Annotated in this window: 48 protein-coding genes and 1 tRNA gene; 13 read left to right on the forward strand and 36 right to left on the reverse strand. The window is 69.7% G+C overall.

All coding sequences use genetic code 11. The features are described 5' to 3' along the window. A partial coding sequence (locus EYW49_RS18740) for an ATP-binding protein (protein ID WP_165498331.1) occupies window positions 1-175 on the forward strand: 175 nt, incomplete at its 5' end. A 65-nt stretch (window positions 176-240) separates the two neighbouring features. On the opposite strand, the gene EYW49_RS18745 is transcribed toward EYW49_RS18740, so the two are convergent. The 4 genes from EYW49_RS18745 to EYW49_RS18760 all read right to left on the reverse strand — a co-directional run bounded on the left by EYW49_RS18745 (window position 241) and on the right by EYW49_RS18760 (window position 4,551). Continuing rightward, window positions 241-639, reverse strand: a complete 399-nt coding sequence (locus EYW49_RS18745) for a VOC family protein (RefSeq protein WP_131311162.1) — start codon at window positions 637-639, stop codon at window positions 241-243. Between the two features lie 467 nt (window positions 640-1,106). Further along, entirely contained in the window at window positions 1,107-3,533 is a 2,427-nt protein-coding gene (clpA, locus tag EYW49_RS18750; protein WP_131311163.1) for an ATP-dependent Clp protease ATP-binding subunit ClpA, read from the reverse strand. Window positions 3,534-3,543: 10 nt separating this feature from the next. Next, complete coding sequence (gene clpS, locus EYW49_RS18755; RefSeq protein ID WP_131311164.1) at window positions 3,544-3,873, reverse strand: ATP-dependent Clp protease adapter ClpS; 330 nt, start codon at window positions 3,871-3,873, stop codon at window positions 3,544-3,546. A gap of 348 nt (window positions 3,874-4,221) precedes the next feature. Next, entirely contained in the window at window positions 4,222-4,551 is a 330-nt protein-coding gene (locus tag EYW49_RS18760) for a phasin family protein (protein WP_131311165.1), read from the reverse strand. Window positions 4,552-5,015: 464 nt separating this feature from the next. Between EYW49_RS18760 and EYW49_RS18765 the strand changes: the two genes are divergently transcribed. Beyond that, entirely contained in the window at window positions 5,016-6,794 is a 1,779-nt protein-coding gene (locus EYW49_RS18765; RefSeq protein WP_131311166.1) for a D-alanyl-D-alanine carboxypeptidase family protein, read from the forward strand. Here EYW49_RS18765 and EYW49_RS18770 read toward each other — a convergent pair. Further along, on the reverse strand, window positions 6,788-7,552 hold the full coding sequence (locus EYW49_RS18770) for a J domain-containing protein (protein WP_131311167.1): 765 nt from the start codon (window positions 7,550-7,552) through the stop codon (window positions 6,788-6,790). The genes EYW49_RS18765 and EYW49_RS18770 overlap by 7 nt on opposite strands. Before the next feature lie 37 nt (window positions 7,553-7,589). Continuing rightward, window positions 7,590-8,330, reverse strand: coding sequence for a VWA domain-containing protein (locus EYW49_RS18775; protein ID WP_131311168.1), 741 nt, complete (start codon window positions 8,328-8,330; stop codon window positions 7,590-7,592). A 210-nt stretch (window positions 8,331-8,540) separates the two neighbouring features. On the opposite strand from EYW49_RS18775, the gene panC reads away from it, so the two are divergent. Further along, window positions 8,541-9,434: a pantoate--beta-alanine ligase gene (panC, locus tag EYW49_RS18780; protein WP_131311169.1), complete on the forward strand. Its 894-nt coding sequence runs from the start codon at window positions 8,541-8,543 to the stop codon at window positions 9,432-9,434. Window positions 9,435-9,452: 18 nt separating this feature from the next. After that, a complete protein-coding gene (locus EYW49_RS18785; RefSeq protein ID WP_131311170.1) occupies window positions 9,453-9,725 on the forward strand; it encodes a 4a-hydroxytetrahydrobiopterin dehydratase in 273 nt (90 codons plus the stop codon). Between the two features lie 28 nt (window positions 9,726-9,753). Here the strand turns inward: EYW49_RS18785 and EYW49_RS18790 are convergent, their stop codons facing one another. From EYW49_RS18790 to EYW49_RS18800, 3 genes are all read right to left on the reverse strand, one after another. Further along, the gene (locus EYW49_RS18790) at window positions 9,754-10,053 is read right to left on the reverse strand and encodes a hypothetical protein (RefSeq protein WP_131311171.1); all 300 of its coding nucleotides are present in this window, start codon (window positions 10,051-10,053) and stop codon (window positions 9,754-9,756) included. 102 nt (window positions 10,054-10,155) lie between these two features. Beyond that, window positions 10,156-10,587: a DUF1489 family protein gene (locus EYW49_RS18795; protein WP_131311172.1), complete on the reverse strand. Its 432-nt coding sequence runs from the start codon at window positions 10,585-10,587 to the stop codon at window positions 10,156-10,158. 113 nt (window positions 10,588-10,700) lie between these two features. Then, complete coding sequence (locus tag EYW49_RS18800) at window positions 10,701-11,360, reverse strand: glutathione S-transferase family protein (protein WP_131311173.1); 660 nt, start codon at window positions 11,358-11,360, stop codon at window positions 10,701-10,703. A gap of 409 nt (window positions 11,361-11,769) precedes the next feature. Here EYW49_RS18800 and EYW49_RS18805 point away from each other — a divergent pair, with 409 nt between their 5' ends. Then, entirely contained in the window at window positions 11,770-12,483 is a 714-nt protein-coding gene (locus EYW49_RS18805) for a DUF599 domain-containing protein (RefSeq protein ID WP_131311174.1), read from the forward strand. A 71-nt stretch (window positions 12,484-12,554) separates the two neighbouring features. Here EYW49_RS18805 and EYW49_RS18810 read toward each other — a convergent pair whose 3' ends face one another. The 4 genes from EYW49_RS18810 to mgtE all read right to left on the reverse strand — a co-directional run bounded on the left by EYW49_RS18810 (window position 12,555) and on the right by mgtE (window position 15,953). Next, a complete protein-coding gene (locus tag EYW49_RS18810; protein WP_131311175.1) occupies window positions 12,555-13,178 on the reverse strand; it encodes an ATP-dependent Clp protease proteolytic subunit in 624 nt (207 codons plus the stop codon). A gap of 239 nt (window positions 13,179-13,417) precedes the next feature. Continuing rightward, the gene (locus tag EYW49_RS18815) at window positions 13,418-13,942 is read right to left on the reverse strand and encodes a hypothetical protein (protein ID WP_131311176.1); all 525 of its coding nucleotides are present in this window, start codon (window positions 13,940-13,942) and stop codon (window positions 13,418-13,420) included. 49 nt (window positions 13,943-13,991) lie between these two features. Beyond that, window positions 13,992-14,342: a hypothetical protein gene (locus EYW49_RS18820; protein ID WP_131311177.1), complete on the reverse strand. Its 351-nt coding sequence runs from the start codon at window positions 14,340-14,342 to the stop codon at window positions 13,992-13,994. Between the two features lie 120 nt (window positions 14,343-14,462). Then, window positions 14,463-15,953 carry a magnesium transporter gene (gene mgtE, locus EYW49_RS18825; RefSeq protein WP_131311178.1) on the reverse strand — a complete coding sequence of 497 codons (1,491 nt, stop codon included), beginning with the start codon at window positions 15,951-15,953 and terminating at the stop codon, window positions 14,463-14,465. A 377-nt stretch (window positions 15,954-16,330) separates the two neighbouring features. Between mgtE and EYW49_RS18830 the strand changes: the two genes are divergently transcribed. Together EYW49_RS18830 and EYW49_RS18835 are read left to right on the forward strand one after the other, a co-directional pair. After that, window positions 16,331-17,938, forward strand: coding sequence for a polysaccharide deacetylase family protein (locus EYW49_RS18830; RefSeq protein ID WP_165498332.1), 1,608 nt, complete (start codon window positions 16,331-16,333; stop codon window positions 17,936-17,938). Continuing rightward, window positions 17,935-18,735: a polysaccharide deacetylase family protein gene (locus tag EYW49_RS18835; protein ID WP_131311180.1), complete on the forward strand. Its 801-nt coding sequence runs from the start codon at window positions 17,935-17,937 to the stop codon at window positions 18,733-18,735. The genes EYW49_RS18830 and EYW49_RS18835 overlap by 4 nt, the downstream gene beginning before the upstream one ends. Before the next feature lie 78 nt (window positions 18,736-18,813). Here EYW49_RS18835 and EYW49_RS18840 read toward each other — a convergent pair. Both EYW49_RS18840 and EYW49_RS18845 read right to left on the reverse strand, forming a co-directional pair. Then, a tRNA-Leu gene (locus EYW49_RS18840) sits at window positions 18,814-18,898 on the reverse strand. A 115-nt stretch (window positions 18,899-19,013) separates the two neighbouring features. Then, on the reverse strand, window positions 19,014-19,280 hold the full coding sequence (locus tag EYW49_RS18845; RefSeq protein ID WP_131311181.1) for a FliM/FliN family flagellar motor switch protein: 267 nt from the start codon (window positions 19,278-19,280) through the stop codon (window positions 19,014-19,016). Between the two features lie 73 nt (window positions 19,281-19,353). Here EYW49_RS18845 and lipB point away from each other — a divergent pair, with 73 nt between their 5' ends. After that, a complete protein-coding gene (gene lipB / locus EYW49_RS18850; protein ID WP_131311182.1) occupies window positions 19,354-20,136 on the forward strand; it encodes a lipoyl(octanoyl) transferase LipB in 783 nt (260 codons plus the stop codon). Window positions 20,137-20,146: 10 nt separating this feature from the next. Here lipB and EYW49_RS18855 read toward each other — a convergent pair whose 3' ends face one another. The 13 genes from EYW49_RS18855 to crcB form a co-directional block, all read right to left on the reverse strand. Then, the gene (locus tag EYW49_RS18855; protein WP_407695489.1) at window positions 20,147-20,422 is read right to left on the reverse strand and encodes an acylphosphatase; all 276 of its coding nucleotides are present in this window, start codon (window positions 20,420-20,422) and stop codon (window positions 20,147-20,149) included. A gap of 130 nt (window positions 20,423-20,552) precedes the next feature. Then, window positions 20,553-21,245 carry an HAD hydrolase-like protein gene (locus EYW49_RS18860; RefSeq protein ID WP_131311183.1) on the reverse strand — a complete coding sequence of 231 codons (693 nt, stop codon included), beginning with the start codon at window positions 21,243-21,245 and terminating at the stop codon, window positions 20,553-20,555. Then, the gene (locus tag EYW49_RS18865; RefSeq protein WP_131311184.1) at window positions 21,242-23,257 is read right to left on the reverse strand and encodes an acetyl-CoA carboxylase biotin carboxylase subunit; all 2,016 of its coding nucleotides are present in this window, start codon (window positions 23,255-23,257) and stop codon (window positions 21,242-21,244) included. Before EYW49_RS18865 ends, EYW49_RS18860 begins: the two co-directional genes overlap by 4 nt. Before the next feature lie 85 nt (window positions 23,258-23,342). Then, complete coding sequence (locus EYW49_RS18870) at window positions 23,343-24,875, reverse strand: acyl-CoA carboxylase subunit beta (protein WP_131311185.1); 1,533 nt, start codon at window positions 24,873-24,875, stop codon at window positions 23,343-23,345. A 159-nt stretch (window positions 24,876-25,034) separates the two neighbouring features. Then, entirely contained in the window at window positions 25,035-25,820 is a 786-nt protein-coding gene (locus EYW49_RS18875) for an ATP12 family chaperone protein (RefSeq protein ID WP_131311186.1), read from the reverse strand. A gap of 30 nt (window positions 25,821-25,850) precedes the next feature. After that, the gene (locus EYW49_RS18880; protein ID WP_228259680.1) at window positions 25,851-26,528 is read right to left on the reverse strand and encodes an HAD-IA family hydrolase; all 678 of its coding nucleotides are present in this window, start codon (window positions 26,526-26,528) and stop codon (window positions 25,851-25,853) included. Window positions 26,529-26,619: 91 nt separating this feature from the next. Next, window positions 26,620-27,423 (reverse strand): phosphate ABC transporter ATP-binding protein PstB, encoded by an 804-nt coding sequence (gene pstB, locus EYW49_RS18885; protein WP_206365507.1) that lies wholly within the window; start codon window positions 27,421-27,423, stop codon window positions 26,620-26,622. A gap of 24 nt (window positions 27,424-27,447) precedes the next feature. After that, on the reverse strand, window positions 27,448-28,287 hold the full coding sequence (gene pstA, locus EYW49_RS18890; RefSeq protein WP_131311188.1) for a phosphate ABC transporter permease PstA: 840 nt from the start codon (window positions 28,285-28,287) through the stop codon (window positions 27,448-27,450). Window positions 28,288-28,297: 10 nt separating this feature from the next. Further along, window positions 28,298-29,290, reverse strand: a complete 993-nt coding sequence (gene pstC / locus EYW49_RS18895; protein WP_165498333.1) for a phosphate ABC transporter permease subunit PstC — start codon at window positions 29,288-29,290, stop codon at window positions 28,298-28,300. A gap of 103 nt (window positions 29,291-29,393) precedes the next feature. Next, window positions 29,394-30,452 carry a phosphate ABC transporter substrate-binding protein PstS gene (pstS, locus tag EYW49_RS18900; protein WP_131311189.1) on the reverse strand — a complete coding sequence of 353 codons (1,059 nt, stop codon included), beginning with the start codon at window positions 30,450-30,452 and terminating at the stop codon, window positions 29,394-29,396. A 130-nt stretch (window positions 30,453-30,582) separates the two neighbouring features. Continuing rightward, window positions 30,583-31,521, reverse strand: coding sequence for an RluA family pseudouridine synthase (locus tag EYW49_RS18905; protein WP_131311190.1), 939 nt, complete (start codon window positions 31,519-31,521; stop codon window positions 30,583-30,585). Window positions 31,522-31,538: 17 nt separating this feature from the next. Further along, window positions 31,539-32,546 (reverse strand): RluA family pseudouridine synthase, encoded by a 1,008-nt coding sequence (locus EYW49_RS18910; RefSeq protein ID WP_131311191.1) that lies wholly within the window; start codon window positions 32,544-32,546, stop codon window positions 31,539-31,541. 171 nt (window positions 32,547-32,717) lie between these two features. After that, window positions 32,718-33,131, reverse strand: a complete 414-nt coding sequence (gene crcB / locus EYW49_RS18915) for a fluoride efflux transporter CrcB (protein ID WP_131311192.1) — start codon at window positions 33,129-33,131, stop codon at window positions 32,718-32,720. 723 nt (window positions 33,132-33,854) lie between these two features. Between crcB and EYW49_RS18920 the strand changes: the two genes are divergently transcribed. The 4 genes from EYW49_RS18920 to EYW49_RS18935 are packed head-to-tail and all read left to right on the forward strand — an operon-like array spanning window position 33,855 to window position 36,227. Then, the gene (locus EYW49_RS18920) at window positions 33,855-34,484 is read left to right on the forward strand and encodes an energy-coupling factor ABC transporter ATP-binding protein (protein WP_228259681.1); all 630 of its coding nucleotides are present in this window, start codon (window positions 33,855-33,857) and stop codon (window positions 34,482-34,484) included. After that, window positions 34,481-35,164: an energy-coupling factor transporter transmembrane component T family protein gene (locus EYW49_RS18925; RefSeq protein ID WP_131311194.1), complete on the forward strand. Its 684-nt coding sequence runs from the start codon at window positions 34,481-34,483 to the stop codon at window positions 35,162-35,164. The genes EYW49_RS18920 and EYW49_RS18925 overlap by 4 nt, the downstream gene beginning before the upstream one ends. Continuing rightward, window positions 35,151-35,780, forward strand: a complete 630-nt coding sequence (locus EYW49_RS18930) for a biotin transporter BioY (protein ID WP_131311195.1) — start codon at window positions 35,151-35,153, stop codon at window positions 35,778-35,780. The genes EYW49_RS18925 and EYW49_RS18930 overlap by 14 nt, the downstream gene beginning before the upstream one ends. A gap of 24 nt (window positions 35,781-35,804) precedes the next feature. Next, a complete protein-coding gene (locus tag EYW49_RS18935; RefSeq protein WP_131311196.1) occupies window positions 35,805-36,227 on the forward strand; it encodes a GFA family protein in 423 nt (140 codons plus the stop codon). A gap of 25 nt (window positions 36,228-36,252) precedes the next feature. On the opposite strand, the gene EYW49_RS18940 is transcribed toward EYW49_RS18935, so the two are convergent. The 6 genes from EYW49_RS18940 to EYW49_RS18965 form a co-directional block, all read right to left on the reverse strand. After that, on the reverse strand, window positions 36,253-37,563 hold the full coding sequence (locus EYW49_RS18940) for a replication-associated recombination protein A (RefSeq protein WP_131311197.1): 1,311 nt from the start codon (window positions 37,561-37,563) through the stop codon (window positions 36,253-36,255). Between the two features lie 459 nt (window positions 37,564-38,022). Then, window positions 38,023-39,255, reverse strand: coding sequence for a CaiB/BaiF CoA transferase family protein (locus EYW49_RS18945; RefSeq protein ID WP_131311198.1), 1,233 nt, complete (start codon window positions 39,253-39,255; stop codon window positions 38,023-38,025). A gap of 13 nt (window positions 39,256-39,268) precedes the next feature. Further along, a complete protein-coding gene (locus tag EYW49_RS18950; protein WP_131311199.1) occupies window positions 39,269-40,480 on the reverse strand; it encodes an acyl-CoA dehydrogenase in 1,212 nt (403 codons plus the stop codon). Window positions 40,481-40,534: 54 nt separating this feature from the next. Further along, window positions 40,535-42,079, reverse strand: coding sequence for an L-piperidine-6-carboxylate dehydrogenase (gene amaB / locus EYW49_RS18955; protein ID WP_131311200.1), 1,545 nt, complete (start codon window positions 42,077-42,079; stop codon window positions 40,535-40,537). A 462-nt stretch (window positions 42,080-42,541) separates the two neighbouring features. Next, on the reverse strand, window positions 42,542-43,936 hold the full coding sequence (locus EYW49_RS18960) for a DegQ family serine endoprotease (protein ID WP_131311201.1): 1,395 nt from the start codon (window positions 43,934-43,936) through the stop codon (window positions 42,542-42,544). A 210-nt stretch (window positions 43,937-44,146) separates the two neighbouring features. Continuing rightward, window positions 44,147-44,899, reverse strand: a complete 753-nt coding sequence (locus EYW49_RS18965; RefSeq protein WP_131311202.1) for an SDR family oxidoreductase — start codon at window positions 44,897-44,899, stop codon at window positions 44,147-44,149. Window positions 44,900-45,001: 102 nt separating this feature from the next. Between EYW49_RS18965 and EYW49_RS18970 the strand changes: the two genes are divergently transcribed. Further along, on the forward strand, window positions 45,002-45,460 hold the full coding sequence (locus tag EYW49_RS18970; RefSeq protein WP_131311203.1) for a winged helix-turn-helix transcriptional regulator: 459 nt from the start codon (window positions 45,002-45,004) through the stop codon (window positions 45,458-45,460). A 106-nt stretch (window positions 45,461-45,566) separates the two neighbouring features. Here EYW49_RS18970 and EYW49_RS18975 read toward each other — a convergent pair whose 3' ends face one another. Together EYW49_RS18975 and EYW49_RS18980 are read right to left on the reverse strand one after the other, a co-directional pair. After that, window positions 45,567-45,965, reverse strand: coding sequence for a hypothetical protein (locus EYW49_RS18975; RefSeq protein ID WP_131311204.1), 399 nt, complete (start codon window positions 45,963-45,965; stop codon window positions 45,567-45,569). Window positions 45,966-46,131: 166 nt separating this feature from the next. Beyond that, window positions 46,132-46,272 (reverse strand): ATP-binding protein (locus EYW49_RS18980; protein ID WP_228259569.1); only part of this gene is annotated, 141 nt, incomplete at its 5' end.

Below are 46,272 nucleotides of genomic sequence, written 5' to 3' on the forward strand. Positions count from 1 at the left end.
CAGTGAATGGGCGACCGTCTTCGGCGATGCCAAGATGACGACCGCGTTGCTCGACCGGCTCACCCACCACTGCCACATCCTGGAGACAGGGAACGACAGCTTCCGCTTCAAGAACAGTTCGGCGAAAACGGCCAAACCAACCAGGGAGAAGACGAGGAACTTGACCGCCAACTGACCAACCGACCATCATCAAGGCGGGTCAGTTCTCAGTGGAAAGCCTGGGTCAGTTCTCCGCGGAAATCAACAGTCGGCGATGTCGGGGATGTGGCACACCGCTTCGACGTTGTGGCCGTCGGGATCGAGCACGAAGGCGGCCCAATAGTTGGGATGATAGTGGACGCGCAGGCCGGGGGCGCCGTTGTCGGTGCCGCCGGCGACCAGCGCCGCGGCATGGAAGGCATCGACCACGGCGCGGCTCGGCGCGGCGAAGGCGACGTGCAGGCGGCCGCCCAGCGCCCCGCCCGACGACAGCCAGAAGTCCGGTTTGGCGCCGGCGCCGAGGCCGACGTGGCCGGCGCCGCCGGTCTCTTCGGGCGACACTTCCATCACCACGGAATAGCCGAGCGGCTCGAGGGCGGCCTCGTAGAAGGCGCGGGAGCGCGCGAGATCGGCGACCGGCAATCCGATGTGATCGAGCATGGCGATGTTTCCTCTCGAAACCCGCGCGAACGCGGACGCAGCGTCAGATGAATAGAACAAAATGCGAACTTCGGCAAGTGGAGAGCCGCGGCACAGGGCATGGCGGCGTCGAAAAAGCCGAGCGTCATTCTGCGAAGGCGTCGGCCCCACGCGTCCCCTCCCCCCTCGAGGGGGAGGGACAGGGAGGGGGGTATGCAGCACCAATCGAGGGCGAATTACATCGATATCACAAATGGTTGGTTCTTAGAGACCCCCCTCTCTGTCTCTCCCCCTCGAGGGGGGAGAGGACGCTGTGGCCGGGGCGATCGTCCCATCGGCGGCGTCGACATCGGCGGTCCTCGCGGCGTCCCGATCGGCGCGTCTCTACGCACCTCACTGCCCGAACGCGCCGCCCCTCCCCCCGAAACGAAAATCGGCCCGGAGCGGTTTCCCGCGCCGGGCCGAGCCTTCCACCGAACCTCGGGGCTTCACCCTTCGGTCGGAACCTTCTTGACCACCGCGCGCGGGCGCGCCGGGACCGGCAGGCCGCTCTTGGGCGCGGCGCGTTTGGCCTTGGCCGGCTTGTCGGCCTTGACCTCGGGCTCGGGCTTCGGCGTCGCCACCGCCGCCACCGCCGCCAGGGTCTCGAGCTTCAGGGCGTCGTGCCCGTCCTCGTCCTTGGCCACCGTGACCTTGACCACGCCACCCTTCTTCAGCTTGCCGAACAGGACCTCGTCGGCGAGCGGCTTCTTGATGTGCTCCTGGATGACCCGTCCGAGCGGTCGGGCGCCCATCTGGCGGTCGTAGCCGTTGACCGCCAGCCAGTCGATCGCCGCGTCGTCGAGCTCGAAGGTGACGTTGCGGTCGGCCAACTGGGCCTCGAGCTGCATCACGAACTTGGTCACGACCAGACGGATCACTTCCGGCGGCAGGTTCTGGAAGGTCACCACGGCGTCGAGGCGGTTGCGGAACTCCGGCGTGAACAGCCGGTTGATCGCCTCGGTGTCGTCGCCCTCGCGCTTGGAGCGGTTGAAGCCGATCGGCGCCTTGGCCATGTCGGCGGCACCCGCATTGGTCGTCATGATCAGGATGACGTTGCGGAAGTCGACCTGCTTGCCGTTGTGGTCGGTCAGCTTGCCGTGGTCCATGACCTGCAACAGGATGTTGAACAGGTCGGGATGGGCCTTCTCGATCTCGTCGAGCAGCAGCACACAGTGAGGATGCTGGTCGACGCCGTCGGTGAGCAGGCCGCCCTGGTCGAAGCCGACGTAGCCCGGAGGCGCGCCGATCAGGCGGCTGACGGTGTGACGCTCCATGTACTCCGACATGTCGAAGCGCAGGATCTCGACGCCGAGCAGCTTGGCGAGCTGACGGGCGACCTCGGTCTTGCCGACGCCGGTCGGACCGGCGAACAGGTAGGAGCCGATCGGCTTCTCCGGTTCGCGCAAGCCCGCGCGGGCCAGCTTGATCGCCGCGGCGAGGGTCTCGATCGCCTTGTCCTGACCGTAGACGACGCGCTTGAGGTTGGTGTCGAGGTGCTCGAGCACCACCGCATCGTCCTTGGAGACCGACTTGGGCGGGATCCGCGCCATGGTGGCGATGGTGTCCTCGATCTCCTTGACCCCGATCACCTTGCGGCGCTTGGACTCGGAGACCAACATCTGGGCGGCGCCGCTCTCGTCGATGACGTCGATCGCCTTGTCGGGGAGCTTGCGGTCGGAGATGTAGCGCACCGCCAGTTCCACCGCCGCCTTGATCGCGTCGTTGGTGTAGCGGACCTTGTGATGCTCCTCGAAATAGGGCTTGAGGCCCTTGAGGATCTCGATGGCGTCGGGAACGCTCGGCTCGTTGACGTCGATCTTCTGGAAACGCCGGACGAGCGCCCGGTCCTTCTCGAAGAACTGCCGATATTCCTTGTAGGTGGTCGAGCCGATGCAGCGGACATTGCCCGATGCGAGGGCAGGCTTGAGCAGATTGGAGGCATCCATGGCGCCGCCGGAGGTCGCACCGGCACCGATCACCGTGTGGATCTCGTCGATGAACATGATCGCCTTGGGGTAGTCCTCGATCTCCTTGACGACCTGCTTCAGCCGCTCTTCGAAGTCGCCGCGGTAGCGGGTGCCGGCGAGCAGCGCGCCCATGTCGAGGGCGAAGACCGTCGATCCGATCAGCACTTCCGGCACGTCGCCTTCGACGATGCGCCGGGCCAGGCCCTCGGCGATGGCGGTCTTGCCGACGCCGGGATCACCGACGTAGAGCGGATTGTTCTTGGAGCGACGGCACAGCACCTGGATGGTGCGCGAAATCTCGGCATCGCGGCCGATCAGCGGGTCGATCTTGCCCTTCAGCGCCTTGTCGTTGAGGTTGACGCAATAGGCCTCGAGGGCGTCGGACTTCTTCTTGGTCTCGGCGGTGGTCTCCGTGGTCGACATGTCTTCCTCCGCTCCGCGAGGGGGCCGAGCCTCCGACATGCCGGCCCGTTTGGCGATGCCGTGGCTGATGTAGTTGACCGCGTCGTACCGGGTCATGTCCTGCTCTTGCAGGAAATAGGCCGCATGGGATTCCCGTTCCGCGAAAATCGCGACGAGAACGTTGGCGCCGGTCACTTCTTCGCGACCAGAGGATTGCACGTGGATCACCGCCCGCTGGATCACCCGCTGGAAACCGGCGGTGGGCTTGGCGTCGTCGTCGCCGTCGGAGACCAGGTTCTCCAATTCGGTGTCGACATATTCGATCAGGTTGCGCTTCAGAACGTCGAGGTCGACGTTGCAGGCGCGCATCACCGCGGTCGCGTCGCCGTCGTCGAGGAGGGCGAGGAGGAGGTGTTCGAGGGTGGCGTATTCCTGGTGACGTTCGTTGGCGAGGTGCAGCGCCTGGTGGAGCGCCTTCTCGAGACTGCGAGAAAAGGACGGCACGTCGAAGACCTCACTGCTTTTCCATCACGCACTGCAGCGGATGCTGGTTCTTCCGAGCGAAATCCATGACCTGGGTGACCTTGGTCTCGGCCACCTCGTAGGTGAACACGCCGCATTCGCCGACACCGTGGTGGTGGACGTGCAGCATGATCCGCGTCGCTTCCTCGCGACCCTTGTTGAAGAACCGCTCGACGACGTGCACGACGAATTCCATCGGCGTGTAGTCGTCGTTGAGCAGCAGCACCCGATAGAGGCTCGGTCGCTTCAACTTCGGTCGCGTCCGGGTCACCACGCCCTGGTCCGGATCGTCGGGTCCGGGGCGGCGGGGATCCTGGCTCATGGTCGTCACATCGACACGCATGGATCTACTTCGTGAGCACCGGCGCTGGTCAGCACGCTTGGCGTTGATCGGGGGCGCGAGGCCCGGCGAGAGTCCTTGGAACGCCGCCCCTCCCGAAAGCGGGGCGACCGCTTCGGTGCATGTGGGGATGCTTCGCTCGATATTGTAGGGCAATGTTCGCCGCTCGCAATGCGCGGCAGCGGCCATTCGCGCAGCGCAGGGCTCGACGGCCGCTCGCGACGGCGGAAAACCGCGACGCGAAAAGGCCCGGTCGTCGCCGACCGGGCCTCGCGAATTCTCGGAGGATGCGTCACGACGGCGGGAGACGAGGCCCCGACCGTCGTTCGATCACTTCGGCGCCTTGGGGATCAGCGCCTCGAAGGGCTTGGCCACTTCCTTGGCGAGATCGACGTAGAGCTCGCCGACCTTGGTGGTCTGGGCGACCAGGGCCTCGTAGGCCTTCTTGGCGTAGTCGGCCTGGATCTCCACGACCTTGTCGAGGGTCTTGGCGCCGGCCAGCTGCTCGAGGGTCGAGGCGCTGTCCTCGAAGGACTTCTTGGAGAAGTCGGTGATCTCCACGGCGATCGCCTGGAGGCCCTTGGAGAGGGTGCCGAAGGCCTTGGTGGCGTTCTCGGCGTTGTCCTTGGCGAGCTTCTGCATTTCGTCGACGGTGGTCATCTCGGGCATCCTCTGGATCGGGTACGCTCGGCGAGCGCCCTCGTTCGGTCCACGGGACGGCATCCGCTCGCGCCGTCCATGTTGCAGTGCAATATTGCCCTCTCTCGCGTTGCGGTCAAGGGTCATATTGCACTGCAGCATTGGGAAAAAGGTCGTAGGCCGAGCCGGCGTGCGATCGACGAGATCGCCCCCGGCGACGACCGATGCGGGGCGAATTTTCCCGCACAAAACCGCCCTTTGCGGAGCGTCACCCATCAAGGTATTGATTTGTTTACCTTTTGAATTAACCGATCATCAACCTCGCCGGCGGCATTGTCTCGGCTGTGGACGACACGTCACACGTCCGGCCCGCCGCTCGCGGCAGGTCGCCGACGCCGAGGCAGGTTGCGCGCTTCGGACGACGTGACGACTGGGGATCGAGGCGTCCGGCGGATGCGGCGGGCGACGGCTTCGAGGATTTGGCAGTGCAGAATGCGCGTATGTTCGAACCGGGCCGCCTCGCCAAGGCGGTTCTGGTGGGGTTGGCCGTGTGCCTCGCGACGGTCTCGTCGGCAGATGCGGCGCGGCGCCATCGCCACCATGCGACCGCCAAGGTTCAACGCGGCGGCGGCGGCGGTGACGACGACGTCGGCTCCTCGTCCTCGCGCTACGCCGCCTATGTGGTCGACGACAAGACCGGGCGGGTGCTGTTTTCCAAGAACGCCGATGCGCCGCGCCATCCCGCGTCGCTGACCAAGATGATGACCCTCTACCTGCTGTTCGAGGACCTGCGCAAAGGCCGCGTGACGATGGAGACGCGGTTCACCGTGTCCCAGCACGCCGCCAATCAGGCCCCCTCCAAGCTCGGTTTCCGGCCGGGCCAGACGATCGCCGTCGAAGACGCCATCCGCGCCCTGGTGACCAAGTCGGCCAACGACGTCGCGGTCACCGTCGCCGAGAACATCGGCGGCTCGGAAGAGGCCTTCGCCCGCCGCATGACCGCGACCTCGCGGCGGATCGGCATGACCGGCTCGACCTTCTACAACGCCTCGGGCCTGCCCAACGCCGCCCAGTACACCACCGCCCACGACATGGTGACGCTCGGCCGCGCGCTGCAGGAGCGCTTCCCGACCTACTACCGCTATTTCTCGACGCGCAGCTTCGCCTGGGGCAATGCCGTCCACGCCAACCACAACAAGCTCCTGTTCCGCATCGAGGGCATCGACGGCATCAAGACCGGCTACACCGAGGCCTCGGGCTTCAATCTGGTCAGCTCGCTGCGCCGCGACAACCGCCATCTGGTGGCCGCCGTGATGGGCGGATCGAGCGGCCGCTCGCGCGACGACCACATGGCCAAGCTGCTCGCCGAACATCTCGGTGAGGCCAGCACCGGCGCCAAGACCTCGTCGGTGTTCGCCGAGAACCGCAGCGCCGACGCCGCCGACACCGACGAGACCGAGGCGCCGGCGACGGTGGTCGCCCGCGCTCCGGCCCCGACGCCCCCCGCCGCCCCGGCCCCGGCCCGTCCGGCGATCGCCTCGCTGCCGGCGCCCACGCCCGCGTCCACCGCGCCGCTCGCCCTGGTCGCGGTCGAAACCGACGCCCCTTACGAGCCGGCCCGCACCGCCGGTCCGCGCGGCGGCAATCTGCCGCGCATCGCCTCCTCCGATCAGGTGCCGCTGCCGCGGGCCGAGGTCGAGAGCCGCGTCTCCACCGACCGCGGTGCGGCGGTGGCGATGGCCAAGGCGATCCTGCTGCCCGACACCGGCCGCCCGATCGCCCGCTCCGATACGCCGATGCCGGTGCGCACCGCCTCGATCTCGGTGACGCCGATCGTCACCAATGCCGCGCCCGTCGCCGCCAAGGTCGACGAGGTCAAGGCGCCGCCGGCTCCGCCGCGGTCGCTCGCCGTGGCGACGCTGACCGGTCGCGAAGCGGCGGAGATCGCCACCGCCTCGATCGCCCGGCGCAAGGCCGAGGAACCGGCGAGCCCGCCGGCCACGGTGCGCTCGGAAGTCCACGGCTGGCTGGTCCAGATCGGCGCCTACGACCGCGAAGACGCGGCCAAGGCGGCGTTGGCCAAGGCCCGCGACCGGTTGGGCGGGGTGCTCGGCCGGGTCGAGGACGTCACCGAAGGGGTCACCAGCGGCGCGGGTCGCCTGTGGCGCGCCCGCTTCGCCGGACTGAAGGATCAGAAGGCCGCGGAGGGCGTGTGCAAGGCCCTCAAGCGGAAGGACTTCGCGTGTCTTGCTCTGCGTCAGTGATTGGAGCGCGTGCCATGTCGACCGACCAGACGATCCTTGGCCTCGTTGATCTTGGCCGCCAGAAAGGTGGATCCTCCCATGTCGGGATGTACCGCCTTCATGAGACGCCGGTGGGCCTGGCGAACTTCCGCCTCGGTGGCGCCTGGGCCAAGGCCGAGAATCTGATGGGCCTCCTCGTCGGTCATCGCGCCCGGTCGCGCCGCGCTGCCCTGCCGCGCTGTCGGACCCTCCTTCGCGTCGTCACGCCACAGGGGTGCTCGGCGGTCGAGATACGCCTCCAGCAGTGACCGGCTCTCCGGATCGGAGCCCACTTCGCGCCACAGATCGACGAGATCGGTCACCGACAGGCGCGCCAGTTCGAAACCTTCGAAGCGACCGGCGAGGACGCGCCCCGACAGGGTGCCGCTGTCGTGGTCGAGTTGCATCTCCAGCGCCGCGGAGCGCACCGTCGAGCGCCGACCGGGGGTCGGCTTGGCCCCGAAGGCCCCGAACAGCCCGCCGAACGGCCCGAGAAAGGGTTTCAGCCAGCGCGCGTAGCCGCCGGCCGTGGGGCCGGCCAGCGACAGCGCGAAGAGGAAGATCGGCACCGCCACGATGACCCGGCCGGTCATCAGCATCACGCCGGCCAGCGCCATCAGCGCCGCGGCGCCGGCGCGGCGGAACACCACGGCGAGCGTCGCCGGATTGGTCGACACGAAACCCTGAATCAGCACCATCAGGCCGACCAGCGCGGCGACGCCGAGAAACACCGTGTTCATCGCGCGATCTCCCGATCGAAGGCGGTCGCAGCGCCGCTCATGTCGCCATCTTCCCGATCAGCCGGCGGGCCTCGGCGCCGTCGGGACGGTCGGCGAGGGCGCGCAGCCCCGCCGTGCCACCGGCGGCATAGGCCGCGACCGCAGCGAGCAGTTCCGCCAGCCGGTCGGCGGCACCGGCGTCGAAGGGCACGTGGGCGCCGCGGGTGAGACGGGCGACGTCGGCGAAGATCGCCGCGGCGACCGGGTCGTCGCCCTCCTGGAACAGGAAGCAGGCGACGCCGGCGAGCGCCACTTCCGCAGCGGCGGCGCGCAACTCGTCGGCCGATTCCTCGCAGGCGTCGCCGACGAAGGCGAGGGCTGCGACCGGCCGGCGCCGCGCCTCGGCGGCGACATGGGTCAGCACGCGGCCGATCTCGGTCGGCCCGGCGCGGCAGCGCAAGCCCCCCATCAGATCGCCGAGGGCGGTGGCGTCGGCGAGCCAGCGGCTGGCCCGGCATTCGCCGCCGCCGCGATAATAGACCAGTTGCACCTCGAGCCCGCCGATGCGCGCCGCCTCGCGGAACATCGCGGCCTGGAGCTTGGCGGCGCGGTCCCAGGTCGGCTGGCGGCTGGCCGTGGCGTCGAGGGCGAAGATCAGGCGGCCGCGGGCGGCGTGGCGCGCCTCGGTGGAGGTCGCCGCCAGGAAGGCGGTGATCTCGTCCGGCGACGAGCGGCCGTCTGTCGGCACCGCCGTCGCCGACCGGCGTTCGGGAACGCCGTCGGAACTGTCGCGACCCATGGGTCTCCTCGCGGCGGGCGGGCACCCGGTGGCCGGCCCGTCCCCGAGGCAATAGCATCGCCGGCGCGCCGCGCCCATCCCCCTCGTGCGGGAGGCGGACACGCCGCCTCCCCTCGCCCGGCGAAACGGCTGGCGTCGCAGCGTCGCTTCCGACATGATCCGCGCCCCGGCCCGGGGCTATCCCCGCGCCTTCCCGCGCAGAGATCCACCATGAACGACGCCTCGACCGATCTGCCGCCCGCCCGCCCCGTTCCTCCGGACGACCGGCCGGAGGTGGTGCGCACCATCGCCGAGTTGCGCGCCCGGGTCGCCGCCTGGCGGGCCGCCGGCGAGACCATCGCGATGGTGCCGACCATGGGGGCGCTGCACGCCGGCCATCTGTCGCTGGTCGCCGAGGGCCGACGCCGGGCGGCGCGTGTGGTGGTGTCGATCTTCGTCAATCCGACCCAGTTCGCCCCGCACGAGGACTTCCAGACCTATCCGCGCACCGAGGCGCAGGATCTGGCGCTGCTTTCGACGCTCGCCACCGATCTGGTGTTCGCGCCGGCGCCGAGCGAGATCTATCCGCCGGGCGACGCCACCCGAATCGAGATCGGCGGGCCGGCGGCCGGGCTCGAGACCGATTTCCGCCCGCATTTCTTCGCCGGCGTCGCCACCGTGGTGGCCAAACTGCTGATCGCCTGCACTCCCGATGTGGCGATCTTCGGCGAGAAGGACTTCCAGCAGCTGGCGGTGGTGCGGCGGCTGGCGACCGACCTCGCCCTGCCGGTGACCATCGTCGGCGGCGAGACCGTGCGCGAGGCCGACGGGCTCGCCCTGTCGTCGCGCAATGCCTATCTCTCGCCTGCGGAGCGGGCGATCGCGCCGCGCCTCCACGCCGCGCTCACCACCATCGCCGAGGTGGCGCGGACCGGCGGCGACGTCGCGGCGGCGTTGGCCGCGGCGCGGAGCGATCTCCTCGAGCGCGGCTTCCACGCCGTCGACTATCTGGTGCTGCGCGACGCGGCGACCCTCGGGCCGGTCGACGACGCCACCACCGAACGGCGGCTGCTCGCCGCGGTGTGGCTCGGCCGCACCCGGCTGATCGACAACATCGCGGTGTGACCCGGAGGAGAAGACGCCATGACCACGAAAGACCCGAATTTCCGACCGCCCGAGGGCTGGTCGGGCGACGCCACGGCGATCGAGCGGGAGTATCGCTTCGTCGATTTCCCGGCGGCGATCGCCTTCATGGTGGCGGCGTCGTTCCGCTGCGAGGCGGCGAACCACCATCCCGACTGGACCAACGTGTGGAACCGGCTGACCGTGCGGCTGTCGACCCACGACGCCGGGCGGGTCACCGACAAGGATCTGGCGTTGGCCGCAGCCTTCGACGCGCTCTACGCGACCCGCTGAGGTGCCGTCGGCGGCCGCCGGCGCGGGCTCAGCGACCGAGCGAACCGCTGCGCACACCGGTGTCGGCCCGGACGTAACCGGAGACCGCGACCGAGGTGTCGCCGAACTGGTAGAGCGTGCCGCCCTGGGGCGTGGTGGTGGTCCGGGTGGTGGTGGAGGCCACGGGCTTGGCCTTGCGCGGCGGGCAGGCATGCTGCGTGGCGAAGGCCGGGTTGGCCGGCGTCGCGGTTCCGGGCACACAGTCTTCCGCAGCGGCCGGAAGGGCGAAGGCCGCGGCGAGGAGCAGGGCCGGCAGAGCGAGACGCGGAACGGTCGGACGGATCGGCATGGGACGCCTCCGAGAGGGACGATCGGCGCGACACCGATCGGCGATGCCCCCGTTCTAGCGAGCCGGTGCGGCGCTGTCACGGCGAAGCGGAGGGGCCGGCGATCACAACAGGCCGAGGCCGGCCAGTTCGCGTAAGAATTCGACCGGCAGATCGGCGACGTCGGCGCCGCGCAGGTCGCGGGGGGCGGCCTCGGCGGCGAGGTAGCGCCAGCCCTGGAACGGCCGGCACGGCCGCGCCTCGACCTCGATCACCTCGCCCGACAGGACGATGTCGCAATGGGGTACGCCCGAGCCGTCGACGGTGGCGCGCAGGTCGCGGATCGCCTCGCGCACCCGGATCTGGCCCTTGATCACCCAATAGAGCGAACCGCCGTCGAGGATCTCCTCGACGCGCTTGGGGCTCATGCGGGTGCGGTGGACGTGGACCTCCTCCTCGCCGCGGCGCCGGCGCTCGGCGAGGCGGGCGTCGATCCAGGCGACGAGATCGTCGATGCCGTCACAGCCGACACAGAGCTTGATCAGATGCAGGGCCATGGGCGGCGGGAGATCCTCGGGAACGCGGGGCGTCGGCGATCCTAACCGCTCGCCCCGGCCGGGGCGAGAGGGCGGGGGCGGATCTCCCCTGCTCTCCCCCGCCCCGCGCGGTGTCAATCGACTTCGTCGCTCGGCACCACCTCGGTCTCGAGGTCGGCGGCCGCCTTCCAGGCGAGGAAGGCCGGCAGGGTCAGGACCGCGTCGACGTAGGCGCGGATGTCGGGATCGAGCGGCCAGGCATAGGTGTCGAGGCGGGTGACGACCGGCGCATACATCGCGTCGGCGGCGCTGAAGGCGCCATAGAGGAACGGTCCGGCGGCGCCGAAGCGGGCGCGGGCGTCGCGCCACAATTCGACGATGCGGGCGACGTCGACCGCCGCCGCGGCCCCGCCGCGCGGCGCCCAGGAAAAGCGCCGGCCGAGGTTCATCGGACAGGCCGAGCGCAGGCCGGTGAAGCCGGCGTGCATCTCGCTGGAGATCGCCCGGGCGTGGGCGCGCGCCGCCGGATCGCGCGGCCAGACCGCGTGCTCGGGGTGGCGCTCGGCGAGCCATTCGATGATCGCCAGGGTCTCCCACACCCGCACGTCGCCGTCGATCAGGCAGGGCACCCGCCCCGACGGCGACCAACGCAGGATCGTCGCCTTGGTGTCGGGCTTGTCGAGCAGTACGCCGACCTCGTCGAAGGCGATGCCGAAATGGGTGGCGACCAACCAGGGGCGCAGCGACCAGGACGAATAACGCTTGTTGGCGATCACCAGTGTCGGAACGGACATGTGCGGGCTCCCCTGCGGCCGGCCATGGGACGGCGGTTGCGATTGGCCCGACGCTCGCACCGGGGCGGCCGGGCGTCCAACCGATTCGGTTGATGGGGTGGTTCAGGCGGGTTGATCGATCGTAGCCATCGCCCATGAACCTGCCCGACCCTGGGCCGTCATCCCCGGCCGGAGCCGGGCCGTCGGCGGAGGGGAAGGGGATCCAGGGGCCCAGGCCGGTGAGCCCTCGGCGTTTTCCGGGGGGCTCCGGATCCCCTTCCCTCGCCCTTCGGGCTCGCCGGGGACGACGGCAGGGGCAAGATGCGATCGATCGGGAGGACGCGGGATTCGCGGAAATCCACATGCGGTCACCCGGGTTGATCGATCGTAGCCGTTTCCGAGGAGCGGCGGTTCGGCGTATCTCTCGCGGATGACCGATCAGCTGCTCCTCGATCTCGTGGCCTGCCTGTGGTTCGTCGTCGCCTGGCACGGCGTCGACCCGGTCGTCGACCGCATGCGCTGGGGCGGGCCGTCGCTGACCATGTTGATGGACGCCCACCGGCGGCGCTGGATGGACGTGATGCGGGCGCGCAACCTGCGCATGGTCGATACGGCGATCATGGCCAGCCTGCAGAACGGCACGGCGTTCTTCGCCTCGTCGTCGCTGATCGCGCTCGGCGGCAGTTTCGCCCTGCTCAACCAGACCGACCGGATGGTCGAGATCTTCCACGACCTGCCGTTCCACGTCGCCTCGGCCAAGACCGTTCTGGAGGCCAAGATCCTCGGGCTGGCGGCGATCTACGCCTTCGCCTTCTTCAAATTCGGCTGGTCGTATCGGCTGTTCAACTATTCGGCGATCCTGATCGGTGCGGTGCCCGAGCCCGACGAGGCCGATCCCGCCGAGATGGAGCGGGCCACCGACCGGGCCGCCGACATGCAGATCGACGCCGGCCACCATTTCCATTCGGGGCTCCGGGCGCTGTTCTTCTCGGTCGGCTTCTTCGGCTGGTTCGTCAACGCCTGGGTGTTCCTGGCCTCGACGACCTTCATCCTCGGCGTGCTGATGCGCCGGCAATATCTGTCGCGGGCGCGCGCCGCGCTGCTCGACGAGGCCGCCGCGAAACGACCGATCTCCCGCCCCTGACCCCGCCGAATACGCGAAAGGGGCCCCGAACGGGGCCCCTCCAGTTTCTCGGCGTATGAGGTGGCGTCGGATCAGGCGACGTCGGTGGTCTTCTCGACGACCTTGCCGACCAGCCCGTAGGCGAGCGCCTCGTCGGGGCCCATCCAGAAGTCGCGGTCGGTGTCCTTCTCGATGCGGGCCAGCGGCTGGCCGGTGGCGACCGAGAACATGACGTTCAGCCGGTCGCGCATCTTGAGGATCTCGCGGGCCTGGATCTCGATGTCGGTGGCCGGGCCACCGGCGCCGCCCGACGGCTGATGCAGCAGGAAGCGGGTGTTGGGCAGGCAGAAGCGACGCTCGCGCGGTACCGAGATGTAGATCAGGGCGCCGGCCGAGGCGACCCAACCGACGCCGATCATGCGCACCGGGGCCGGCACGAAGCGGATCACGTCGTGGATCATGTCGCCGCTCTCGACGTGGCCGCCGGGCGAACAGACGATGACGTTGATCGGCTCCTGGGAGACGTGGGACAGCGCCAGCAGGCGGCCGGTGACGTCGCGCGCCAGTTCCTGGGTGATCGAACCGGTGATCAGCACGGTGCGGGCGTCGAAGAGGTGTTTGTCGACCGGGAGAGACTGCGGAGTCTTGGTCTTCTCCTCTTCCTCCTCCTCCTCGTCGAGGCGAGTGATCCAGTAGGTCTTGGGACTTTTGATCATGGCGGTATCCAGGAACTCGGTGGGGGAGGATGGGGAGGGGCGGATCATGGGTCACCCTAGATGTAGTGATCCGCAACCGGCCTGTCGACCCCGGTCGCGCAACTCCTGCGTCCCCCGCCCCCGGGGGCGCCGCGAGGTTCGCCGCCGCCGCGGTCATCCCCTTGACGGAGTTGGCCGATCAGGCGTTCACCATGGCGATCGCGGGCGCGCCGCAGGGGCGTTCGGGGCGCCCGTGGGGGTCATTTGCGGGGGCCGAAGCAGATCGCCCGGAAGCGTCGGGCGGGGGCGGCAAGGCCGGCGACCGGCACGGTGGCGGCGACCGACTCGACGGTGAGGCCGAGCGGTCCCGGGCCTTCGAGGATCGGACGCAAGCCCGCCTCCAGGGCGCGCCGCCCGGCGGCGTCCACGTCGATCTCGGCGCGGAAGGCGACACCGCCATCGTCCGGCTCGTCGGCGACCGCGCCGTCGAAGCCGTGGCGAGCGGACCCGGCGGCGAGCTCCAGGCGATGCGGGCGGGCGTCGGCGACGAGGCCGGGCAGGCGGGCGGTGACGGTGACCAGATCGACGTCGCGCAGACAGCCGAGCATCAGGCGGCGCGGCGCATCGGCCTGGGGTGTCCACACCAGGAAGCCGCGACCGCGGGCGTCGCCGACCAGCGACCAGCCGGCGGGATCGCCGGGATCGGCGGCGGCCGGCGGCGGCGCAGCGAGGCCGGCGGCGACGAAGAGCGCTGCGGCGAAGCGAGAGACGATGGGCGCGGGCATGGGGCGAGGCTCCGTCGTGGGTCCGGGCACCCGCGGCGCCCGAGGCCGATCAATCGAGGAACGGCAGGCCGGCGCAGACGATCGCGCCGGTGCGGGCATCGAGGACGAGGCGGCCGTCGATCGGCGCGCCCGGGTCGCCGTGGGGCGCGGCGACCACCACCCGGATCGACCACACCGGTGCCGAGCCGCCGCCGCACAGGGTGGCGCCGCGGGTGGTGCGGACGACCTCGCGCAGGTTGCGCAGCACCGCCGCATCGGTATCGCCGTAAGGGTCGCCCTTCAGCACCGCGACCGCCGCGGCGCGGGCCTGGGCCTCGGTGGCGAGGGAGCCGGCCGCGGCGGGGGACACGACGGCAGCAGCGGCGAGGGCGAGGATCGCGAGGGCGGACGCAGCGCGCATGGAATACCTCCTCGGCGACGGTCGGCGTGGAAGGCCCGGCGGCGCAGACTGCACCCGAGTCGCCGCACCGGCCATGACGTGGCGCAAGGGACGGTGCGACTCGGCGTCGCCGCGGGCGCGTCAGACGATGCCGTACCACCAGGTGGCGAGCCCGAGCACCGCGAAGAAGCCGACGCAATCGGTGACGGTGGTGACGAAGACGCCGGAGATCACCGCCGGGTCGCCGTTCAGCTTGTCGACGGCGAGCGGGATCGCCACCCCGGCGAGGCCGCCGGCGATCAGATTGACGATCATCGCGCCGCCGATCACCGCGCCGAGTTGGCGTTCGCCGTACCAGCCCCACACCGCCAGCCCGACCAGCAGCGCGAAGGCGGCGCCGTTGAGGAAGCTGACCATGATCTCGCGATTGACGAAGCGGGCGATGTTGAAGCGGCCGACCTCGCGGGTGGCGATGGCGCGCACCGCGACGGTCATGGTCTGGGTGGCGGCGTTGCCGCCCTGCCCTGCGACGATCGGCGCGAGTGCGGCCAGCGCCACGATCTTGGCGATGGTGTCCTCGAACAGGCCGATCACTCCGGCGGCGAGGAAGGCGGTGAACAGGTTGACCAGCAGCCACAGGAAGCGGTTGCGGGTGGTGTACCAGACGGTGTCGGAGATCTCTTCGTCGCCGACGCCGGCCAGCGCGCGCAGGTCTTCCTCGGCCTCTTCCATCACCACGTCGACGACGTCGTCGGCGGTGATCACGCCGATCAGGCGATCCTCGTCGTCGATCACCGGCAGCGAGATCAGGTTGTAGCGCTCGAAGATCCGGGCGACGTCCTCGCGGTCGTCGGTGGCGCGCGCCGTGCGGCGGTCCTCGTCGACGATCTCGCCGACCGCCTGCATCCGCTTGGCGCGCAGGATGCGGTCGAGGGCGACGGTGCCGAGCAGGCGGAAGCCGGGATCGACGACGTGGATTTCGTAGAAGTCCTCGGGCAGGTCCTCGGTCTCGCGGCAGTAGTCGATCACCTGGCCGACCGTCCAGGTCGGGGCCACGGCGATGAACTCGGTCTGCATCAGGCGACCGGCGGATTCCTCGGGAAAGTCGAGGCTGCGCTCCAGGCTGAGGCGCTCGGCGGCCGGGAAGGTGTCGAGGATGGCGTCCTGGGCGGCCTCGTCGAGGTCCTCCAGGATGTAGACCGCGTCGTCGGAATCGAGGTCGCGCACGCCCTCGGCGACGGTGGCGGGCGGCAGATCCTCGATCAGTTGAACGCGGACGCTCTCGTCGAGTTCGACCAGCGTCGAGAAGTCGAAGGCGTCGCCGAGCAGGCCGACCAGCAGCGGGCGCTCGTCGGCGTCGAGGGCTCCGATGATCTCGCCGAGATCCGCCTCGTGGAGGTCGCCGACCAGGGCCGCGAGACCGGCTGCGTCGGCGGCTTCGATCGTGCCCCGCACCGCCGCCAGAAAGGCGCCGGTGAGGCGGCCGTCGTCGTCGCGCAGAACCGGCGGCACCACGGCCGGGAGGGGCGGGTCGGATGGCGCGTCCGCCGCGGGCAGAACGGGCTCGGTTCCGCTCGGGGGCGGTCGCGCATCGCTCTCGGGGGCCGGATCGACGGTCTCTCGGTCGGACATCGGCGCCTCGCCTGAACGGGGGAACGGCCGGACCTCTCTACCCGCGCCGGGCGGGCTTGGCCATCGCCAAATCGGCGCGGCCAGACGTCGCCGCGCAGCGCGATCGTCGAAATTGCCGCCGATGACGCCACCGAACGGCCACCATGTGCGGCGACAGTCCGCGGTCGTTAACGCAATCTCGAGAAAATCGCCGTTAACGTGGTTAACAAGGTCTTGCGTCGTCCGATTCCATCCGTCATCCCCTTCCTTTCATGGGATCATCCTCGGAGGAAACCGCGAGATCGGGTCGTATCGGCTCCGTCGCGGTTCCGATCACGAGATCTTCTGACGTCGAGGTCACCGCTTCGGTCCGGACCCTCGTCGAACCGGAGTACGTCATGCATCGTTCGTCCCTGCGGATCGTGTCCGCCGTCCTGTGCGCCACCGGGCTCGGTGCCGCCACCGGAGCCGCCACAGCCCAGGAGGCGCCGCCCCTGATGCTGGGCGTGCCGTCCACCGCGCCGTCCACCGCCGCCGTTCAGCCGCGACCGGTGGCCAAACCCGTGACCATCAAGACCGCCGCGGCGACGCCGGCCGGCGAGGCGCGGGTCAAGACCGCGACCGCCGAGATTCCCAAGGTGCCCAAGCCCGCCGCCAAGGCGGCGGCGGTGACGAAGCCCGCCAAGGCGCCGAAGACCGCCAATCCGGGCGTGCCGCCGGAAGCGCGCCGGGCGGCGTTGATCGCCGCGATGACCGGTCAGGCGACGCCGCCGGCCCATCACCACATCGTCCAGGACATCAAGACCACCTGCCCGGGCAACCCGGATGCGATCGGTCTGTCCAAGGTGATCAAGGTCGACACCGAAGGCGGCTTCTACGTCGGCCAGACCTATCACACCCGCATGCCGCTGGAGCCGAAGGAGGTCATCCTGACCTTCGACGACGGTCCGATGGCCGGCCGCACCGACCGGGTGCTGGCGGCGCTCGACCACGAATGCACCAAGGCGAGCTTCTTCATCGTCGGGCAGATGGCCAAGGCCTATCCCGAGACCCTGCGCAAGACCGCGGCGGCCGGCCACACCATCGCCTATCACACCATGACCCATCCGCTGGGCATGGTGAAATGGCCGCTGGAGAAGGCCCAGGAGAACATCCGCGGCGGCTGGCAGACGGTCGACCAGATCCTCTACGGCACGGTCGGCGAGCGTCCGGCGACGCCGTTCTTCCGCTATCCCGGCCTGTTCAACTCGCGCGCCATCAACGCCTGGTTCAACGGCCTCGGCATGGGGGTGTTCGCCATCGACGCCGCCGGCAACGACTGGCTGAAGGGCTACATCACGCTGGCCGACGGGCCCAACGTGATGAACCGGGCGCTGAAGGAACTCGAGGATCGCCAGGGCGGCATCCTGCTGCTGCACGACATCAAGGATTCCTCGTCGTCGATCGTCGCGCCGCTGCTGCGCGAGTTGAAGGCGCGCGGCTTCAAGATCGTCCACATCGTGCCGAAGACCCCGGCGCCGAAGCTGGTCTCCGGGCCGATCGCCGGGGTGATGCCGACCGTCGCCGAGACCTGGGTGCCGGTCGCCGAGCGCGGCATCGACGGCTACGACCTGACCAAGCAGATGGCCCAGCAGGGCGCCGGCCACGCCGGACAGCCCTCCACGGCGCCGCTGCCGGCCTATGCGCCGCCGCCCGCCGGCAGCGCGACCGGCACGCCGGCCGCGACCGTGGTTCCGACCGCTCCGGCGGTTCCTGCCGCCGCCGTGGCGCCGCTTCCCGTCACGCCGGGCCGTTCCGCCACAGTGGTGACGGCGCCGCTCACGACCCCGGCGCGGCCGTCGCTGCCGCCGGTGCCGGCCCGCGCCGCCGATCCGACGGCCACCGGTTCGCTGCCGCCGCCGGTGGTGCCGGCTCCGACGCCCAAGCCGGCCGCGACCGAGCCGGGCTGGTTCTCCTCGACCGCCGCGTCGTTCCGCGGACTGGCGACCGCGGTCGGTCTGTGGTGAACGGCGCACGCCCGACCCTCGTCGGGCGTCTCGGCCACGCCCTCGCCTCGGCCTTGGCGATTCTCGCGGCGGCGCTCGGCACCGCCGGCGCGAGTCGCGCCGCGGTCTGCCCCCGCCCCGATGCGCTCGGCACGGCGCGGATCCTGTCGGTGACGGTCGGCCCCGAAGGGCTGTTCGTCGGCACCAAGAACTATCCCGGTACGTTGGCGCTCGAAGACGGCGAGGTGGTCCTGACCTTCGACGACGGGCCGGCGGGGCGCACCACCGATTCGGTGCTGGCGGCGCTGGCCGCCGAATGCGTCCAGGCGACCTTCTTCGTGGTCGGGCAGATGGCGGCCCAGCGGCCGGACCAGTTGCGCCGCATCGCCGCCGCCGGCCACACCATCGGCCATCATTCGATGACCCACACCATCCTCACCACGCTCTCCGACTCGGCGGCGCGCGCCGACGTCACCCGCGGCTGGCAGACCGTCGATCGGATCCTGACCGGCACGGCGCGGGCGCGGCCGGCGACGCCGTTCTTCCGCTTCCCCGGCTTCGCGGCGACGCGCCCCCTGGAAGACTGGCTGAAGGCCGAGCGGGTGGCGGTGTTCGGGGCGGACTTCTGGGGCTCCGACTGGAACCCGTCGACGCCGGAGGCCCTGCTGGCGCGCGTCCTGGAGCGCATCGAGGCGCGGCGGCGCGGCATCCTGCTCCTGCACGATCTGCAGCCGCACACCGCGGCGATGGTGCCGCAGCTCCTGCGCGAACTGAAGGCCCGCGGTTTCCGCATCGTCCATCTGGTGCCGGCCGGCTGAACGCGGCGGCGGCTCCGGGATCCGGATACGAAAAGACCCCGGCCCGTTTCCGGTACCAGGGTCCTTCATCGATCCCGTTGGTGCGGCCGAGAGGACTCGAACCTCCACCCGTCTCCGGACTAGCACCTCAAGCTAGCGCGTCTACCAATTCCGCCACGGCCGCAACGGGAAAGCCTCGGGGTGACCCCGAAGTGGAGCCCATGTACCCCATCGCTTTTCTGGGTTCAAGCGCGAAGCATGAAAAACGTGTGCAAGGGTCCCCTGCCCTGCCGCGGCGATCACATCCGGCGTACGGTTTCGCGCGGCCGATGGGCCGGCGCCCGGAACAGCACTTCGGTGATGGTGATGCCGATGCGGTCGCCGCGCAGCACGACCTGACCATGGGCGACCGGAATGTCGTTGGCGAGGATCTTGACGTCGTCGCTCTCGCGGGCGTCGAGTTCGATCACCGCGCCGCGGCCCATCCGCAGCAACTGGTGGATCGGGACCAGGGTCGTGCCGAGGACGACGGAGATGTCGACGCCGATGTTGTCGAACGGGGTCATGCAGTGGTTTCCTCGGTCGCGCCCTTGCGATGAACCGACCATGCCGGAGCTTGGTTAGCGAATGGTAAACACAATGTCCCGAAACGACGTGGTCGCCCCCGAAGTCCGCCCGAGCCGCGACGATCTCGGCGGGGCGATCGAATTCTTCGCGAGCCCCGATGCGCCGCCGGTCGAATGGCGAATCGCCGAGGGTCTGGTCGACTACGAATCGGCGGTGGCGGCGATGGAGGCCCGGGCCGCGGCGATCGCCGAGGGGCGCGCCGCCGAACTCGTCTGGCTGGTCGAGCATCCGCCGCTCTACACCGCCGGCACCAGCGCGCGGCCGGAGGACCTGCTCGAGGCCACGCGATTCCCGGTTCATGCGACCGGACGGGGCGGCGAATACACCTACCACGGGCCCGGCCAGCGGGTGGCCTATGTGATGCTCGACCTCGGCCGGCGGCGGCGCGACGTGCGGGCCTTCGTGGCGGCGCTGGAGGCCTGGATCATCGCCACGCTGGCGGCGCACGGCGTCGTCGGCGAACGCCGCGAGGATCGGGTCGGGGTGTGGGTGCGGCGGCCGGACAAGCCCGAGCTCGCGCCGGGGGTGGTCGCCGAGGACAAGATCGCGGCGATCGGCATCCGCCTGCGCAAGTGGGTGAGCTTCCACGGCATCGCGCTCAACGTCGAGCCCGACCTCGGCCACTATGCCGGGATCGTGCCCTGCGGCATCCGCGGCCACGGGGTCACCAGTCTGGTCGACCTCGGGCTGCCGGTGACCATGACCGACGTCGACGTCGTGCTGCGGCAGTGTTTCGAGGAGACCTTCGGTCCCACCGTGGGGATCGCCGATTCGGGCAGCGGCGTCGCCGGGTGAGGCGCCGGGCTCAGTCGCTGGGGCGAATCTGGAAGCCGGGGATCGCCGGCGGCTCGGTCTCGTAGCGCTCGATCACTTCGACCCGGGCATGCGGCGGACCGGAGCGGCACAGGTCGATGATCGCGTCGACCGGCCCGGCGGGGCCGGCGAACACCGCCTCGACGGTGCCGTCGCGCAGATTGCGCACCCAGCCCGACAGGCCACGCTCCCGCGCCCGGCGTTCCAACCACGCGCGGAATCCCACTCCCTGCACGCGACCCGACATGACGATACGGAATGCGACCACGCTACCCCCTCGCGGCAAACGGCCGCAGTCGAGGCAAGTCTAACGAAGTCCGACGCGGTCGCGCCACCCGGAGAAACCCTGAGGAGCGATCCCCCTTACCCACCGGTGGCGATTGCGCGCCGCCGGAGGCTCACCGACGGCGCTCGAGGATCGCCGCGAGAGCGTCGACGCTTCCCACCACCGCGGCCGCTCCGGCCGCCTCCAGCTCGCCGGGGGCGCCATAACCCCAGGCGACGCCGATGCAGGCGACACCGGCGGCGCGCGCGCCGATCACGTCGTGTTCGCGGTCGCCGACCATCACCGTCGCCGTCGGATCGAGGGCTTCGGTCGCGACGATCCACGGGACGAGCTCGGTCTTGACCGCGCGGGTGCCGTCGAACTCGGCGCCGTGCACCGCCCGGAAGGCCGGGGCGAGGCCGAATCGCTCGAGGATGCGCGCCGCGTAGAGGTGCGGCTTGGAGGTGGCGAGGATCAGCGTCACGCCCCGCGCCCGCAGGTCCTCGAGCAAGTGCGGGATGCCGGGATAGACGACGTTCTCGAACAGGCCGACGGTGCCGTAATAGGCGCGATAGGCGGCGATCGCCGGCTCGACCGACCCGGCGTCGCCGTCGAGGAGGCGCAGGAAGACCTCGCGCAGCGGCGGGCCGATGCACCAGCCGAGCGGCACCTCGGCACCGAGGGGGCGTCCGAGCGTGGCCATGGCATGGCGGATCGCCGTGACGATCCCGACCGCGGGATCGGTCAGGGTGCCGTCGAGATCGAACAGCACGGTGGCGATCCGGTCGGGAAGCGCCACCGCGGTCCGCGGGGTGGGGTCGGTCATTCGAACTCGATGATCACCGCGTCGACCGCGAGGCTGTCGCCGGCCTTGGCCCGACAGGCCTTGACCTTGCAGTCACGCTCGGCGCGCAGGACGTTCTGCATCTTCATCGCTTCGACCACCGCCAGGGTCTGGCCGGCCTTGACGTCCTCGCCGTCGACGACGTCGATCGACACGATCTGTCCGGGCATCGGGCAGAGCAGGTACTTCGACATGTCCGGCGGCGCCTTGATCGGCATCAGGGCGTCCAGCGCGGCGGTCTTGGGCATCAGCACCTTGGCGATGGTGGTGGCGCCGCGGTAGCGCAGTTCGACGCCGTTGAGCACCGGGCGGACCTGGACGGTGACCGGGGTCTCGCCGATCTCGCCGACCCACAGCAGATCGCCGGGGAACCAGCGCGACGACACCGTGGTCTCGACGCTCTCACCGTCGAGGATCGCCGAGAACTCGACCGGCACGCCGACGAAGCCCGAGGGCACCTTGATGTGGATGTATTCACCCTCCAGCCGGACCACCCAGTCCTCGCGCAGGACGCCGTTGTGGGGCCGCAGGCGACCGGGCAGGTTGTCGAGGCGATCCCGGCGCAGGATCTCGACGGCGAGCGCCACCAGCGCCAGGATGCGGCGGTCTTCCGGCGCCGGGGTCAGCGGGTGGAAGCCGTCGGGGAACTCTTCCTTGATGAAGCCGGTCGACAGCCGCGCCTCGCGCCAGCGCGGATGCTGGTGCAGGGCGGTGAGGAACGGGATGTTGTGCTGGATGCCGTCTATGACGAAGGCGTCGAGGGCGTCGGCCTGGGCGTCGATCGCCTCGAGGCGGGTCGGCGCGTGGGTCACCAGCTTGGCGATCATCGGATCGTAGTACATCGAGATCTCGGAGCCCTCGACGACGCCGGTGTCGTTGCGGACCGTGATGTCGCCGTCCGAGCCCTCTTCCGGCGGCCGGTAGCGCACCAGGCGGCCGATCGACGGCAGGAAGCTGCGGAGCGGGTCCTCGGCATAGATGCGGCTCTCGACCGCCCAGCCGGTGAGCGTCACCTCGGACTGCTTCAGGCTCAGCGGCTCGCCGGCGGCGACGCGGATCATCTGCTCGACCAGATCGATGCCGGTGACCAGTTCGGTGACCGGGTGTTCGACCTGGAGGCGGGTGTTCATCTCGAGGAAGTAGAAGTTCTTGTTCTGGTCGGCGACGAATTCGACGGTGCCGGCGCTGTCGTAGTCGACGGCCTTGGCCAAGGCCACCGCCTGTTCGCCCATCTTGCGGCGGGTCGCCTCGTCGAGGAGCGGCGACGGCGCCTCTTCGATGACCTTCTGGTTGCGGCGCTGAATCGAGCATTCGCGCTCGCCGAGATAGATCACGTTGCCGTGCTTGTCGCCGAGCACCTGGATCTCGATGTGGCGGGGATCGACGATGAACTTCTCGACGAAGACGCGATCGTCGCCGAAGGAGGCGGCGGCTTCGTTCTTGGAGAGCTGGAAGCCCTCGCGGCATTCGACGTCGTTCCAGGCGATGCGCATGCCCTTGCCGCCGCCGCCGGCCGAGGCCTTGATCATCACCGGGTAGCCGATCTCGTTGGCCAGTTGCACGGCGTGGTCGGGGCTCTCGATGACCCCGAGGAAGCCGGGAACGGTGGTGACGCGGGCGGCGTTGGCGAACTTCTTCGATTCGATCTTGTCGCCCATCGCCTCGATGGCCCGCGAATTCGGGCCGATGAAGACGATGCCGTTCTGCTTCAGGAGCGTCGGGAACGAGGCGCGCTCGGACAGGAAGCCGTAGCCGGGGTGGACCGCTTCCGCGCCGGTCTCCAGACAGGCGGCGATGATCTTCTCGGGGAGCAGGTAGGACTGGGCGGCGGGCGGCGGGCCGATCAGGATCGCTTCGTCGGCCATCTCGACGTGCACGGCGTCGCGGTCGGCGTCGGAATAGACCGCCACCGTGGCGATGCCCATCTTGCGCGCGGTCTTGATGACCCGGCAGGCGATCTCGCCTCGATTGGCGATGAGGATCTTCTTGAACATGGCTGTGGCACCGGTCCGGTTGAACTGATTGGAAGGCCCGAGGGCGAGGCGCCGCCCCCGGATTTTCGGCAGCGTTCCTTCCGCGTCACAGCGGAATGTTGTCGTGCTTCTTCCAAGGATTGGTGAGCTGCTTGGTGCGCAGCATGCGCAGGGCCCGCGCGATGCGGTTGCGGGTCGAGTGCGGCTTGATCACGTCGTCGATGTAGCCGCGTTCGGCCGCCACGAAGGGGTTGGCGAAGCGCCGCTTGTACTCTTCGGTGCGGGCGGCGATCTTGGCCGGGTCGCCGAGCTCGTCGCGATAGAGGATCTCGACGGCGCCCTTGGCGCCCATCACCGCAATCTCGGCCGACGGCCAGGCGTAGTTGAAGTCGCCGCGCAGGTGCTTCGAGGCCATGACGTCGTAGGCGCCGCCGTAGGCCTTGCGGGTGATCACGGTGATCTTCGGCACGGTCGCTTCGGCATAGGCGAACAGCAGCTTGGCGCCGTGCTTGATCAGGCCGCCGTATTCCTGGGCGGTGCCGGGCAGGAAGCCGGGGACGTCGACGAAGGTGATGATCGGGATGTTGAAACAGTCGCAGAAGCGGACGAAGCGCGCCGCCTTGCGGGAGGCGTCGATGTCGAGCACGCCGGCCAGGACCATCGGCTGATTGGCGACGAGGCCGACGGTGCGGCCCTCGACGCGGCCGAAGCCGACGATGATGTTGCGCGCGTGGCGCTCCTGGATCTCGAAGAAATCACCCTCGTCGACGGTCTTGAGGATCAATTCCTTCATGTCGTAGGGCTTGTTCGGATTGTCCGGGATCAGCGTGTCCAGGCCGTGATCGAGCAGGTCGGGATTGGTGTGGTTGAGGATCTCGGGCAGTTCCGCGGTGTTGTTGATCGGCAGGAAGTCGATCAGGCGGCGGACCTGGAGCAGGGCCTCGACGTCGTTCTCGAAGGAGCCGTCGGCGACCGAGGACTTGGTGGTGTGGACCGAAGCGCCGCCGAGCTCTTCCGCCGTGACGATCTCGGCGGTGACGGTCTTGACCACGTCCGGACCGGTCACGAACATGTAGCTGGTGTCGCGGACCATGAAGATGAAGTCGGTCATGGCCGGCGAGTAGACGTCGCCGCCGGCGCAGGGGCCCATGATCACCGAGATCTGCGGGATCACGCCCGAGGCCAGCACGTTGCGCTGGAACACTTCGCCGTAGCCGCCGAGCGCCGCGACGCCCTCCTGGATGCGGGCACCGCCGGCATCGAACAGGCCGATGATCGGCGCGCGGTTCTTCAGCGCCATTTCCTGGAGCTTGACGATCTTGGCGGCGTGGGCTTCCGACAGCGAGCCGCCGAACACCGTGAAGTCCTTGGCGAACAGATAGACGGTGCGGCCGTTGATGGTGCCGGAGCCGATCACCACGCCGTCGCCGGGGATCCGCGTCTGCTCCATGCCGAAGTCGATGCAGCGGTGCTCGACGTAGATGTCGATCTCTTCGAAGCTGTCGGCATCGAGCAGGACCTCGATGCGTTCGCGGGCGGTGAGTTTGCCGCGGGCGTGCTGAGCGTCGATCCGCTTCTGGCCGCCGCCCATCCAGGCCTCGTCGCGTCGACGCTGGAGTTCCGCGATAATCTCTTTCATGGGACGGGCCCCGCTCCTGAAGTCGAAAGGAATGAACGGGCCGGTGATTAACACGCGACGTCTCGTCGCGGTACGTAGCCGAACGTCTGAGCCGGCATCTCAGCGGCGCGGGCGCGCGGCCGACGGCGGCTTTCCGTAGGTTCGTGGGGCCCCGCCGGGTCAGCGCCCGGCGAAGGCCGCGGCGACGTCGAAATCGCGGCGGCGGCGGGCGAGACGGGCCTCGGCCTCGTCGTCGCGGCCCCACAGTTCGGCGCTCCAATGCTCGTCGACATGGGCGGCGGCCCAGGCGGCGTCGCGATCGAGCCGGCCGGCGACCACCGCGAGCGCGATCACCAGCGAGCCCGACAGAGTGGTCATGGCGTGGAGCCCGGCGAGCCGCCACGGATCGAGGGCTCGGACCCCTGCCCCCAGTGCATCGATCGCATCGCTGTCCTGCGCCACATGCATGACACCTTCGCCGACCAACAGGCGCGCGCCCCAGGTCTCGTCGGCCCAATCGAGCAGCGGATCCCAGGCGGCGGCCTGACGATCGATCAGGCGGACCGGTGAGGTGGCGCGGTAGCACAGGAGATCGGAGCCGGCATAGCGCAGGGCGTCGGCGGCGACCTCCGCGGCGCGGTCGGCGACGCCGTCGATCACCGCATTGGCCAGCCGCGTGTGGGGCATGGTCGAGGGCGCGAGATGGGTGGTCTGGGCGCGCCATTCGGCGGCGACCGCCTCGGCGAGATCATGGCGGGGCAGGACCAGATCACGCTTGGCCGGGGTCTTGACCGGGCGGCCGTCGAGCAGGATGCGGAAGGCATCCGCACCGAGGCCCTCGACCGCGACGTCCTTCCAGAACCGGCGCGGCAGTTCGGTGTTCATGGCGGTGCGCGCCCGCTTCACCGGATCGGGTTCGAAGGCGGGGGCTTCGGCGTCGGGATCGAACCAGAGGAGGTCGCGCATGGTCTCGTGTCCTGCTGCGGTCTGCCGCGATCAGGCCCCGCGGGAAACGGCGAAGATCCGATCGAAGGTCGGCTCGAGTTCCGCGAAATCCGCGAGGATCGCGGCGGCGCCGGCGGCGGCGAGCGCCAACTTCGTCTGGTAGCCCCAAGCGACGCCGACCGCAACGATTCCGGCGGCCACCCCCATCTCGATGTCCCAATTGGTGTCGCCGAGCATCATCGCCCGCCCGGGAGCGATGCCGGTTTCGGCGAGCGCGGCGCGGATCATCGCCGGATGGGGCTTGGAGGGATGGTCGTCGGCGGTCTGGATGGTGACGAAGCGACCGTGGAGACGGTGGAGATCGAGGACGTTGGCGACGCCGCGGCGCGACTTGCCGGTGGCGAGGCCGAGGATGACGTCGTCACGCGCGGCGAAGGCGTCGAGGGCGGCGCGCGCGCCCGGATAGAGCGGCTCGTGGCGGCCGCCGCCGGCGCGCAGGTCGGCGAAGGCGGTCTTGTAGGAGCCGCACACCGCCGACACCGAGACTTCGGCGTCGCCGAGCAGGTGGGCGACGGCGCGGTCGAGCGACAGTCCGACGATCTCCAGCACCGCGACGCGCGGCGGCGGCGGCACACCATGGGCGGCGAAGGCGGCGGCCATGGCGTCGACGATCATGTGCTGGCTGTCGATCAGCGTGCCGTCGACGTCGAAGAGGAGGAGATGCTTCACCGGGTACGACCCTCGGGGTGGACGGAAAGACCGACGAGGCCGGCGGAAGATCCACCGGCCTCGCAAACGAACGGAAACGACACCGGACCGATCAGCCGAAGCGGCCGGTGATGTAGTCCTGGGTCTTCTGGTCCTTGGGCGCAACGAACATTTCCGAGGTCGGACCATATTCGAGCAGCTTGCCGAGCAGGAAGAAGGCGGTCTGATCGGAACAGCGGGCCGCCTGCTGCATGTTGTGGGTGACGATGACGATGGTGAACTCGCTCTTCAGCTCGTCGACCAGTTCCTCGATGCGGGCGGTCGAGATCGGGTCGAGGGCCGAGGTCGGCTCGTCGAGCAGGATCACTTCCGGCTTCACGGCGATGGTGCGGGCGATGCACAGACGCTGCTGCTGGCCGCCGGACAGACCGAGGGCGGAGGTGTGGAGCCGGTCCTTGACCTCGCCCCAGATCGCCGACTTGGTCAGGCACCATTCGATGCGGTTCTCGAGATCGGCCTTGGACATCCGCTCGTGCAGCCGGATGCCGTAGGCGATGTTGTCCCAGATGGTCATCGGGAACGGCGTCGGCTTCTGGAACACCATGCCGACGCGGGTGCGCACCACCGTCGACTTGGCCTTGGGATCGATCAGATTCTCGCCGTCGAGCAGCACCTTGCCGACCGCCCGCTGACCCGGATAGAGGTCGTACATGCGGTTGATGACGCGCAGCAGGGTCGACTTGCCGCAGCCGGAGGGGCCGATCATCGCGGTCACGCGACGGTCGGGCACGTCCATGTTGATGGCGTGGAGCGCCTGATTGTCACCGTAGAAGAAGTTGAGATCCTGGATGCGGATCTTCGGTTCGGCGTCGAGATCCAGGGCCGGGCGGCCGGTGGCGAGCACCATCTTGCCCATTTCGGTCGCGGACATGTTCATGGGTCAGGACCTCTTGACGCCCGCGAGCACCAGGCGGGACACGATGTTGAGGGTGAGCACCCCGACGGTGATGAGCAATGCGCCGGCCCAGGCGAGCGCCACCCATTCGTCGTAGGGACTTCCGGCATATTGATAGATCGCCAGCGGCAGGCTGGCCATGGGCTTCGTCATGTCGAAGGACCAGGACAGATTGCCGAGGGAGGTGAACAGGAGCGGCGCGGTCTCGCCGGCGGCGCGGGCGATCGCCAGCAGGATGCCGGTGACGATGCCGGCGCGCGCCGCACGCCACATCACCGAGGTGACCACCCGCCAATGGGGAGCGCCGAGGGCGAAGGCGGCCTCGCGCAGCGAGCCCGGCACCAGCCGCATCATGTCCTCGGTGGCGCGGACCACCACCGGCAGGATGACCACGGCCAGGGCCACCGCCCCGGCCCAGGCGGAGAAGCCGCCGAAGGGCAGGACGATCGCCTGATAGACGAACAGACCGATCAGGATCGACGGCGCCGACAGGAGCACGTCGTTGATGAAGCGGACGGTGCCGGCGATCTTCGACTTGGCGCCGAGTTCGGCGAGATAGGTGCCGGCCATGACGCCGATCGGCGCGGCGATCACCACCGCGATGATCACCTGGATCAGGGTCCCGATGATGGCGTTGGCGAGGCCGCCACCGCGGCCCGGCGGCAGGGTCGGTTGGGTGAAGACGCTGAACGACAGGGCCGACAGGCCGCGGATGAACAGCGTCCACAGGATCCAGGCGAGCAGCACCAGGACCATCAGGGCGAGGCCCGAGGCCACCACCTTGAGGACGGCGTCCTGCGCCATGCGGCGATTGAACAGGTTCATGCGGGCGCCCTCAATCGAGACGGCTGCGCACCAGCCAACGGGCCAGGGCGAGAACGAGGAAAGAGATCACGAACAGCGCGAAGCCGAGTTCGAGCAGCGCGTTGAGCTTGAGGCTGCCGGGGCCGGCCTCGGGGAACTCGTTGGCGATGGTCGAGGCGATCGAGGCGCCCGGGGCGAACAGCGAGGCCTTGATGCGGTTGGCGTTGCCGATGACGAAGGTCACCGCCATGGTCTCGCCGAGCGCCCGGCCGAGGCCGAGCATCATGCCGCCGACCAGGGCGGTGCGGCCGTAGGGCATCGAGATGTGGCGGAACACTTCCGAGGTGGTCGAGCCGACGCCGTAGGCGGCTTCCTTGAGCACCGGCGGCACCGATTCGATGATCTCGACGAACATCGCCGACATGAAGGGGACGATCATCAGCGCCAGGATCAGGCCGGCGGTGAGCACGCCGGTGCCCATCGGGGCGCCGGAGAACAGGATGCCGAGGACCGGGATCGGGCCGAGCACCGCGCCGAGGACCGGCTCGACCCATTCGGCCATCAGCGGCGCGACGACGAAGAAGCCCCACATGCCGAAGATGATCGAGGGCACCGCGGCGAGCAGCTGGATCGCCGTGCCGATGGTCCGGCGGGCGCCGACCGGCGCCACCTCGGTCAGGAAGAAGGTGATGCCGAAGGACACCGGCACGCCGATCACCACGGCGATCACCGCGGTCACCACCGTGCCGTAGAGCATCACCACGGCGCCGTAGCGGTCGGTCACCGGGTTCCAGTCGGAGGAGGTGAAGAAGCTCAGACCGTCGGCCGCGATGATCGGCCAGCCGCCGATGAAGAGTTGGAACAGAATGGCCCCGAGGACCACCAGGACGAGGGCGCCGGAGGCGATCAGGCCGGCCCGGAACACGTGGTCGATCGTCTGGCCGCCACCGGCGAAGATCGACGGCCGCTTCTCGAAGGAGGGGTCGGCGGACACGGCGAGGGTTTGATCGGACACGAAGGTCACCTCGTTCTGGACGACGGTCGCCCCGCGGGGGCGGCGGACGGATCGACGGCGCGTCGGACACGCCGAGGCGCGGGACCGGCAGGTCCCGCGCCGAGGCTCGACATCACTTGTAGACGGGCGCGCCCGATCCGTCCTTGATTTCCGCCTTCCAGGCCTTGCGGACGTCGTCCTGCACGGCGGCCGGCAGCGGAATGTAGTGGAGCTTCTCGGCGACGGCACCGCCGTCCTTGAACGCCCAGTCGAAGAACTTCATCACTTCGAGCGAAGCGGCGGTGTCCTTCGGGTCCTTGGGGAGCAGGATGAAGGTCGCCGAGACGATCGGCCAGGTGGTGTCGCCGGCGGTGTTGATCATCGACGCGGCGAAGTCCTTGGCGCCCTTCCAATCGGCGTTGGCGGCGGCTGCCTGGAAGGCCGGGACGGTCGGCGGCACGAACTTGCCGGCCTTGTTGCCGAGCTGCGTCGTGGTCAGGCCGTTGGCGGCGGCGTAGACGTATTCGACGTAGCCGATCGCGCCCTTGGCGTTCTTGACCGCGCCGGCGACACCGTCGTTGCCCTTGGCACCGGTACCGGCCGGCCACGACACCGACGTCGCGGCGCCGACCTTGCCCTTCCAATCCGCCGAAACGTCGGCGAGATAGGTGGTGTAGACGTAGGTGGTGCCCGAGCCATCCGAGCGGTAGACCGGCTGGATGGCCAGGTCGGGCAGCTTGATGTCGGGGTTCAGCTTGACGATCGCCGGGTCGTTCCACTTGGCGATCTTGCCGAGATAGATGTCGCCGAGGGTGGCGCCGTCGAGCTTGATCTCGTTGGGCTTGACGCCGTCGAGATTGACGATCAGCACGACCGAGCCGATCACCGCCGGGAACTGGAGGAGCTTGCCGTCGGCGAGCTGCTTGGACTCCATCGGCGCGTCGGAAGCGCCGAAATCGACGGTGCGGGCCAGGATCTGCTTCTGACCACCGCCCGAACCGATCGCCTGATAGTTCAGGCTCGATCCGGTCTTGGCCTTGTAGTCGGCGCTCCAGGCGGTGTAGGCGGGCGCCGGGAAGGTGGCGCCGGCGCCGGTGAAGTCGGTGGCCTGAGCAACACCCATCGAGGCGACGAAGCCGAGGGTGGTCAGGGCCAGCGTGAGGCGACGCTTCTGAGCGAACGCATTGAGCATGATGAATCCCCGTATCGGTTGCGCGCGCCGAGCGCGCGGACGGAACCGATGACCGGCCTCCGTCGGGGGGCACTTTCGTCATAAGTGATGACACTTGCGTGACGAAACTGAAACAGATCCGTCATAAATGTCACAACCCTCGGGTATCGGTTGTAGGAAACATCGATAAAAATACGGGTGGCAGCGCGGCCGAGACCTCGATCCGCCGGCCGTCGGGTCGCGAAAACCCGAGGCGCAGAGCGTGCAACATGAGGCGGGGTGCCGCGGCGGCGCGGCCATAGAGTCGATCGCCGAGGATCGGGTGACCGATCGCCGCCAGGTGCGCCCGCAACTGGTGCTGGCGTCCGGTGGCGGGCTCGAGCCGTACCAGGGCCGAGCGGCCATCGGGAGAGGTGCCCACCACTTCATATTCGGTGACCGCGGAAAGCCCGGCGGGATCGTCGGCGGCGACCGCCACCATCCGCCCGCCCTGCGGCGTCTCGCGCTTGGCCAGCGCGAGAGCGATGGTTCCCGCGGCAGGATCGGGGACGCCGGCGACCACCGCCATATAGGTCTTGGCGACGGTGCGGGCGGCGAAGGCCCGGCCGAGGCGGGCGGCGACGGCGCGGCTGCGAGCGGCGACCAGCACGCCGGAGGTGTCGCGGTCGAGGCGATGGACGAGCAGCGGCCGTTTGCCGCGGGCGTCGACGAGCTGGGCGAGCAGGCCGTCGAGGTCCTCGCCCGAGCGGGTACCGCCGTGCACCGGCAGGCCCGAGGGCTTGTCGAAGACGATCAGATCGTCGTCGGACCAGATGGTCATCGCCGCGAGCCGCGCCTCGATCGCGGCGCGGGCCGCCGGATCGATCGCCGGAGTCGCAGCGACGGCGGACGCGCCGGCGGGGCGCTCGGCGAGGCGGACGACCTGACCGGCGGCGAGCGGATCGGCGAGGCGGAAGGGCCGACCGTCGACGGTCAGGCGCCCGGACTTCAACAGCCCGGCGGCGGCGCCATGGGCGAGTTCGGGGCGATGGATGCGCAGGAAGCGATCGAGGCGCATGCCCTTCTCGCTGACGTGGACGGTGCGTTCCATGGGCGGTCGACCGAGGGTCAGTCCTCGATCGCCTCCTCGATCTCGGGATCGTAGGCCGAGGTGTCGAAGCCGAGCAGGTTCCACGACTGCTTCATGTGCGGCGGCAAGGGCGCGGTGACGTCGATGATTCCGCGTCCGCCGGGATGGGGCACGACGATGCGACGGGCGAGCAGATGCAGCTTGTTCTGCATGCCGCCCGGCAGTTCCCAATCCTTCTTGTCGAAGTATTTGGGGTCGCCGACGATCGGGTGGCCGATGTGGGCGGTATGGGCGCGCAATTGATGGGTGCGGCCGGTGGTCGGCTTGAGGCTCAGCCACGACAGGCTCTGAGCGGCCTGATCGACCACGGAATAGTGGGTCAGCGCATGGGCCGCTCCCTGTTCGCCGTGGCGGGCGACGCGCATCTTCTCGCCGTCGTTCTCCTCGTCCTTGGCGAGCCAGGTCGAGATCTTGCCCTGTCGGGGATGGGGCACGCCGGCGACCAGCGCCCAATAGATCTTGCGCGCCGAGCGCGAGCGGAAGGTCGCGGCCAAGGCCGCGGCGATCGACCGGCGCTTGGCGATCACCAGACAGCCGGCGGTGTCCTTGTCGAGCCGATGGACCAGACGCGGCACCTGACCCTTGGAGTCGATCAGGCTCTCCAGCATCGCGTCGACGTGGCGGGTGACGCCCGATCCGCCCTGGACCGACAGGCCGGCGGGCTTGTTCAGGACGATGACGTCGGCGTCTTCGAACAAGATGCGCGACTTCAGGAAGGCGGCGTCGCCCTCCTGCGCCGGCTGCTTGTCCGACTGGGGCCGGGCGCTCTCCTTGAGATCGGTCGGCAGCGGCGGCACGCGTACCATCTGACCCGGCATGACGCGGGCCGAGGTTTCGACGCGCTTGCCGTCGATGCGTACCTGTCCGGTCCGCGCGAGCTTCTGCAGCGCGCCGAAGGCGAGACCGGGATAATGAGCCTTGAACCAGCGGTCGAGGCGCATACCGGCCTCGTCCTCGCCGACGGTGATGGTTTCGACGATCGCCATGGAGTTCCTCGTGTGGCCCCCGTGATGGCGGAAAGCGGGGCCGCACGCAAGCACGGCGTGACCCGGCGGGCCGCTCGGACCCTCGGATCGCGCCGATTTGCGGCAATTTCGGCGGTTCGCGGGGGTCGACGGTAAGGGGGGCCGCTCGGAGGAGCGCCGGCGGCGTGGGTCTCAGGAGGCGAACATCGCCCGGGTGGCGGCGAGGGCGGCGACCAGGGCGAGGATCGACACGGCGACCGAGGCGGCGACGTAGCCGGTCGCGGCCAGGGTCGCGCCGCGCTGCCACAGCACCACGGCGTCGAGCGAGAAGGCCGAGAAGGTGGTGAAGCCACCGAGGATGCCGGTCATGAAGAACAGGCGGAAGGCGTCCGAGCCGGATCCGGCCTGACGGGTCATCAGCCAGCCGGCGAAGACCCCCATCACCAGCGAGCCGATCACGTTGATCGCCAGCGTCCCCCAGGGGAAATGCGGCCCGAAGGCGGAGAGCGCGGCGAGCGACACGCCGTAGCGGGCGACCGCACCGATACCGCCGCCGACGAAGACGAGGCACAGGAACTGGAGCTGGGTGGCGAGCGAGATCGGCATGGCGGACTCTGGGGTGGGCGGCGCGCGGTGGAGACATTTCAATGCACCGCAGCGGCGCGATTGTCACGATCCGAGCGCCGCCGAATCGTCACGGGAGCCGCGATCGCGGCGGGAACGGGGGGCCCTCGCGGCGCCGGCGACGTGTGGCGACGTGTGGCGACGTGTGGCGGGGTGTGGCCGGGTGTGGCCCGGGGTGTGGTCCGGGGCTCGGGTCGTCGGCCACGCCGGCCGTCCGAGATCGGCGGGCACGATCGCGCCGCGGCCCCTTCCCTTCTCCCCTCGCGGGAGAAGGTGGCCGAAGGCCGGATGAGGGGGCGGGCCCCTCCCCGACCGCCGGATTCGCGAGTCCGCCCGTTCACCGCCCGCGCACAGCCCCCTCATCCGCCCCTGCGGGGCACCTTCTCCCACCAGGGGAGAAGGGACGACCGCGGCGGCGGCGCGTGACCCGCAGGTCGCGCCCTGGCGGGTGGCGGGTCGCCCGGGTCGGGTGGAGGGCCGAAACGCTGCGCTGCGCGCGCCGGCCCTCCCCGCTTGACAGGCCCGGGGTTCGCCCACACACAGCATCGAACCGGGGCGGCGGCCGGACCGGTGGGAAGCAGGTCGACGATGAACCACACGGACCGATCCGAAGGCGGACCGAGACCCACGGCGGCGAGCCCGAGCACCGAGCGCCGGCAGACCATCGTCTTCGACGCCGTCTCCGTCGTTCGCGAAGGCCGGACCGTGCTCGACGGCCTTTCCCTCACGCTCACCGAGCGGCGGATCGGCATCGTCGGGCGCAACGGCTCGGGCAAATCGACGCTCCTGAAGAGCCTGATCGGGCTGGTGGCGCCGACCGAAGGCACGATCATCGTCGACGGGCGCGACAGCATCACCGACGCGCGGGCGATCCGCGCGGTGACCGGTTTCCTGTTCCAGAACCCCGACAACCAGATCGTCTTTCCGATCGTCGCCGAAGATCTCGCCTTCGGCCTGAAGAACCACGGCTTCGACCGAGCCCAGACCGCGGCGCGGGTCGACGCGGCGCTCGATCGGCTGGACATTCGCGCGCTCGGGCGTCGGCGCATCCACGAATTGTCGGGCGGCGAGAAACAGCTGGTGGCGCTCGCCGGTGTCCTGGCACTGGGGCCGAAGACCGTGCTGTTCGACGAGCCGACGTCGCAGCTCGATCTGCACAACCGCAACCGCTTCCGCGCCGTGCTGGCGGCGATGCCCGAACAGGCGGTGGTGGTCGCCCACGACCTCGAGCTGCTCGACGACTTCGACCGGGTCCTGGTGATCGACGCCGGGCGGATCGTCGCCGACGACCGGCCGAGCCGCGCGCTCGCCCTCTACCGGGAGCGCTCGGCATGATCGGCGGGATCGGGGCCGACGGCGCGAGCCCGCTCCATCGCCTGCCGGCCGGGTCGAAGCTCGCGGGGCTGGCGGTGATCGCCACGGCGTTGTTCTTCGTGGACGTGCCGGCGGTCCTGGCGATCGCGGCGGTGATCGGCGGGGCGGCGATGCTGTCGACCGGGCGGGCGCCGGCGCGGCTCGCCCGCGACCTCGCCCTGCCGGGGCTGGCGGTTGTCCTGGTCGGGCTCGCCGACGTGCTCCTGGTCGATGCCGCGACGGCGCTCGTCGCGGTGCTGCGGCTCGCAGCGCTCCTGTTCTTCGCCCAGGCGGTGACGCTGACCACCTCGACCGGCGAACTCGCCGACACCCTGGAGCGGGCGCTCGTGCCCTTCGATCGGCTCGGGCTGCTCGATGCGCCGCGCGTGGCGCTGACCCTGACGCTGGCGATCCGCTTCGTGCCGCTGATCGGCGCCGAGATCGCGGCGATCCGCGAGGCCCAGGCGGTGCGGGGGCTCGCCGGCCATCCGGTGGCGCTGGCGGTGCCGCTGATCGTCCGCATTCTGGTGCGCGCCGAAGAGATCGCCGACGCGATCGACGCCCGCGGCTTTCCTCCGCCGCGCGGCCCCGGCATACTCGCCGACCGCGCCGCGCCCTCCCCTGCCGTGCCGTCCGAGGATCTTCCCCATGACCACCCGTGACATCGGCCTCGTCGCCCTGTTCGCCGCCGTGATCGTCGCGCTCGGCGCCGTGCCGGCCTTCCCGCTCGCCGTCCTGCCGGTGCCGATCACCCTGCAGTCACTGGGGGTGATGCTCGCCGGTCTGGTGCTCGGGCCGAAGCGTGGCGCCGCGGCGCCGCTGGTGGTGATCGCCCTGGTGGCGATCGGCCTGCCGGTGCTGGCCGGCGGGCGCGGCGGGCTGGTGGTGTTCGCCGGGCCGACCGCGGGATTCCTGATCGGCTGGGTGCCGGCCGCCTTCGTCGCCGGCCTGCTGGCGATGCGGCTCGATCGCGACGGCACGCCGGCGCTGGTCCGTGCCCTCTCGGCGGTGCGCCTCAACGCGCTGACCCGGCCTCTCGCCCGAGGCGGCACCGGCACCGTGTCGCGGCTGCTCGGTCTGATCGCCGCGGCGTTGATCGGCGGCGTGGTGGTGGACTACGCCTTCGGCATCGTCTGGCTGGCCTTCGCCGCCAAGATCGGCCTCGCCAAGGCCTTCTACGGCTCGCTCGCCTTCATCCCCGGCGACATCGTCAAGGCGGTGATCGCGGCCCTGGTGACGCTCAAGGTCGGCGACGCCTATCGGCTGGACCGGCGCTGAGGCCGCGGCGCAAGGAGTTCAGCCATGAACGAAGAAGCGAAGATCCATGACGCCGCCTGTCACTGCGGCCGGGTGCGGTTCAGGGTTCGCCTGGCCGGGTTCGACACGATCCGCCGCTGTACCTGCAGCTATTGCCGGATGCGAGGCGCGATCGCCGTCTCCGCGCAGCGTGACGACGTCGCGTTCGTCGCCGGCGAAGACAATCTGTCGCTCTATCAATTCAATACCGGAACGGCGAAACACTATTTCTGCCGGACCTGTGGCATCTACACTCACCACCAGCGCCGATCGAACCCCAAGCTGTTCGGAATCAACGTCGCCTGTCTCGAAGGACACGGCCCCTTCGACTTCCCCGAAGTCGTGGTGATGGACGGCGTCAATCATCCGTCGGACACGTCGTCCGGTCCGCGCGTCGCCGGCGTGCTGCGGTTCGTCGCCTCCGAGTGACGGCGCGCCCTGACCGCGCTCGCCCTCACGCCCCGCCGCGCTCGCGGCGGAGCTTCGCCCACCAGTCGAGCCGCTTCTTGACCTCGCGCTCGAAGCCGCGTTCGGGCGGGTGGTAGAAGCTGTGGCGGCCGAGTTTCTCCGGGAAATAGTCCTGGCCGGAGAAGGCGTCGGGCTGATCGTGGTCGTAGAGATAGCCCTCGGAATAGCCCTCGGCCTTCATCAGCTTGGTCGGCGCGTTGAGGATGTGCTTCGGCGGCGGCAGCGAGCCGCCGTCCTTGGCGACCCGCATCGCCGCCTTGTAGGCGGTATAGACGGCGTTCGACTTGGGCGCTGTGGCGACATAGACCAGCGCCTGGGCGATCGCCAATTCGCCCTCCGGGCTGCCGAGGAAGTCGTAGGCGTCCTTGGCGGCATTGGCGATCACCAGGGCCTGGGGGTCGGCGAGGCCGACGTCCTCGACCGCCATGCGGACGATGCGGCGGGCGAGGAACAGGCCGTTCTCGCCGGCGTCGAGCATGCGCGCGAACCAGTAGAGCGCCGCGTCGGGATCGGAGCCGCGCACCGACTTGTGCAGGGCCGAGATCAGATTGTAGTGGCCGTCCTGGGTCTTGTCGTAGATCGGCGCGCGCCGCTGGACGATCTCCTGGAGCGTCGTGCCGTCGAAGGTCTCGCCGGGGGCGGCGGCGCGGATGACGTCTTCGGCCAGCGTCAGCGCGGCGCGGCCGTCGCCGTCGGCCATCCGCACCAGCATGGCGCGGGCCTCGGCGTCGAGCGGCAGCGGCCGGCCGAGATCGGCCTCGGCGCGCTCGACCAGCCGGGCGATCGCCGCCTCGTCGAGCGACTTGAACACCAGGACATGGGCGCGCGACAGGAGCGCGGCGTTGAGCTCGAAGGACGGGTTCTCGGTGGTGGCGCCGACCAGCACGATGGTGCCGTCCTCGACCACGGGCAGGAAACTGTCGAGCTGGGCGCGGTTGAAGCGATGGATCTCGTCGACGAACAGCAGCGTGCCGCGGCCGATCGCCCGGCGGCCGCGCGCCGCCTCGAAGACCTTCTTGAGATCGGCGACGCCGGTGAAGATCGCCGAGACCTGTTCGAACTCGAGCTCGGTCTCATCCGCCAACAGACGGGCGACGGTGGTCTTGCCGGTGCCGGGCGGGCCCCAGAAGATCAGACTTCCGAGGCTGCCGGAGCGCAACATCCTGCTGATCGCGCCGTCGGGGCCGACGAGATGGTCCTGGCCGACGACCTCGGCGAGCTTCTGCGGCCGCAGCCGATCGGCGAGCGGGCGCGGCGCGGCGCGCTCCAATCCGGCGGCGGCGAAGAGATCGGTCATCGACAGGCCCTCGATCGGCGGCGCGACGCCGCTCGCCCCTCATATAGCGCGATCCGGCGCGCGGGGCGCCTGTCGTGGTGGGACCGGTGATCCACAGTGTCGGCGTTTCGTCCGACGCCGCCGCATCCGCGAGACAATGCCATGCGTATCGGGTCCGCGGACGGGGCTGACGGACCCGGGCTGCCTTGCGAGGCCGCTGCCACCTCGTCCCCCTCCCCCTCGAGGGGGAGGGACAGGGAGGGGGGGGGGGGGGGGGGGGCCCCCCCCGCGCCGACGACCGCCGTGAACGACGAAAGGCCGAGCCCCCCTCTCAGTCTCTCCCCCCCGAAAGGGAGAGGACGCTGCGGAGAGCGTCGTCGTGCCCCTCGGCGCCGGCAATCGTCGCCACGTCGCAGGAGCCGAGCGGGTCATTGCGCGAAGGTACTGGCCCCGGCAACCCATCCCCCTCCCCGCCCCGGCTCACGCCGCCGGCGCGCGGCCGATCACCCCGGCGGCGGCGAGGCGCTCGATCTCGTCGGGGCCGTGGCCGAGGCGGGCGAGGATCGCCGCGGTGTCGGCGCCGAGGCGCGGCGCGGCGCGGTCCTGGACCAGGGGCGTGTCGGACAGCCGGATCGGGTTGCGGATCGACGGGATCGATCCGGCCGCGGCAAGGGGCTCGGCGAGGTCCATCTTCAGGGCGCGGGCGGCGACCTGCGGGTCGGCGAAGACCTCGGCGACCGAGTTGATCGGCCCGGCCGGCACGTGCACCGCCTCGAGTTTTCCCAACAATTCGGCGCGGTGGAAGCGGCGGGTCGCCTCCTCGAGCAGCGGCACCAGTTCGGCGCGATCGGCGACGCGGGCGGCGTTGTGGACGAAGCGCGGGTCGAAGGCGAGGTCCTCGAGGTCGAGGATGGCGCAGAAGTCGCGCCATTGGCGGTCGTTGCCGGTGGCCACCACGATGTGGCCGTCGGCGACCGGGAAGACCTGATAGGGCACGATGTTGGGGTGGGCATTGCCCATGCGGTGCGGGGTCGTGCCGGAGACGAGATAGTTCATGCCCTGATTGGCGAGCATGGCGACCATCGTGTCGAGCAGCGCCAGGTCGATCGACTGGCCGCGGCCGGTGCGCTGGCGCGCGGCGAGCGCCGCCTGGATGGCGATCACCCCGTGCAGGCCGGCGAAGAGATCGGCGACCGCGACGCCGACCTTGGTCGGCTCGCCGTCGGCGGCGCCGGTCAGGTCCATGTAGCCGCCGAGCCCCTGGATCATGAAGTCGTAGCCGGCGCGCGCCGCATCCGGGCCGGTCTGGCCGAAACCGGTGATCGAGCAATAGATCAGCTTGGGATTGAGCGCCGACAGGGTGTCCCAGTCGAGCCCGTACTTCACCAGCCCGCCGACCTTGAAGTTCTCGATCACCACGTCGGCATCGGCGGCGAGCGCGCGGACGATCGCCGCGCCCTCGGGCTTTTCGAAATCGACGGCGATCGAGTGCTTGCCGCGGTTGCAGGCGTGGAAATAGGCCGCGCCGAGATCGCCGCCGTCCTTGGCGGCGACGAAGGGAGGGCCCCAGTGGCGGGTGTCGTCGCCGGTGACCGGGCGTTCGATCTTGATCACTTCGGCACCGAGGTCGGCGAGCGTCTGGCCGACCCAGGGGCCGGCGAGGACGCGGGCGAGTTCGAGCACCTTGAGGCCGGCGAGCGGAGCGGTGGTCATCGGACTTTTCCCCTCAGAAGAACGCCTGGATGCCGGTCTGGGCGCGACCGAGGATCAGCGCATGGACGTCGTGCGTGCCCTCGTAGGTGTTGACCGTCTCCAGGTTCTGGGCGTGGCGCATCACATGATATTCGATCTGGATGCCGTTGCCGCCGTGCATGTCGCGGGCGGTCCGGGCGATGTCGAGGGCCTTGCCGCAGTTGTTGCGCTTGACCAACGAGATCATCTCCGGGGCCATGCGGCCCTCTTCGAACAGCCGCCCGACCCGGAGCGAGGCCTGGAGGCCCAGCGCGATCTCGGTCTGCATGTCGGCGAGCTTCTTCTGGACCAACTGGGTGGCGGCGAGCGGCCGGCCGAACTGTTTGCGGTCGAGGGTGTATTGCCGGGCGCGGTGCCAGCAGTCCTCGGCCGCCCCCATCACCCCCCAGGAGATGCCGTAGCGGGCGCGGTTGAGGCAGCCGAACGGACCCTTGAGCCCCGAGACGTGGGGCAGCAGCGCGTCGTCGGGAACGACCACGCCGTCCATGACGATCTCGCCGGTGATCGAGGCGCGCAAGCTGAGCTTGCCGCCGATCTTCGGCGCCGAGAGGCCCTTCAGGCCCTTGTCCAGCACGAAGCCGCGGATCGCCCCGTCATGGGCGGCGGATTTCGCCCAGACCACGAAGACGTCGGCGATCGGCGCGTTGGAGATCCACATCTTGGTGCCGGTCAGCCGATAGCCGTCGGCGACCTTCTCGGCGCGGGTGGTGAGCGAGCCGGGATCGGAGCCGGCATCGGGCTCGGTCAGGCCGAAGCAGCCGACCCATTCGCCGGAGGCGAGTTTCGGCAGATACTTGGCCTTCTGCGCGTCCGACCCGTAGGCCTCGATCGGGTACATCACCAAGGACGACTGCACACTCATCATCGAGCGGTAGCCGGAATCGACCCGTTCGATCTCGCGGGCGACCAGACCATAGGCGACATAGCCGGCGCCGGCGCCGCCGAAGTCCTCGGCGACGGTGACGCCGAGCAGACCGAGTTCACCCATCTCGGTGAAGATCGAGCGGTCGGTGGTCTCGGCGAGATAGGCGTCGGCGACGCGCGGGGCGAGCCGATCCTGGGCATAGGCGCGGGCGGTGGCGGCGATCAGCCGCTCGTCCTCGGTCAGTTGATCGTCGAAGAGGAAGGGGTCGTCCCATCGGAACGATCCGCCGCCCTCCGGTTTCGCGTGGCGCCCACCGGTCATGTCGTCTCCTCCCAGAAACTTCGTGTTCTCGTTGCCTCCCGGCCTCCCCGCCGGTCAGCTCTCGACGTCGAACCGTACGCCTTGGGCGAGCGGCAGCGACTTCGAGTAGTTGATGGTGTTGGTGGCGCGGCGCATGTAGGCCTTCCACGAATCCGAACCCGCCTCGCGGCCGCCGCCGGTCTCCTTCTCGCCGCCGAAGGCGCCGCCGATCTCGGCGCCCGAAGGGCCGATGTTGACGTTGGCGATGCCGCAGTCGGAGCCGACCGCCGAGACGAACAGTTCGGCCTCGCTGAGGTCGTTGGTGAACACCGACGACGACAGGCCCTGGGGCACGGCGTTGTTGAGCTTCAGCGCCACTTCGAACTTGGTGTAGCGCATCACGTAGAGGATCGGCGCGAAGGTCTCCTCGACCACCGGGCCGGCTTGGCTCGGCATCTCGACCAGGGCCGGGGCGACGTAGAAGCCGCCCTCGCAGCCCGGCACGTTGACCCGGCCGCCGCCGGTGACCGTGCCGCCGGCGTCGCGGGCGGCCTGGAGGGCGCGCTGCATGGCGTCGAAGGCCGCCTTGTCGATCAGCGGACCGACCAGGGTGTCGGGTTTCGACGGGTCGCCGATGGTCACCGAGCCATAGGCGCGGCGCAGGCGGGTGACCAGGGTGTCATAGATCGAATCGTGGACGAACAGGCGGCGCAGCGAGGTGCAGCGCTGGCCGGCGGTACCGATCGCCGAAAAGGCGATGGCGCGCAGGGCCAGATCGAAATCGGCCGAGGGGCAGACGATCGCCGCGTTGTTGCCACCGAGTTCGAGAATCGCGCGGGCGAAGCGGCGGGCGAGCTTGGGGCCGACCACCCGGCCCATCGCCGTCGAGCCGGTCGCCGAGACCACCGGGACGCGCTCGTCGGAGACCAGGATCTCGCCGATCTGGCGGGCGCCGATCACCAACTCCAGCAGGCCGTCGGGCGCTTCGCCGCCGCCGGCGCGGAAACGGGCGACGGCGCGCGCGACGAGAGCCGAGACCGCCAGCGCGGTCAGCGGGGTCTTCTCCGAGGGCTTCCACACCACCGAATTGCCGCAGACGAAGGCCAGCGCGGCGTTCCACGACCACACCGCCACGGGGAAATTGAAGGCCGAGATGATCCCGGTGACCCCGAGCGGATGCCAGGTCTCCATCATGCGGTGGCCGGGGCGTTCGGTGGCGATGGTCAGGCCGTAGAGCTGGCGCGACAGGCCGACGGCGAAGTCGCAGATGTCGATCATCTCCTGGACCTCGCCCTGGCCCTCGGAGGCGATCTTGCCGACCTCGAGGGTCACCAGCCGGCCGAGCGCCGGCTTGGCGGCCCGGAGTTCCTCGCCGAGCAGACGCACCAGTTCGCCGCGCTTGGGCGGCGGCACCGTCCGCCAGATCTTGAAGGCGGCATGCGCCCGTTCGATCGCGGCTTCCGCCTCTTCCGTCTCGTGCTCGACCACCCGGCCGATCTCCTCGCCGGTGATCGGCGAGGTGACGGGAAGCGAACCACCGGTGTGGAGGGCGGCGTCGACGCCGAGCGAGCCGAGGAGTTCACGAACCTCGGCGGCGAGCGTCGGATGGACGGCGGGCATGGGGGGTCCTCACGTGATGATGATGGCCGCTCCCGTCACCGGTTCGGCCGCGGCGTCGGGTGGGTCGTGGACGGTCGGCCCGATCCGCCCGGGCAGAAGCGACGATTTGTCATGACGTCATGACTTTTCGGAATGACTCGGGGCTTCGGGCGGGTCCGGACGGCAGGCGCGGCCCGGAAAGGCGCACACCCGACGCTGCGGAGTGTCGTGCGCCCGGCCGCGGGTTTCAAGGCCGCTTTCCGGTGGGTGCGTCGATTGGTGAACCGATTCGAACGTCGGCGCCGGTCGGATGCGGGCGGCCGGCCGGCCGCGCGGGTTCCGGGCGCCCGTCGTCGGCATGCTTTCCGGGAGCGTCGGCTCGGCTATGCCGACCGCTCCTCCTCCGGCCCTGCGCTGACGCTCCGGGCGTTCGTCGCTGCCGACGCTCCACCGGAGCGTCGGCTCGGCTGCGCCGACCGCTCCTCACCCACGGAACGCCAGGCGCACCAGTTGGCCGTCGCGCTTGACCACCAGACGCCACAGACCGGGATCGCTCTGGGCGACGCGGGCCAGCGTCGCCGTACGGTCGATGCGGGTGCCATTGATCTCGACCACGAAGTCGCCCTTCTGGAAGCCGACGCGGGCGGCCGGTGAACCGGGGGCGACGTCGCGCACCACCACGCCCTCGGCGTCGAAGGGCAGGCGCAGTTCCTCGGCGACCGCCGGCGACAAATTGACGACCGTGGTCCCGGCGAAGGGCGAGGCGCCCTCGATCACCCGCTCGTCGCGCGGCACCGTCTCGGGGGCGGCGAGCGCGGCGATCTCGATCTGTTGCGTCGCCTTACCGCGGCGGATCGTCACCTTGGCGGTGCCGCCGAGCGGGCGGGTGCCGAAGCGGAAACCGAAGCCGTCGGGATCGTCGACGTCGTGGCCGTCGATGGTCAGCAGCAGATCGCCGATCTTCAATCCCGCCTTGGCGGCCGGGCCGCCGGGGATCAGGCCGGCGATCAGGGCGCCGCGCGGCCGATCGAGGCCGAGGGTCTCGGCGACGTCGGCGGTGACGTTCTGCAGCGTCGCCCCGAGCCAGGGCCGGCGCACCACGTTGCCGGTCTTGGCCTGTTCGACGACGAATTTGACGATGGTCGCGGGGATCGCGAAGCCGATGCCGATCGAGCCGCCGGAGCGCGAATAGATCGCCGAGGGCACGCCGACCAGACGGCCCTGGAGATCGACCAGGGCGCCGCCGGAATTGCCGGGATTGATCGCCGCATCGGTCTGGATGAAGAACTGGTAGTCGGCAACCCCGACCTGGGTGCGGGCCAGCGCCGAGACGATGCCCTGCGTCACCGTCTGGCCGACGCCGAAGGGATTGCCGATCGCCAGCACCAGATCGCCGACCTGAAGGGTCTCGCTGTCGCCGATTTCGGCGACCGGGTAGTCGCCCTTCTCGCGGATCTTGATCACCGCGAGGTCGGTGCGCTCGTCCTTCAGCACCACGTCGGCTTCGAACTCGCGGCGGTCGGCGAGCGCCACCTTGACGTCCGTTGCGTCCTTGATGACGTGGTGGTTGGTGACGATCAGACCGGTGCGGTCGATGATCGTGCCCGAGCCGAGCGAGGATTCCATCCGCGCCGGCGGCACACCGCGCCCGCCGAAGAACTGGCGGAACAGGGGGTCGGCGAACAGCGGATTGACCTGGGCCTCGACCTTGCGGCTGGCATAGACGTTGACGACCGCCGGCGCGACCTGACGCACCACCGGCGCGAAGGACAGCGCGACCTGGGCGCGGGATTCGGGCACCACCGGTTGGGCGAGAGCCGGGACCGCGGCGAGGACGGCGAGAGCGGTCACGAAGAGGATCTGCACCTTAGTCTTCATCGAAACGATTCTCCGACTTCTGCCCGGGATCACGAGATGCCACGCCTGGGCGTGCCCGTCGATCCCTCCTCTCCTGCACCGTCCTCGTGGCGAAAAAGGGAAGGCCCGGGCGTCGATCGCCCGGGCCGTCGCGCACTCGCAGAAACCGGAGCCGAGGCGTTTCGACCGGCCCCGATCCCGAAATCGCCGGCTCCGTCGCCGCTGCGTCCCTCACAACTCGGCGAGCACCTCGAAGATCTCCTCGACCTTGCCGTTCTCCGCGGCGAAGCGCATCGGCCGGCAGCGCTCGACGATGATCTCCGGCGGGGTCGGCACGCGGCCGAGCAGGGCCACCACCTCGGCGAGGAAGTCTGCGAGCGGCATGGCGCGGGGGTCGGACGCCTGACGTTCGCCCTGGAGCGTGGTCTGGACATAGGGCGGGGCGATCTCGATCACCTCGACCGAGGTGTCGCGGAGCTGGCGCCGCAGGCACAGGGTCCAGGAATGCAGCGCCGCCTTGGTCGCACAATAGGTCGGCGTCGACAGCTTCGGAACGAAGGCGAGCCCGGAGGTCACGGTGAGGATCGTGGCCTTCGGTCGCGTGAGCAGGTGCGGCAGCAGGGCCGCGGTCAGCCGGAGCGGTCCGAGCAGATTGGTCGCGATCGTCGCCTCGGCGTCGGCGAGCCATGTCGGGCCGGCGAGGAAGCTCTCGTCGCTCATCATCCCGGCATTGTGGAGCACGGTGTCGAGGTCGGGATGGTCGGCGAGGATCCGCTCGGCGAAAGCGGCGATCGAAGCGGGATCGGCGATGTCGAGTTCCAGCGCCACCAGGCCCGGGAGGGCGGCGGTGGCGGCGGCGAGCGAGGTCCGGCTGCGGCCGGCGATGATCACCCGATTGCCGCGTTCGTGAAACGCCTTCACCAGACCGAAGCCGATGCCGGTGGCGCCGCCGGTGACGAGAATGGTTCTGCCGGTCATGTCCATGAGGTCTACTCCTGAGGGATTGCGTGGAGAGACGTTAGGCCCCATGCTCTCTTTTGGAAAGTAGGCACCGTTGAGTTCCATAGTCACCTGAGGGAGAGTGTCATGACCGACACGGCCGAACGGATCACGCCACCCACCGTCACCGTCGGTGCCGCCTGTGCGGCGGCGGAACCGGCCGAGGGCTGCTCGCCGACCGCCCCCCGGGCGGAGGCGATCGATCCGGCCGTCGAGGCGCTGGTGCGCGACGTCATCGCCCAGGTCGCCGACAAGTGGACGATGCTGGTGCTGGAGATCCTCGAGGAGCGCGGCACCCTGCGCTTCACCGAGATCGGCCGGGCGGTCGGCGACATCAGCCAGAAGATGCTGACCAAGACCCTGCGCGAGATGGAACGCAGCGGGCTGGTCACGCGCACCGTCCATCCGGTGGTGCCGCCGCACGTCGACTATGCGCTGACCGACCTCGGTCACACGCTCGGCGAAGCATTCTGCGGCGTCTGGATCTGGGCGGAGGCCAACCGCGCCCGGATCGAGGCAGCCAAGGCGGCGTTCGACGCAAAATGAAACACCCGGGCGTCGGCCCGGGTGTCGCAGAATTCGCAGGTCGTGCGGCATCGCGGTCGACGAACTCGATCACGCCGACGGCGGCGGCCGGCCCAGATCGCTCGGATCAATGGCAACCGGCAGTGCCGGGGATCGCTTCGCCGGTCTCTTCGGAAACGATGCAGGAATGCCCGAGTTCACCGTCGGGAACCGGAACCCCGCGCAGCAACAGAAAGCGCACGGAGTTCGCTCCGTACATGCCGCCCGGGAAGCGAATCTTCCGCCGAATGAGATATTCGCCGGACGGATTGCGCGCCAGCGCACCCTGGTCCAACAGTTGTGCGACGCCCGCGAGGCCGGGCAGGACGTCATAGACCAGCGGTGGATGACTGGCGACGACCGTCGCCGGGTCGATCGGGACGATTCCGCCGGGATAGGCCCAGCCCACCTGTTGCGCCAGCGTGGCGTCCGTAACCTCGAACAGTCGGCCACCGAAACTCTTGAACGACTGCGATGGACTGGTCACCGTGATGCTCGACCGTCCTTCGCGAGGGATCACCTCCAGAGCACCCGACGGCACTTTCACTGCGCGCTTCGCTGAATCCGGACAGCCATTCCGCTAATTCCCGGACAGCGTTTCCGCTAAAGTCCGGACAGTTTTGACGGGGTGGTCCTCGGGTGCCTCGTTTTCGTCAGGGGTTATAGGTTTCGCCGTTTTCGGCGGGGGTCAAGAGGGGCGAGGCCCTTTGCTTGCGCATGCTGTCGCCGGCCAGTTCGATGCGGTGGGCGTTGTGGACGAGGCGGTCGAGCACGGCGTCGGCGACGGTATTGTC

Origin of the sequence: Siculibacillus lacustris, from assembly GCF_004328075.1 — a bacterium.
In the GTDB taxonomy this organism is placed as follows: Bacteria; Pseudomonadota; Alphaproteobacteria; order Rhizobiales; family Ancalomicrobiaceae; genus Siculibacillus; species Siculibacillus lacustris.

Coding starts and splice junctions, on each gene's coding strand:
- EYW49_RS18745 (WP_131311162.1), bottom strand. CDS start 639: ATGCTCGATCACATCGGATTGCCGGTCGCCGATCTCGCGCGCTCCCGC.
- clpS (WP_131311164.1), bottom strand. CDS start 3,873: ATGAGCCAGGATCCCCGCCGCCCCGGACCCGACGATCCGGACCAGGGC.
- EYW49_RS18760 (WP_131311165.1), bottom strand. CDS start 4,551: ATGACCACCGTCGACGAAATGCAGAAGCTCGCCAAGGACAACGCCGAG.
- EYW49_RS18770 (WP_131311167.1), bottom strand. CDS start 7,552: ATGAACACGGTGTTTCTCGGCGTCGCCGCGCTGGTCGGCCTGATGGTG.
- EYW49_RS18775 (WP_131311168.1), bottom strand. CDS start 8,330: ATGGGTCGCGACAGTTCCGACGGCGTTCCCGAACGCCGGTCGGCGACG.
- panC (WP_131311169.1), top strand. CDS start 8,541: ATGAACGACGCCTCGACCGATCTGCCGCCCGCCCGCCCCGTTCCTCCG.
- EYW49_RS18785 (WP_131311170.1), top strand. CDS start 9,453: ATGACCACGAAAGACCCGAATTTCCGACCGCCCGAGGGCTGGTCGGGC.
- EYW49_RS18790 (WP_131311171.1), bottom strand. CDS start 10,053: ATGCCGATCCGTCCGACCGTTCCGCGTCTCGCTCTGCCGGCCCTGCTC.
- EYW49_RS18795 (WP_131311172.1), bottom strand. CDS start 10,587: ATGGCCCTGCATCTGATCAAGCTCTGTGTCGGCTGTGACGGCATCGAC.
- EYW49_RS18800 (WP_131311173.1), bottom strand. CDS start 11,360: ATGTCCGTTCCGACACTGGTGATCGCCAACAAGCGTTATTCGTCCTGG.
- EYW49_RS18805 (WP_131311174.1), top strand. CDS start 11,770: ATGACCGATCAGCTGCTCCTCGATCTCGTGGCCTGCCTGTGGTTCGTC.
- EYW49_RS18810 (WP_131311175.1), bottom strand. CDS start 13,178: ATGATCAAAAGTCCCAAGACCTACTGGATCACTCGCCTCGACGAGGAG.
- EYW49_RS18815 (WP_131311176.1), bottom strand. CDS start 13,942: ATGCCCGCGCCCATCGTCTCTCGCTTCGCCGCAGCGCTCTTCGTCGCC.
- EYW49_RS18820 (WP_131311177.1), bottom strand. CDS start 14,342: ATGCGCGCTGCGTCCGCCCTCGCGATCCTCGCCCTCGCCGCTGCTGCC.
- mgtE (WP_131311178.1), bottom strand. CDS start 15,953: ATGTCCGACCGAGAGACCGTCGATCCGGCCCCCGAGAGCGATGCGCGA.
- EYW49_RS18830 (WP_165498332.1), top strand. CDS start 16,331: ATGCATCGTTCGTCCCTGCGGATCGTGTCCGCCGTCCTGTGCGCCACC.
- EYW49_RS18845 (WP_131311181.1), bottom strand. CDS start 19,280: ATGACCCCGTTCGACAACATCGGCGTCGACATCTCCGTCGTCCTCGGC.
- lipB (WP_131311182.1), top strand. CDS start 19,354: ATGTCCCGAAACGACGTGGTCGCCCCCGAAGTCCGCCCGAGCCGCGAC.
- EYW49_RS18860 (WP_131311183.1), bottom strand. CDS start 21,245: ATGACCGACCCCACCCCGCGGACCGCGGTGGCGCTTCCCGACCGGATC.
- EYW49_RS18865 (WP_131311184.1), bottom strand. CDS start 23,257: ATGTTCAAGAAGATCCTCATCGCCAATCGAGGCGAGATCGCCTGCCGG.
- EYW49_RS18870 (WP_131311185.1), bottom strand. CDS start 24,875: ATGAAAGAGATTATCGCGGAACTCCAGCGTCGACGCGACGAGGCCTGG.
- EYW49_RS18875 (WP_131311186.1), bottom strand. CDS start 25,820: ATGCGCGACCTCCTCTGGTTCGATCCCGACGCCGAAGCCCCCGCCTTC.
- pstB (WP_206365507.1), bottom strand. CDS start 27,423: ATGGGCAAGATGGTGCTCGCCACCGGCCGCCCGGCCCTGGATCTCGAC.
- pstA (WP_131311188.1), bottom strand. CDS start 28,287: ATGAACCTGTTCAATCGCCGCATGGCGCAGGACGCCGTCCTCAAGGTG.
- pstS (WP_131311189.1), bottom strand. CDS start 30,452: ATGCTCAATGCGTTCGCTCAGAAGCGTCGCCTCACGCTGGCCCTGACC.
- EYW49_RS18905 (WP_131311190.1), bottom strand. CDS start 31,521: ATGGAACGCACCGTCCACGTCAGCGAGAAGGGCATGCGCCTCGATCGC.
- EYW49_RS18910 (WP_131311191.1), bottom strand. CDS start 32,546: ATGGCGATCGTCGAAACCATCACCGTCGGCGAGGACGAGGCCGGTATG.
- crcB (WP_131311192.1), bottom strand. CDS start 33,131: ATGCCGATCTCGCTCGCCACCCAGCTCCAGTTCCTGTGCCTCGTCTTC.
- EYW49_RS18925 (WP_131311194.1), top strand. CDS start 34,481: ATGATCGGCGGGATCGGGGCCGACGGCGCGAGCCCGCTCCATCGCCTG.
- EYW49_RS18930 (WP_131311195.1), top strand. CDS start 35,151: ATGACCACCCGTGACATCGGCCTCGTCGCCCTGTTCGCCGCCGTGATC.
- EYW49_RS18935 (WP_131311196.1), top strand. CDS start 35,805: ATGAACGAAGAAGCGAAGATCCATGACGCCGCCTGTCACTGCGGCCGG.
- EYW49_RS18940 (WP_131311197.1), bottom strand. CDS start 37,563: ATGACCGATCTCTTCGCCGCCGCCGGATTGGAGCGCGCCGCGCCGCGC.
- EYW49_RS18945 (WP_131311198.1), bottom strand. CDS start 39,255: ATGACCACCGCTCCGCTCGCCGGCCTCAAGGTGCTCGAACTCGCCCGC.
- EYW49_RS18950 (WP_131311199.1), bottom strand. CDS start 40,480: ATGACCGGTGGGCGCCACGCGAAACCGGAGGGCGGCGGATCGTTCCGA.
- amaB (WP_131311200.1), bottom strand. CDS start 42,079: ATGCCCGCCGTCCATCCGACGCTCGCCGCCGAGGTTCGTGAACTCCTC.
- EYW49_RS18960 (WP_131311201.1), bottom strand. CDS start 43,936: ATGAAGACTAAGGTGCAGATCCTCTTCGTGACCGCTCTCGCCGTCCTC.
- EYW49_RS18965 (WP_131311202.1), bottom strand. CDS start 44,899: ATGGACATGACCGGCAGAACCATTCTCGTCACCGGCGGCGCCACCGGC.
- EYW49_RS18970 (WP_131311203.1), top strand. CDS start 45,002: ATGACCGACACGGCCGAACGGATCACGCCACCCACCGTCACCGTCGGT.